The following is a 56171-nucleotide window of genomic DNA, read 5'->3' on the forward strand; positions in this document are numbered from 1 at the left end:
CTATATTTATAAACAAGTTAACATTAGGGGTGACAATTGTGGCTGTTAATAGTAACACGAGTGAAAAATCGTCTTATACATATGAAGAATTATCGAAGAAGAATAAAGATTACGTATGGCACCCATTTACACAAATGAAAGATTATTTAGAAGAAGATCCTGTCATTATTGAACGTGGAGAGGGAAGAAAGCTATACGATGTAAATGGAAATGAATATTGGGACGGTGTTTCGTCTATTTGGTTAAATGTTCATGGGCATCAAGTACCGGAACTAGATGAGGCAATTCGTGAGCAATTAAATAAAATTGCTCATTCTACTATGTTAGGACTTGCTAACGTTCCATCTATTTTATTAGCAGAAAAAATAATTGATGTTGTACCAGAAGGCTTGAAGAAAGTATTTTATTCAGACTCTGGTTCTACCGCTGTTGAAATTGCAATTAAGATGGCTTTTCAATATTGGCAGCACAAAGGGAAACCGAGAAAACAAAGATTTGTTACATTAAAAGAAGCGTATCACGGTGATACAATTGGAGCAGTTTCAGTAGGAGCGATAGACTTGTTTCACCAAGTGTATAGTTCACTATTATTTGAGGCAATTAAAATGCCGTATCCGTATACATATCGTTCTCCTTATGGAAATAACAAGGAAGAAATTGTGAATAAGCATTTAGAAGAAATGGAAGAATTGCTGAAAGAAAAACATGAAGAAATTGCAGCAATTATTGTAGAACCTTTAATGCAAGGTGCTGGAGGCATGATTACAATGCCAAAAGGATATTTAAAAGGGCTACGTAATTTATGTACAAAATATAATGTTTTATTTATTACAGATGAGGTAGCGACTGGGTTTGGGCGTACGGGGAAAATGTTTGCGTGTGAACATGAAAATGTGACGCCGGACATTTTAACAGCTGGGAAAGGTTTAACAGGTGGATATTTACCAATTGCTGTTACGGTAACGACAGACGAAATATATAATGCCTTCTTAGGAGAGTATGAGGAACAAAAAACATTTTTCCATGGGCATAGTTACACAGGTAATCCGTTAGGGTGTGCGGTAGCAATTGCGAATCTAGAACTATATGAAAAAACTAATTTAATAGAATCTGTTGCGCATAAAACAGAATATGTAGCGGGGCAATTAGAAGCGCTTAATGAATATAAGCACGTAGGTGATATTCGTCAGTGCGGATTAATGATTGGTATTGAACTTGTGAAAAATAAAGAAATGAAAGAATCGTATGAATGGACAGAAAGAGTCGGTGTTCAAGTATGTAAACGCTCAAGAGAGTTAGGCATGATTTTACGTCCGCTTGGTAACACCATTGTATTTATGCCTCCTCTTGCATCTACAATTGCTGAAATTGATGAGATGTTACGCATTTTATATAAAGCAATCTCGGATGTTACGGAGGAAGAATAATGAGTGGTTTTTTCATAACGGCAACTGATACTGAAGTTGGAAAAACTGTGGTTGCAGGTGCGTTAGCAGGTGTATTTAGAGAATTGGGATATAACGTAGGGGTATATAAACCGTTGCAAAGTGGACATGCTGCATCAAACGCAGAGGGAGATGCAGCAAGGTTAAAAGCCTTATCGGGTGTATCGACAAGAGAAGAAGAAATTTGTCCGTATTCTATTGAAGAACCACTTGCTCCGAGACTTGCTATGAAAAGAGCTGGAAGGAGAGTAACGTTAAAAGAAATTACTGATCACTATAATGAACTACTAAAAGAGTTTAATAGCCTATTTGTAGAAGGGGCTGGTGGGCTTGCAGTCCCATATACAGAAGATGCTTTAGTAATCGATTTTGCAAAAGAATTACAGCTTCCTCTTATTGTAGTAGCGCGTCCTACACTAGGAACAGTGAATCATACTGTCTTAACGATTTCTTATGCAAGGGCACATGGCTTAACAGTAGCAGGTGTCATTTTGTCTGGTTGTAAAGAATGTGAAAAAGAAAGAGTACAAGAAAACAAAGAAATGATTGAAGAGTTGAGCGGGGTACCGGTTTTAGGTTTATTACCATTCCTTGAAGGTGATTTTACTAGGGAAGAATTATTGGAATTGGCAAAAGAACATATTATGATTTCAAAATTAGAGGAGTCCATCCAAAATGAATCAAAAGTGGCGCGCGCATCTTCAATCTAAAATAGAACAATTAAGAGAGCAAGGACAGTATCGTAATTTGCATGTGACAGAGAAAGCGGAAGAGACATGGCTTATTCGGAATGAGAAAAGGATGCTAAATTTAGCGTCAAATAATTATTTAGGGTTAGCTGGAGATGAAAGGTTGAAAGAAGCTGCTATTGCTTGCACAAGAAAATATGGAACTGGAGCGACAGCATCTCGTCTCATTGTAGGAAATTATCCACTGTATGAAGAGGTTGAGAGAAGTATATGCAACTGGAAAGGTACTGAAAGAGCGTTAATCGTAAATAGTGGGTATACAGCAAATGTAGGTGTACTATCTTCTTTAGCTGGTCGTCACGATATTGTTTTTAGTGATAAATTAAATCACGCAAGTATTGTTGATGGAATTATATTAAGCGGTGCAGAACATAAAAGGTATCGTCATAATGATTTGGATCATTTAGAGAAGATGTTGAAAGTAGCGTCACCTGAAAAGAGGAAATTAATCGTAACTGATACTGTTTTTAGTATGGATGGTGATACTGCATATTTGAGAGATTTAGTGAAGCTGAAAGAGAAATACGGGGCAATCATTATAGTTGATGAAGCACATGCGAGTGGAATATATGGAATCGGTGGAGCTGGATTATCTCATATAGAAAAAGATCTTGCTCAAAAAATCGATATACATATGGGGACGTTTAGCAAGGCTTTAGGGTGTTATGGTGCGTATTTAACAGGGGATGCAATTTATATAGAGTACTTACAAAATATGATGAGAAGCTTTGTTTTTACTACAGCTTTACCACCAGGAGCATTAGGAGCAGTGCAAAAAGCAATTGAGATTGTAAAAGAAGATAACGAAAGAAGAGAGAACCTTATAGCGAATGGTGCATATTTCAGGACGCATTTACAAGAAGCTGGTTTTGACATTGGGAATAGCTCAACTCATATTGTACCAATTGTAGTCGGTTCAAATGAAAATGCTTTACGGTTTAGTGAAAGATTACAAGAGATAGGTATCGCAGCCATTGCAATTCGTCCGCCAACTGTTCCGATTGGTAGTTCCCGAATTCGCTTTGCTGTTACGTCACAACATACAATGGCGGATTTAAAATGGGCCATTCAGCATATTATACGCATCGGTAAAGAAGAGGGGTTTTTAGTATGAAAGAGCTAAAGGTTATTTTTATTCCTGGGTGGGGAATGGAAGAAGATGTTTGGACTTTTGTACTTCCGTATTTTAAAGACTATCCTGTTCAATGTTTAGATTGGCGTAATGTGAAAGAACAAAGTGAATTTGCGGGACGAATAATAGAGGTAGCACGTGATGAAAATGTAATTTTAGTTGGATGGTCATTAGGAGCATTAGCGGCAATTCAAGCTTATAAAAAGATTAAGGCGAAAGGTATTGTACTAATTGGTGGTACTGCTAAATTTACAAATACGAGCGACTATACAAGCGGATGGAATTCTTTGCATGTAGAACGTATGAAAAAGAATTTAACGAGAAAGAAAGAAGATACTTTGAATCGTTTCTATGAAAATATATTTACAAAAAATGAGCTGAAGGAGAATACGAGTTTTAAAGAGATTGCGCTGAATTTTAAAGGGGACTCGATTCAGTCTTTACAATTAGGCTTAGATTATTTAATAGAAACAGATATGAGAAACGAATTAACAGATATCAAAGTCCCGTTGTTACTTCTTCATGGAGAACAGGATGTGATATGTCCATTATCCGCAGCTCATAATATGACGGAGAATACGAATGCTACGCTAAAAGTAGTAAGCGGGGCTGGTCATGCATTATGTGTAACGAATTTCGAATATTGCGCGAATGAGATAATCCAATTTGTAGAGGGGATACGACATGATCAACAAAACGTTACTACAAAAACGGTTTAATGGGGCAGCCGTATCTTACGATCAATATGCAAATGTACAAAAAAAGATGGCACATTCGTTACTTTCTATATTGAAGCGGCGATATAGTGAAACATCATCAATACGTATTTTAGAACTTGGATGCGGGACAGGTTATGTCACAGAGCAATTATCAAAGTTATTTCCAAAAGCACAAATTACAGCCGTTGATTTTGCTGAAAGTATGATTACGATTGCAAAAACTAGACAAAATACCGAAAATGTGACGTTTCATTGTGAGGATATTGAACGATTACGATTAGAAGAATCATATGATGTTATTATTTCGAATGCCACATTTCAATGGCTTAACAATGTAAAACAAGTGATAAGAAATTTATTTCATCATTTGTCTACAGATGGGATAGTACTTTTTTCCACCTTTGGACAAGAAACTTTTCAAGAGCTCCATGCTTCGTTTCAGCGAGCGAAAGAGGAAAAAAACATCCAAAATGAAACTTTGATTGGTCAACGTTTTTATTCGAAAGATCAGTTGCTTCATATATGCAAGATAGAAACAGGGGATGTGCATGTTTCTGAAACATGTTACATAGAAAGATTTGCAGAAGTTAGGGAATTCCTACATTCTATTCGAAAAGTAGGAGCGACCAATAGTAATGAAGAGTCTTATTGTCAAAGCCCTTCACTCTTTCGTACGATGCTTCGTATATACGAAAGAGACTTCACGGAAAAAGAAGGGATAGTAGCAACATATCATGCTTTATTTACGTATATAACAAAAGAGGGGAAGAGATGAAATGAAACAAGTACAAACAAAAAGGGATTGGAAAAAACTTGCATACGACGTAGTAGAAGAGAAAATGATTACGAAAGAAGATGCAATTGCAATATTAGAAGCTGATGATATAGAGGTTTTAGAAATTATGAATGCAGCTTACATCATTCGCCATCATCATTTTGGTAAGAAAGTAAAGTTGAACATGATTATAAATACGAAATCTGGATTATGTCCTGAAGATTGCGGGTACTGTTCACAGTCTATTATTTCAGAAGCACCGATTGATAAGTATGCATGGTTAACACAAGAGAAAATTGTTGAAGGAGCGCACGAAGCAATTCGTCGTAAAGCAGGTACATATTGTATTGTTGCATCTGGTCGTCGTCCGACGGATAAAGAAGTAAATCACGTTATTGGAGCAGTTAAGGAAATTCGTGAAACGACAGATTTAAAAATTTGCTGTTGTTTAGGATTTTTAAATGAAGATCAAGCAGGTCAGTTAGCAGAAGCTGGTGTGCATCGTTATAACCACAATTTAAATACGCATGCTAACAATTATGATAGCATTTGTTCAACGCATACGTATGACGATCGTGTTGATACAGTCCAAAAAGCGAAGCAAGCCGGTATTTCTCCATGCTCTGGAGCAATTTTCGGAATGGGAGAAACGATTGAACAGCGCGCTGAAATTGCATTTGAATTACAACGTTTAGATGCGGATTCTATTCCGTGTAATTTTCTTGTTGCTGTAAAGGGTACTCCGCTTGAAGGACAAAAAGAATTAACACCTGTAGAATGTTTAAAAGTGCTGGCGATGATGCGTTTTGTAAATCCAACAAAAGAAATTCGTATTTCAGGCGGTCGAGAACTTAATTTACGTTCTGTACAGCCACTTGGTTTATTTGCAGCAAACTCTATCTTTGTCGGGGACTATTTAACAACAGCTGGACAAGAGCCGACTGCGGACTGGGGTATGATTGAAGATTTAGGATTTGAGATTGAAGAATGTGCGCTATAAGATAGATGAAAAGCAAACTCTTTAAAGGGTTTACTTTTTTGTAAAAAAATGTAATAAAAGTCCATTAACGCTTGATAGTATTCACTTTTGGACGAGAAAAATAATTTTGTGGACGAATTTTCCAAGCTCTAATTGTACATAGTAAAAATGTAATTTATATCGGGTTGGAGGATTTTACATGTACAAATACATATTAGCCATTATGACTTGTCTGATTTTAATAAAAGCGATAAGTGCTGATCCAGTTAAGGCGGCTGAAAATCCTGAACAAAAAGAAATGCAACAAAGAATTGAACAGCATTTTCGAACGAAAGCTGAACATTTTGGACTTGAAACAGAAGGAAAGGATTTAAAAGAAGTGAGGAAGGAAATTTCTATTATAGAAGAAGCGAAAAAGAGAGAAAATGTGTGGAGAACAGCACAAACTCTTCGTATAAAAACAGAAGGAAAAACGATGGATGAATTAATAGAAGATGTACGAAAAAAGGTGAGAAAATAAAAAAAAGAGGCCGCAGCCTCTTTTTTTAAGCCCATTGTTTTGATAAATGAGCCATTTCGATCGCAGCAACTGCTGATTCATAGCCTTTATTGCCAGCTTTTGTACCTGCACGTTCAATCGCTTGTTCAATTGTTTCTGTCGTTAATACACCGAAAATAACTGGAATGTCCGTTTGTAGTGATAAAGATGCAACACCTTTTGCTACTTCATTACAAACGTAATCGTAATGCGTTGTAGCACCGCGAATTACTGTACCTAATGTAATAACAGCATCATATTTTCCGCTATTTGCCATCTTTTTAGCGATTAAAGGAATTTCAAATGCACCAGGAACCCATGCAACATCAATAGCATTCTCTTCTACACCGTGACGCTTTAATCCATCTAAAGCTCCGCCAAGTAACTTACTTGTAATAAACTCATTAAAACGTCCAACAACAACCCCAACTTTTAATCCTGTACCAACTAAATGACCTTCGAATACCATAATGTATCTCTCCCTTAATTATAAGTTTAGTAAATGTCCTAATTTGCTTACTTTCGTTTGTAAATACGTTTTATTTTCTTCTTTTGTTGGCATTTGCAACGGTACACGCTCGGTTACTTTTAAATCGTAACCTTGTAAGCCAGCAATTTTTCGTGGATTATTCGTTAATAATCGTAAACTTTGTAAGCCTAAATCTTTTAAAATTTGAGCGCCAATACCGTAATCACGAAGATCAGCTGGGAACCCAAGTTTTTCATTTGCTTCTACAGTATCTAACCCTTCTTCTTGTAACTTATAAGCGCGAAGCTTATTCAGAAGGCCAATGCCTCGTCCTTCTTGTCTCATATAGAGAAGAACGCCTTTTCCTTCACGCTCAATTTGAGCAAGTGCAGCATGTAGCTGTGGTCCACAATCACAGCGGAATGAACCAAATACATCTCCTGTTAAGCATTCTGAATGAACGCGTACAAGTACAGGTTCGCCTGTTGAAATATCACCTTTTACGAGCGCGATATGTTCTTTCATATCTAATGAGTTAGAATAGCCAATTGCATGAAAAGTACCGAAATCTATAGGTAATGTAATTTCCACTTCTCTCGTCACAAGTGTTTCGTGATGGCGGCGATAAGCAATTAAATCTTCAATTGTAATCATTTTTATATCAAATTGTTTTGCACACTGTATTAAATCAGGTACACGTGCCATCGTCCCATCTTCATTTATAATCTCGCAAATGACGCCAGCTGGCTCAGTTCCGCAAAGTTTTGCTAAATCAACAGCAGCTTCTGTATGACCTGCGCGGCGAAGGACGCCACCTTCTTTCGCAATTAATGGAAAGATATGTCCAGGGCGGTTAAAATCAGTTCCTTTAGATGCGGGATTTAATAATTCCTGTATTGTTGTAGCACGCTCATGAGCACTAATGCCTGTTGTTGTAGAAACGTGATCGATGCTTACTGTAAAAGCAGTATGATGTGAATCCGTATTATGAGAAACCATTGGTTCTAACTGTAGACGCTCTGCGTATTGCTCCGTAATCGGTACGCAAACGAGACCACGACCGTGTGTAATCATAAAATTAATCGTTTCTGGTGTAATGTACTCTGCTAAAGCAATAAAATCGCCTTCATTTTCTCGGTTTTCATCATCACATACGATAACGACTTTTCCTTGTTTTAAATCTTCTAGAGCTTCTTCAATACGATGAAACATTGTACTTCCCCCTTATAGAAATCCGTTTTCTTGTAAAAAGCTTTCGGTCATTGAATCAGTTCCTTTTGCGGGCTTTGAAATAAAGCGTTCAATATATTTTCCAATCATGTCACACTCAATGTTTACGATGTCCCCGGCTTTTTTTTCTCCGATTATAGACTCGCTTACTGTGTGGGGGATGAGTGAAATTGTAATTGAAGATTCGTCTATATCAAATATTGTTAAACTAGTGCCATCAATAGCAACGGATCCTTTATGCAAACAATAGCGTAGTAATTCATCAGAAATTGCTATTTTGTAATAGATGGCATTGTAATGTTGTTTTTTAGTTAAAATCGTACCGATGCCATCGATATGTCCGGTGACGAAATGTCCACCGAATCGTCCGTTCGCAGCCATTGCCCGTTCTAAATTCACTTTGGCACTTGGCTTTAGCATACGAAGTGATGTTGCATTCATTGTTTCAGGCATTGCATCAACAGTGAATGAAGTAGTCGTAAAAGTAGTTACTGTTAAGCAGATGCCGTTAACCGCGATACTATCACCTAGCTTAACATCCGATAAAATTTGATTTGCGCTAATAGTTAGCTTCATTGCTTCACCACTTTGAGTCATGCTTGATATCGTTCCTAACTCTTCTACAATTCCTGTAAACATTCCGTCACCTCGCTTTTTAAGGTTGCAACAATTTTTATATCATTACCAATTTGTTTCATCTCTTGAATTGTTAAGGAAAGTGCATCTTGTAACTTCGAAAAACCAGCTCCGCCAAATAAAGTGGGTGCATCTTTTCCGCCAATTAACTTTGGGCTTATATAGGTCACAATTTCATTAAAACTATTTGTTTTTAAGAAGTTTGCATGTACTGTTTGACCACCTTCAACGAACAGAGAAAGAATTTGTTTCTCCCCGAGTAGGGATAGGACATCTTGTATTTCAATTTGCTTCGTTTTCATTTGGAATACAGCTATATTGTTACATTCATAAGACGCTATTTTCTCTTTATTTACATCCTTACCGACAATAATCCATGTCGGAGCTAAGCTATCTGTTATGACATGAGAAGATGGCGGCGTTCGTAAGTGGGTATCTAAAATAACGCGTATAGGATGTTTACCTCCGTTTGGAATTCGTGTTGTTAAGTGTGGATTATCAGTTATAACTGTATTCACACCGACAAGGATAGCGTCATGCATATGACGATATTGGTGAACATCAGCTCGCGCTTCTTCACCTGTAATCCACTTACTTTCCCCCGTTACAGTCGCTGTTTTTCCATCTAAGCTCATTGCTGTTTTTATTGTTACAAATGGCTGTTTCGTTTTCATATAGTGAAAAAAGTATCGATTTAATAAAGTTGCTTCCGCTTCAAGAACACCAGTAGTCACCTTGATTCCAGCTTCTTCTAATCTCCTTTTTCCATTACCAGAAACGAGTGGATTGCAATCAAGGGTGGCGATTACAACACGCTGGACGCCCTTTTCAATGAGTAATTCACAGCAAGGCGGTGTTTTTCCAAAATGGCTACACGGTTCAAGTGTTACATAAACGGTAGCGCCTTTTGCTCTTTCTCCAGCCATGTGAAGAGCATGAACTTCAGCATGTTCTTCACCGGCACGCATGTGGGCACCCATTCCGACAATGTTGCCATCTTTTACAACAACAGCACCAACCATAGGATTTGGGCTTGTTTGTCCCGATGTTCCTTGTGCTAACTGCAAGGCAATCCTCATATATTCTTGATCTGTCATTCTCGTCACCTCTCCTGAAAAAATCAAAAAACCCCAAGGATATAGAATCCTTGGGGTTTGGGAGACGTGATTTCTAGAAATATAGTTCGAATACGAAAGTATAGGAAAGAAACCTAACGATGACTGATATTTTGGTATAAGAAAAAAACCTAGCAAAATATCGAGTTTTTCAAACGCTAGTCGTATCTTTTTATTTCAGTATAGAAACATAAGTATACAAAATAAAACATATATAAAGAGTCAAAATGAACCTTTAAAAATATGCATACTGAAATAAAAGTGTATTCGCTATATATAATTACTAGAAAACATATCCTTCTCCCATCCAGACTATACTGTCGGCCCTAGAGTTTCACTAGATCCACCGTTTTCGCGTTGAAAACGGGTCACGGACTTAGAAGCTTTCGCTTCATCACCGCCGGTTGGGAATTTCACCCGACCCCGAAGGATGTTGTTTGCTCACATTATAGCACAAAAAAGAAAAAAGCATAGTAAAAAATGTTCGAATGTGAAGAATTGTGTGAAAATATATGCCGATTTGAATGGGGACGAAAGTAATAGAAATGTTGAAAGGGGAAGGGCTGTATAGGCTTTGATCAAAAGAAAAAACATGCACAAATAAATGTGCATGCTCTTTAAATATTTATTCTGCCTCTGGTGCTCTAACAACAGACTCGAATTTTCCTTTATGCGAAGCATCGCAATAAGGCATGTTTTTTGATAAACCACAACGACATAAAGAAAATGCCGGTTTTGCTGGGAATACATTCCCTTGTGAGTCAACTAATTCCACGTCCCCTGTAACGCGAAAAGAGCCATTATCATTTACTTTAATTTGTACTTTTGCCAACGTTATCCCTCCTTTCCAAACGCTTACTCTCATCATATAATTAGGGAGAGTACTTGACAATATAAAAAGAGCACTTTGTTTGAGAGAGAAGAGAGTGTTATAATAGTTTTTATAACTGACTAGAGTAAGGTGACGAAAGATGGATAAAAAATTACAAACACTACAAAATATTGCAAATGAGCGCACATGGGCATCATTTTTGAATGATAATCATCCATATAGTTTACTTCATTGGTCAATCGCAGGTGTAGGACAAGAACCGAAAGACGTTTGGTTACTTCAAGATGAGGTGACTTTTCAAACGACGGAATTCCCAACGCTAGACGAGGCAGTAAAGTGGATTTCTGAAAATATGGAACAAGTTACAGACGTTTTAGCGCAGTAAAAAAACAGGCTTATGCAAGCCTGTTTTTTGTTTCTTTTACATATGTGTTTAAAAATTGATCGATGGCATCTTCGTACTCTTCTTTATTTTCATTATAAGAGCAAGCGTGTGCACCATGTTCTGCAATATAAAGCTGTTTATTATTTTCTTTCGCTTCATAAAGTGATTTCGTCATATCAGATAAAATATAGTCATCGTCTTTACTATGAATAAAGAGAACAGGATTGTTAATGTTTTTTATACAATCAATTGGTGAAACTTCACGAATTGTATAGCCATCACGAACTTTTAAAAAGGCATTTGCTAAAGGCAATAAAGGCCATTTTGGCAAGTGAAACTCAACTTTCAAACGATGCTGTAACTGTCCATAAAAATCAGAGAAAGGACAATCAGCAATATAAAAATCAGCACCATCTTCAACAAGTCCTGCATATTGAAGAAGAGTTGCAGCACCCATAGATTCACCATGAATTCCGAGTGTAATATTCGTTCCGAAACGATCTTTTAGCCAGTCAACTACTGACTTTAAATCATGTTTTTCATAATAGCCATAACTTGTTGTTTTACCACCGGTTTTACCATGACGGCGATGATCATAAATAAATACGTTATATCCTCTATTTAAAAATAAGTTTGCATATTTAACGGAATTGATTTTATTTACGGTCACACCGTGGCAAAAAATCATAAATTTATTGGAATGACCAGCTGGCATGTAATATCCGTGAAGTTCGTATCCGAATTGAGAAGGGATGTGAACCTCTTCTTTTTGAATAGCCTTAAAATCGTCCAAATGAAAATGCTTTTTCGTTTCGCGTTCTAAAACTTCTTCCTCTGTTTTTTTCTTCAAGTACATAACTTTATTTGTAAAGAAAATCCCAATCGCAGTTAGTGCACCTAGTATAGTAAACAATGCTGTAAAAAAACGTTTCATACTTTACCTCATCCTCCAAATACCTCTACATATGATACACTAACATTGTATCACAATGATGTGAAAAGGGGAGAAATCGTATATGGTTCATATACAAAAAATTACACCAGAAATGAAAGAAGCAATTCAGGATTTTATGTGTGAAAACTGGGGAAGCTCAATGATGGTCTCGCGAGGCAGAGTACATCAATTAGAAGAATTACCCGGTTTTGTTGCACTTAGAAATAACAGAATAGTGGGAATTATAACGTGTAAAGTGATAGAAAACATGTGTGAAATTGTATCGTTAAATAGTTTTGAGGAAGGAAAGGGGATTGGTACAAAACTGGTGGATTGTGTGCTGCAAGTGGCAAAAGAGAACGAATGTGAAAAAGTGTGGCTCATTACGACGAATGATAATATGAACGCACTTCGTTTTTATCAAAAACGTAACTTCATGATGACGAACTTGTATATTGATGCGGTAAAAGAAGCACGAAAAATAAAGAAAGAAATTCCGTTTATTGGTTATGATAATATCGCGATTTCACATGAAATTCAGCTGGAGTATATTTTATCCCGCATTTGAGGGCAGTAAAACTCCCACTGATTAAAGTTTCACTTTATGAGTAGAGTGGAAGTTGTGTAACAATTTTCAGAAATATAAAACAATAACCTTGACGAATGTTATATTTTGGTTTAGTTTAAAATTGTAATCTATTACCATATTAAGGGGTGACGATGTGGCAACTATACGTGATGTTGCAAAATTGGCCGGTGTTTCAGTCGCAACCGTTTCAAGAGTCATTAACGAAAAAGGATATGTCCATGAAGATACGGTGAAACAAGTAAAAAAAGCAATTGAAGAATTACATTATAGACCGAATGCTACAGCAAAGCCTTTATTTAAACAGCCTTCAACGATGATTGCATTACTTGTAGATAATTTGCATAATCCATCATACATCACTTTGCTCCGTTTCGTTGAGGAAATAGCATATAAAGAAGGGTATCAAGTAATAGTTTGTAATATAGAAAATAAGAATAGATACATAGATATGTTGGAGCAAAATAACATTGCAGGCGTTATAATGACGAAATCTGTTTTTCGAAGTATAGGAGAGATCTCACTTCCTTTCGCTGTGCTTGAAGGACGGCAATCTCTTATGAGCTATTATGAAAGTGGACAGAAAGCTGTTTCTTTATTAAAAGAGAAAGGCTGCCAGTTTCTTGCTTATATCGGTGAGGGAGTAGAGAGTGAAGAAATGGAAGAGCATGTGGCAGGATTTCTAGATACTGCTTGGAAAGAAGGACTTTCTTATCGAGAGGAAATTGTCCAAGGGTATACGAATCAACAGTTTCTTGAATTGTTACAAAAGCATCCATACATAGATGGGGTTGTAGCTTCAAGTGATAAGGTCGCTATTGAGCTAATCAGGGCGGCGAAAACTCTTAATATTCATATACCAGGTAATTTGCAAATCATTGGATTTAACGGGAGTTTAGAGGGTGAATGGATAAGTCCATCATTAACGACGATTGGAAGTTATATCGAAGAAAATGGGGAAATAGCTTTTCAGCAGTTAATAGGAAAAATAAAGAAGAAACAAGTGGAACAAGAAGAAGTGGAAACAGAATTTAGATGTATTGAGAGAGAAACAACAAAGTAAAAGGTGCGTTTTTAAAACGCACCTTTTATAGTGTAATTGCGGCAATAAAGCCGAATATAAGTAACGGTATATTATAGTGTAGAAATGTTGGAACACATGTATCCCATATATGATGGTGCTGACCATCAGCATTTAAACCGGACGTTGGTCCAAGTGTACTATCAGATGCTGGAGAACCTGCATCACCAAGTGCACCAGCTGTACCGATAATTGCGATTGTAGCCATGGGACTAAATCCGAGCTGGACGCATAACGGTACGAAAATTGTTGTTAAGATTGGGATGGTTGAAAAGGAAGAACCAATTCCCATCGTAACGAGAAGTCCAATAACGAGCATAAGAAATGCAGCAAGCGGTTTATTATTTCCGATTATATGTGCACTCGCTTGCACAAGAGATTCAACATGTCCAGTTTTTCGAAGAACAGCGCCAAATCCAGCGGCAGAAATCATAACAAATCCGATAAAGGACATCATACGCATTCCGCTCGTTAAAATAGCATCGGCTTCTTTAAGAGGGAGACTACCGCTAACTGATAAGACGATAATACCTGCTAAAGCACCAAAAATCATTGATTCTGTTGCTAATTGCACAGTTAATGTAGCGAGTATTGATAATAAACCAAAAGTAATGCTTCTTTTCGTATAGGGAACGATTTCATTCTGTGCAGCATGAATTTGTTCTGTTTCATATGTACGTGGTTTTCGGTATGTAATGAAAACTGCTACACATAATCCGATAATCATACCGATTGCTGGAATAGTCATCGCTTTTGGAATAAGTGCGACATCAAATGTAAGACCGCTTTGCGCAGCATTTGTTTGTAATACGTCATGATAAATTTTTCCGAATCCTGCTGGGACCCACATGTAAGGGGTAATTAATCCAAATGTAATAAGACATGTTACAAGCCTACGATCCACCCTCAGCTCATTTAATACTTTCAAAAGTGCTGGAATTAAGATTGGGATGAAGGCGATATGAACAGGGATAATATTTTGTGAGAAACAAGCCATTGTTAAAATGATAAATAATATAAGTATTTTAGAATAGACTTGTTTTTTCGTGTCTTGTTCGTTGCCGATCCATTTTAAAGCTGATTGGATCATTGCATCAGGAAGTCCTGTTTTTGAAAGGGAAATAGCAAATCCACCGAGCATTGCGTAGCTTAATGCGATAGGAGCACTGTTCCCAAGACCGGCTGTAAAAGTACTAATTGTTTCTGAAATACCGAGTCCGCCGATAAGTCCGCCTGTTAAAGCTCCAACGATAATGGCGACAATGACTTGGACACGTAACAAACTAAGCAGTAGCATGACTGCTACTGCGATGAGTACAGCGTTCATAATAAATGTAATCTCCCTAATTTTTATTCTGTTAAGGCAAGCAAGTGTTTGTAGTGACATATACTTGCGACATATCATTATAAAATGTTTTCTATGAAATGTAAAAGAGCCTTTCGTTATGTATGTTGAAAAGATAGTTCTTGTTTAATTGATTGTAAAGATTTGGCGAATAGTTCAGGCTCTTCTAAATCTGGAGAATGTGCCGAGTTTGGAAACCAAACCATCTTTTTAATAGGAGCTTGAATGATATCGCAATATTGTTGAACGAGTGCATAAGGAGTTTGATAATCATAGCGACCAGAACAAAAATAAACAGGAACAGATAAACTTGAAATAGACGAAAAGAAATCGATTGTTAGCATCTCTTCCCATAAAACTCCGGATTTTAAATTTCCTGCGAGAAATTTGAACCAGTCTAATAGCGTATATTCAGGAGAAAAGAAACCTTTTCGTATGAAAGAAAAGGAAGATCCGTTTTGTATTGCTCCGCCAAATGTACCAAGCCACTTTCTTTGAATAATGAGACGTCTCGTATCTAAAAAGGGTGGTTTCCCTAACTTTAAAAGAGAAGCTAATGCCTTTTTATGGTCATGTTTTTTTGCAGAGCTAATTAAATGTCGGTATAGTAATTCTTCGTTTTGCTTCATATGTACGATTTGACCGATGCCGATGTATGCTTCTATATATTTGGGATATTGACTAGCGATTTGCAGTCCGATAATACTCCCCCAAGAATGCCCAGCGAGAAACAATTTCTGTTTTTTAAAGCGTCTAAGAAGATAGTGAATGACTTCTTTTGCATCTGAAATAAATTGATCAATCGTAAAATTTGTTTGGATATCTCGCCATAAAAAGGATTTACCTGCCCCGCGTTGATCCCAATTAATAACGATAAAGTGCTTTTCTAACTCTTTTTGAAAATGACGAATAAAGCCGATTTGTGCCATACCAGGTCCACCGTGACAGCATAATAAAATAGGCTGTTCCACGTTTTGTCCGCGTATAAGGAGAGATTGTTTCCGGTCATTAATCATAACGCTTTCTATCGTAGCGATACTGTTAGGGATTAATTGCTTCTTTTCGTTATAAAACTGTGGTGTATAGCTACGAAAAAGCATATGTAAACCTCCTTTTCTTAAATGGTATGAATCGCACAGGCTCTTTCTTTTGCATATACTACTAGAAAATCATTGTATCATAACATACTGGTTTGATTTCAAGTTTAGGCGATTAAGAGAGGAGGGAGAATGTGACGATTGGAGAAATTATTGATTCTTTAAATAGACGCGAATCAATCGCTATTATAGCGAAACGGCTTGAAATGAGCCCATATACATTATCAAAGAAGTTAAGGGTGATTGGATATGAATATGATGGAGAGCAGAAAAAACGTATCTTTATAGGTGATGGTGAAGAGCCACGTCATTTGCAAATCCAAGAAGCTACTGCCCTTCAATATGCAAAAACAGACTATCAATTACTAATTTATGAACAATTACAAAGCATTTATGAATTGCTAAGAAAAAGAGAAGAAATAAGTGTTCAAATTATAAGTAAGAGCACAGAGAAAAAGAAACGAACCTTTTCAATTAATATAGAAGTATTAGCAAGACTAGATGTTATATCGGAATCGAAAGGGATTCAAAAGTCTAAAATTGTAGAAGAAGCACTACATGAATTTTTGCAACGGTATGATGTTAATCATGAAACGTATCCAGAGAAATAAAAGAAAGGATACTATGTTCCATATAAGAGCGTGTATCCTTTTTGTCTTATTTCATTTCATTTTTTGTTTCGAAAAGTAATATAGGAACCAAACGGCATGATTTTGTTCATCAGCTGCTGCGCGCCGAAATGTTTCTTTCACTTGTTGATTTGTCGTTTCGTCTGCAATTTCTAAGTAAAAATCAACTGTTCGTTGCTCATCTTGTATAGCGAATTCTAATCCGTTCAAATAAAGAGTTGGACATTCTTCAGTGATTTGGGGCTGAGGGTTTTTACCGGTTAAAAGGGTGTAGATTTGTACAAATTGGTGAAAATGTTTTATTTCATCTTGCCGAATTTCAAGGATTTGATTTCGTTCATTTATGTCTGGAGCTAAATTAGCTAATTTAGCATAACAATGAATGGCGCTATATTCTCCATTAATTGCTTTCTCAATACTACGAATGAGTTTGTCATTTTGTCGATATAATGTATCGTCATTGTTTGGATAGAAATACATACAAACCCTCCTATTATAGTTTTCTATATACTACGAGGAAACAAGGGGCTATGTGCTTATCCTTTACTGCACTAGAAGAATGACAATACGTATGACTCTAAAAGAAGAAGCTCCTTGCATATAAAAAGGAGCTTCTTCTTTCGAGTGTCACGCACTAGTTTGAATAGTATTTAGTTGATTTTTTGAATACGTCCATCAATAATTGGCTGAATTGGTTCTTTCACTTGTTTTACATAATCGACTAATGCTTCAAAATCGTTTGGACCAGTTTCAGTATTTTTTCCATTTTTAAAGGATACAAATCCATCGCCGCCAGAAGCTAGGAAGGCATTTGCAACTACGCTATACGTTTTCGTGGAAACTAATTCTTCACCATTGGTTAAACGGATATTCGTAACCTTTTCACCATTTGGTTTAATTGCATCCCAAGTGTATTGGATACCTGAAATTTGGAGCATTCTCGTTGTTCCTTTTTGCCATTGTTGATTTAAAATTTCACGAATATCTTGACCTGTTAAATCCATTTTAATTAATTGATTTCCGAAAGGCTGAATACCATATAACTCGCCCCATGTAATATCTCCAGCGTCTAGATCATTGCGAATTCCACCAGGATTCATAAGAGCGATTTGTGTTTGCATTGTTTGGCGCTGTGCATCGGCAATTAAATTTCCAAGGGTAGATTCACCAGCATCGTTTTGTTTACGGTCGATAGGTGCTGTAGATTTTCCGACAACTTCATTTACAAGCGGTGCAATTTTTTCTTTATATTGATCTAACTTTTGTTTTACTTGTTTATCAGGTTCTACACCTTCATGATATGTTGTGATAACTTCAGCTTTTTTCTTCACAATATCTTTTGTTTTTCTATCAATTGTTACATCTACGTCCGAGAAAGCCATTCCGTAAGAGTTCGCCTGTACGATGAGTTTATTATTTACAGTACCATTTACGTATGTATGACTATGTCCGCCGAAAATAACATCAACTTCGGGATCTGTTTCATTTGCAATGCGAGTAAGGTCACCGTTTGTTACACCAGTGTCATCAGTTGTACCTCCAACGTGTGCAAGGACTACGATAGATTTAACACCGAGACGCTTTAATTGCTGAGTAGATTTATTAATAGCTTCTACTTCATCAGTAATTTGTACATTCTTTAGCATAGTTGGCATAACGACATTCGGTGTATCCGTTGTAACAACTCCGATGAATCCTACAGGAACTCCATCTACCATTTTTACAGTAAATGGTGGTAAAAATAAGCGGCCAGTTGATTTATTATAGAAGTTTGCAGCGACATAAGGGAAGTTTGCTCCTTTGAAATTCCCTGTTTTTTCATGATATCCACCATAAATAAGGCGTCGCATTTCATCAATGCCTTCATCAAATTCATGATTTCCAATTGTACCAACATCAAATTTTAAGTCATTTAAAAATTCAATAGTTGGTTCGTCCTGTAATAAAGCAGAAACTGGTGGGCTAGCTCCGGCAATATCTCCAGCATGTACAAGAAGTGTATTAGGGTTTTGTTTTTTGCGTTCTTTTAAATAAGTAGCTAAGTAATCAGCACCACCAGCTTCTTTATTGTTAATTTTTTTTACAGTATCTAGTTGTCCATGGAAATCATTAATACCAAGCATTTGTACGTCTATGTATCGGTTTTGTTCGGCAGGAGCCTGAGATGGAGGAGCGGCGAATACGCTTGAAAAAGTAAGGGTGCTTAAAACAGCAACAGCAGGAATAATTTTTTTCCACATAATTAATTTCTCCTTTTTTTATAATCTGACATCATACGACATAATTTTAATAGATTACTAGGATTATATCTACAATAAAATTTAGTTTTTTCGAAAAATTAACATATTTACAAAAAAAGAATAATAGAGAATCGGGGGCATGTATCTTTTTTATTGTCGATTTCACCGTGTATCCTCTATAATGGAGAAAAAAGTAAAAGGTGAATAGTATGAAGAAAAAGAAGCAAAGACAAACACAAAGACACTCTCAAATGAATCAACCAGAGAAAGAATCACTTACACTAGGTGATCAATTGAACGATTCGTTAATGCAACAATTAAAGAATAAGAAAAAAGAGTTGCAAGTGAGAGAAGAGAAAAAAGAGGCAGCAGAACAAGAAAGAAAGCGTAAGGAACAAAAAGAACGTGAAAAGAATAAATCATTTGAAGAACTGTTAAGTGAAAGTAGCCTTACTTGGAAAGACTTTAAATAATAAAAAGATGATCAGTGAAATGCCGCTGATCATTTTTTTGACGAGTTTGTAAGAAAAGGGGAGTTAGAATGAGGGAAATTGTAGTCGTTTCGTACGAAAATCATTGGAGTGAGAAATTTCAAATGGAGGCCGAAAGATTAAAATCGGCGATGCCAGAAACGGTAAAAATCCATCATATTGGAAGTACGTCAGTGCCAGGACTAGCAGCTAAACCTATTATTGATATGATCATGGAAGTAGAAAGTATCGACAGAGTAGATCATTGGAATGAACGATTTAAAGAGCTTGGTTACATCGTGAAAGGGGAAAATGGTATTTCAGGTCGTCGTTTTTTTATTCATGGAACGGAGGAGAAACGCTCGTATCACTTGCACGTATTTGAAAAAGGGAATCCTGAGATTACAAGGCATTTATCGTTTCGTGATTACATGATGGCTCATTGTGAAGAAGCAGAGGCATATGCAACTTTAAAGAAAGAACTAGCGGAAAAATATACATATGATGGCACGATGTATACGGAAGGGAAAAATGAGTTTGTACGTAATGTTGATGAAAAAGCGAAAGAATGGAAAGGAAATAACGTGAATGACTGAGTTCACGTTATTTTTTTAAACGTGTATAAAAGTATTATGTAAACTGTACGTATGTTTTGACTTTTTGGATGAATCTTGTTGAAATAAAGTGGTGGTATACAAAAAATGTAACATTGAAAGGGAGAACGAGTGTGCATATTCCAACAACTACACTTCATAATGGTGTGAAAATGCCGATGATTGGTCTAGGCGTTTATAAAGCGAAAGAAGGCAACGAAGTTAAACAAGCAGTAAAAACAGCATTAGAATTTGGATACCGTTCGATTGATACAGCAACTGTATATGAAAATGAAAGCGGTGTCGGAGAGGCGATTCGTGAATCAGGAATCCCGCGAGAAGACTTGTTTATTACAACAAAAGTTTGGAACGACGATCAAGGGTACGAGGAGACGCTCGAGGCGTTTGAAAAAAGTTTAAAGAAATTACAAATGGACTATGTAGATTTATATTTAATCCATTGGCCGATAAGAGGGAAGTATGTTGATACGTACCGTGCTCTAGAAAAGCTATATGAAGAAGGTAAAGTGCGTGCCATTGGTGTTTCTAATTTTCATAAACATCACTTAGAACTGTTATTACCAAATTGCAAAGTGAAGCCGATGGTAAACCAAGTTGAACTTCATCCAATGTTAGCGCAATTTGAATTGCGTGATTTTTGTCAAGGTGAGCAAATTCAAATGGAAGCGTGGAGTCCTTTAATGAGAGGCGGCGAAGTATTCCAGCATCCAATTATTCAGGCTATTTCTAAAAAATATGAAAAGTCACCTGCACAAGTTATATTAAGGTGGGATATTCAAAGTGGGATTGTGACTATTCCTAAATCTGTTACGCCATCTCGTATTAAAGAGAACTTTACTATTTTTGATTTCTCATTAACTGAAGAAGAGATGGATCAAATTAATACGTTAAATCGTAATTTACATGTAGGAACGAATCCTGATAAATATGATACGTTATAAAAACGCTATCTGTACGGTTATAGAAAGTGGTGGGAAAGTTGCCCGAACTCTACAAATCAATTGATTTTAGTTCAAAATAAGAAAAATAATAGTCGTTTATTCTCGATAGATAAACATAACGTTAAATTAGTTCATGAAACAACTTCTCACCCATATAAAGATCAATACAAAGAAGGTGTCTCTAAAAGGTCATTTTTAATGAGCTTTTGGGACACCTTCTTTTTTAACTTGATAGCTATGACCTATACGGTAACGTTTTTTTAACGATGTAATGTATATGTATCAAATTTAACAATTTGCTGAAGTTGTGTATATTCTTCTTTTGTTAACGACGTTTGTTCCCCAGCATGTACATTTGCTTGCAACTGTTGAATAGAGCTTGCACCAGGTATAACAGATGCAACATTTTCATTATGTAAGCAGTATTGAATGGCTGATCCAGTTAAAGATCTTTCTCCTATAATTTCTTTTACACTCGCGAGTGTTGTATTTAATTCATCATAAGAATAGGAGAGGTAATCTTTTTCCTTTACTCTTTCTATCTTGCTTGCATTGTTGTTAGTTAAAATGCCTTTCGCAAGTGGTCCGCGTGCGATGACACTAATTTGATGTTCATTAAGCAGTGGGAACCATTCTTCAGGACGACGATTTAAAAGGCTGTACTCCATTAATACACTAATGATATTTGAACGTTTTGCATACTCACGAATGACATTTGGACGTATAGAAGAGATACCATAATGACGAATAATACCTTCTTTTTTCAATTCTTCAAAGGCTTCAATTGTTTCATCTATAGGATCTTCAGTCGTCCCGCCATGCAGTTGATATAAATCAATATAATCTGTTTGAAGTCTACGTAAACTCTCTTTTGCTTCGGCTTTTATATAAGCTTTAGAAGGATCCCAAGACCAGCCGTTTTTTTCTTCTGTCCATCGATTTCCAACCTTTGTTGTAAGAACAATTTGGTCGCGTTTTCCTTTCAGAGCTTTTCCAACAAATTCTTCATTTAATCCATAATCGTATAAGTCCGCTGTATCAAAAAAGTTAATTCCTAAATTGATTGCCTCATCGATAATACGCATAGCTTCAGCCTCAGATGTACCGAGAGACATACAGCCAAATCCAATTTCCGTAACATATAAATCTGAGTTTCCTAATTGACGTTTTTTCATAGGTCAACCTCCTTATCTTTATTGTACGAAAGGGAAAGGAGGTTGACAAACTTTTACTTTTTATTTGCTGTAATCCACTCTTGTACAGTTGTATACTCTTTGCCATATTGTTTTAGCTTATGACGAATTTGCCATGCTTTGCCGACTAAAGTGACGCGATTTGGTAAAATGTAAACTTTCATTTCTATCACGCTCCTTTCAATGTGGTAAAATGTATGAAGAACGATTAGGAAATAGAACAGGGAGATGAAGTAGTATGAGTAATCTTGCAGAAAGAACAGTAAAAACTGAACCGATTTTTGATGGTAGAGTTATAAAAGTTCGTGTTGATGATGTAGTATTACCAAATGGAGAAATGAGTAAACGTGAAATCGTAAATCACCCTGGGGCAGTTGCTATTATTGCTATTACTGATGAGGGGAAAATTGTACTCGTTGAGCAGTATCGTAAAGCTCTCGAAAAGGCAATTGTGGAAATTCCTGCTGGGAAGTTAGAACCTGGGGAAAAGCCAGAGGTAACAGCAGTTCGTGAATTAGAAGAAGAAACAGGATATGTATGTGAAAATATGGAGCTTATTACATCTTTCTATACATCACCTGGTTTTGCAGATGAGATTTTATATGTATATAAAGCGACAGGGTTAAAACAAAAAGAAAATAAAGCAGCTTTAGATGAAGATGAATTTGTGGAATTAATGGAAGTGTCATTAGAAGAAGCGATTGATCTTATGAAAGACCTTCGCATACATGATGCTAAGACGATGTTTGCAGTACAATATTTACAATTACAAAAATAAACACTCGCCTAAGGCGAGTGTTTTTAGTTGATTTTTGCATATACACGTGCATCGCGTAAGCTGCCATCGGGTGCTAGGAAATCATTTTCCATTGTACCTTCTAAAATAAATTCTAGACGTTCTGCTAAGTTACATGCGTTTATATTTGTTGCATCAGTACGAATTTCAATTCTTCTAGCACCTAGTTTATCAAATGCAAATTGAATCGCACCTTTAATGGCTTCTGTCATATAGCCATGCTTTGTATAAGCGCTATGTAGCCAGAAGTGAAGTGAAAACTTTGGAATATCCCAGTTTTCAGGCTTGAGAGTAATAGCTCCGATGAATGTACCAGATACTTTATCGTATAAGTGGAAATCAAGTGTTTCACGAAGTAAAAACTGTCCGTGAGCTTCGCGAACAATTTCTTCAGCACGTTCTTCTGTTTCAGCTGTAATTGGCATCCATGGTAATAAGTCTTCTAGAGAAGCTTGGATTGCTTCATATACTTCTGTGCCATCACCTGGAAACGGCTTACGTACTTGCAAGCGCTCAGTTTGAAATAATGTTGGAAAATCTAATAATAATGGTTTCAAGAGAAATCCCTCCTATTCTCTACTTTTTAGTTTAGCAAAGTAGAGCGGAATTTCAATGCTAATTCGTCATACTTTTTTTCTTTCTTTCATACATTTTTAGTAAGAGTGTGAACGGAGGGAAGGAAAATGTGGCGAAAAACGTGGCAAGACCGTGTAATGTCTCACATACAGGAAAATTCTTCACTATATATATTTAATGCGGTTTTATTACTGATGGGAGTAATATTTGGAGCGATTCTTGTGAATAGTTTACAAATAAACCAAAAGCAAGATTTATCATTTTATTTACAGCGTTTTTTTGGACAAGTTTCTAAAGGAGAATTTGCTGTCGCGGGCGAAATGTTTCGAGAAAGTTACTTTTCGCAATTAAAATATATCGGCTTTATTTGGATTTTGGGGATTTCAATTATTGGGTTGCCGCTCATTTTTATCTTACTATTTTTAAAAGGGGTAGTTGTTGGATTTACAGTAGGTTTTTTAGTAAGTCAGCACGGATGGAATGGACTATTATTAGCATTTGTATCTGTATTGCCACAAAATTTAATTATAATTCCTGTATTTCTCGTAATGACAACAATTGCTGCAAGCTTTTCCTTGCGAATGATTAGGCATCAATTTATCCGGAAAATAACTGAGCCACTATTACCGTTATTAATTCGCTATACATGCTTTTTTCTCGTGATTGGAGCGGTATTAGCTATTGCTTCCAGTGTCGAAGCGTATGCATCACCAGTTTTAATGAAAGAAGTTGTGGAGGCTATTAACAAACAATAAATACTTTTTGAGAATAATTATCAATTTGTTTTTATTGTTTTTCTTTTGACAGGAGCCCTTCTTCTGATATAATGGTGTAAGAGTGGCGAGGAGGGAGTAGTACCGAATGGAAGAAAGAATTGAACGAATTAAGAAGCAATTACATGCAGCGAGCTATAAATTGACACCACAACGTGAAGCAACAGTTCGTGTGCTGCTAGAAAATGAAGAAGATCATTTAAGCGCAGAAGATGTATACCTCCTTGTAAAAGAAAAGTCGCCAGAGATCGGATTAGCAACCGTTTATCGAACTTTAGAGTTATTGTCTGAGTTGAAAGTTGTCGATAAGATTAACTTTGGAGACGGTGTTTCGCGTTATGACTTACGCCAAGAAGGTGCACAGCGTTTCCATCATCATTTAATCTGTACACAATGCGGTGCTGTACAAGAAATACAAGAAGATTTACTTGGTGAAGTGGAGAATAAAGTGGAACGAGACTGGAGCTTTAAGGTGAAAGATCATCGTTTAACATTCCATGGGATTTGTAAAAATTGTCAAGAAAATGAAACGGATGAAAAATAACCTTTTCCTATTTAACTAGGAAGAGGTTTTTTATTTGAATAAGGTATAAATTGGTGAAAGCTTGGCATATGTTGTAATAACTTATATTTTGGAGGAATTTACAATGCGCCGAGCTTTAAAATTAACTTTTGATGGGATGAAAGTATTTTTATTATTTACAAGTTGTACGATTTTGTTTTATTTCGCTATACTATGGATAAATGAAGAATATGAAAGTTACCATCGTTATGAAAAGCCAAAAGAAGAGACTGTAGAAAAAGTATCAGGGAATGAGGAGCCGGAAAAGGATGCTTTCGTAAATAGAATGATGTTTTTCTATGAAAATGGGGAGTAGTGTAGATTGGAAGATCAATTAAAAGATTTTATTCATTATATGATTGTTGAAAAAGGTTTAGCGAAAAATACAGTTGTATCTTATGAACGCGATTTGAAAAGCTATGTGAAGTATTTGCAAAATGTAGAACAAACGAAGACGTTTCATGAAGTGACACGCTTGCATATTGTTAACTTTTTGCAGCATTTAAAAGAAAACGGAAAATCTTCAAAAACATTGGCGCGTCATATTGCATCGATTCGTTCGTTTCATCAATTTTTACTTCGTGAACGAGCAGTGGAGCATGACCCATCGGTACATATTGAAACGCCACAAGGGGAACGGAAATTACCAAAAGTATTATCGATCGACGAAGTGGAAGCATTGCTTCAAACACCGAAAACGGCAAGTGCTTTTGGGATTCGTGATAAGGCAATGTTAGAGTTGTTGTATGCAACAGGACTTCGTGTTTCAGAATTAATTTCATTAAATTTAGAAGATGTACACTTAACGATGGGGTTTGTTCGCTGCATAGGGAAAGGGAATAAAGAAAGAATTATTCCATTAGGAAGCTTAGCGACAGAAGCGATTCAAAAGTATATTGAAAAAGGAAGAAGAGAATTGATGGGTAAAAAAGCAGTAGATGCACTCTTTTTAAACCATCATGGTAATCGATTATCGAGACAAGGATTTTGGAAAATTTTAAAACGATTAGCGAAAGAAGCAAATATTGAAAAAGAGCTTACACCGCATACGTTACGCCATTCTTTTGCTACACATTTATTAGAAAACGGGGCAGACTTGCGTGCTGTACAAGAAATGCTTGGACATGCAGATATTTCAACGACGCAAATTTATACGCACGTTTCAAAAACTAGATTAAAAGATGTATATAAACAGTTTCACCCGAGAGCATAGTCACTATGCTCTTTTTTCATAGATTAAGAAGAACAAACCATTTCACAGAAACTTCACAAACATTTCGTACATTGTTTTCAGCGGAAGACTAGAATATTACAATGTATTTCCTCTATACTAAATAAAGTATGAAGGAGGAAATGATGATGAAAAAACTTATTATGACGTTATTTATCGTGATGCTAGCATTGGCTGGCTGTAATACAAACAAAGAAGAACCGAAAAAAGAACAGAAACTTGAAGCTGTAAAAGTAGCAGTTCAAACGAATCCGAAAGAAATTAAACCAGGTGAAAAAACAGAAGTACAAGCACTTGTTACACAAGGAAAAGAAAAAGTAACAGATGCTGATGATGTAAAGTTTGAAATTTGGAAAGCAGGCGACGAAAAGCACGAGATGTTAAATGCTAAGCATAAAGGAAAAGGTGTTTATGCTGTAGAAAAAACATTCGAAACGGATGGAGTATATCATGTTATTGCTCATACAAATGCACGTGAAATGCATGTTATGCCAGAAGTAAAAGTGGCTGTGGGAAATGCAAAAGTTGAAGATGCGAAAAAAGAAGAAGGTCATGGGGATCATAAAAGTGATACGATGATACATCTTATGGCTGGAGATATTAAAGCAAATGCTGAGTCAACAATGAAAGTTCATTTAAAACAAAAAGAAGAAGCGTTATCTGGTGCTGAAGTACAACTTGAGATTTGGAAAGACGGCGTTGAAAAACACGAATTTATTCCGGCGAAAGAGGGGAATAAAGGGGAGTATGAAAGTAAACATACTTTCAAAGAGAATGGTGCTTATAAAGTGAAAGTTCATGTAAGAAAAGGTGAACTACATGAACATAAAGAAGAAACAGTAGAAGTAAAATAAAAAGTAGCTCTTTAGAGCTGCTTTTTATTTTAGGAAAAAAGTCATGAAATGATTAGCACTTCTTTGCAGAATGGATTACAATAGAAGGGTAAAGAAAATGAAGAATTCTACGAAAATGTATTAAAAAGAAAGCGTAAACATGTTATGATATCAATATCAGATGTCTGACATCTGACTTGGAAAAACCTAGAAATGTTTTTGATTCGTTTGAAAGTAAAACGAAAAAGTTAGAGAATGATTTAAAGCAGTACTGTTTAATAATGAGGACGAAAGATAATTCCCATTGATAACAGTTTCACTTTATAGCGTTTTGAACATACTACAAGAAGTAGAACTGAACATATAGGAGGTTGCAGTTATGAATAAATATAAACGTATTTTCCTAGTCGTAATGGACTCTGTGGGAATCGGTGAAGCACCGGATGCTGAGCAGTTTGGTGATTTAGGTTCTGATACAATTGGTCATATCGCTGAACATATGAATGGATTACACATGCCAAATATGGTGAAATTAGGCCTTGGTAATATTCGTGAAATGAAAGGAATCTCTAAAGTAGAGAAACCGCTTGGATATTATACAAAAATGCAAGAAAAATCTACAGGAAAAGATACAATGACAGGTCATTGGGAAATCATGGGCCTTTACATTGATACACCATTCCAAGTGTTTCCTGAAGGATTCCCGAAAGAATTACTTGATGAATTAGAAGAAAAGACAGGTCGTAAAATTATCGGTAATAAACCAGCCTCTGGAACTGAGGTACTTGTTGAGCTTGGTCAAGAACAAATGGAAACAGGTTCTTTAATTGTTTACACTTCTGCTGATAGTGTATTACAAATCGCAGCTCATGAAGAAGTAGTACCACTTGAAGAGCTATATAAAATTTGTAAAATCGCACGTGAATTAACATTAGATGAGAAGTACATGGTAGGACGCGTTATCGCTCGTCCGTTCGTTGGAGAGCCAGGAAACTTCACACGTACACCAAATCGTCATGACTATGCACTAAAACCATTTGGTCGCACAGTAATGAATGAACTAAAAGATAGCGATTATGATGTAATTGCTATTGGTAAAATTGCTGATATTTATGATGGCGAAGGGGTAACTGAATCACTTCGTACGAAATCAAATATGGATGGAATGGACAAGCTTGTAGATACATTAAATATGGACTTTACAGGTATTAGCTTCTTAAACTTAGTTGACTTTGATGCATTATTTGGCCATCGCCGTGACCCACAAGGGTACGGAGAAGCTCTACAAGAATATGACGCACGTCTTCCAGAAGTATTCGAAAAACTAAAAGAAGATGATCTATTATTAATTACAGCAGACCACGGTAATGATCCAGTTCACTACGGTACTGATCATACACGTGAATATGTACCGTTATTAGCATATAGTCCAAGCATGACAGAAGGCGGACAAGAGTTATCACTTCGTCAAACATTTGCTGATATTGGTGCAACTGTAGCAGAAAACTTTAATGTTAAAATGCCAGAACATGGAACAAGCTTCTTAAACGAGCTAAAGAAATAGGGGGATAAACAGATGAATCGTGAACTAATTACAAAATCAGCTTCATACTTAAAAGAGAAATTTCAAGAGACACCACAAGTAGGACTAATCCTTGGATCTGGACTAGGTGTATTAGCAGATGAAATTGAAAATGCAGTAACAGTACCATACAGTGAAATCCCTGAATTCCCAGTTTCAACTGTAGAAGGACATGCAGGTCAACTTGTATTCGGTACACTTCAAGGTGTAACAGTAGTAGCAATGCAAGGACGTTTCCATTTCTACGAAGGATACGATATGCAAAAAGTAACATTCCCAGTTCGTGTTATGAAAGAACTAGGTGTAGAAACAGTTGTTGTAACGAACGCAGCTGGTGGTGTAAATACATCATTTGAACCAGGCGATCTTATGTTAATTTCAGACCACATTAACTTCATGGGTACGAACCCATTAATCGGACCAAATGATTCTGAAATGGGTGTACGTTTCCCTGATATGTCTACATCATATACGCCAGAACTTCGCGAAATGGCGAAACAAGTTGCAGCAGATTTAAATATTAAAGTACAAGAAGGTGTATATGTTGGAATGACAGGTCCTGTATATGAAACACCTGCTGAAATTCGTATGCTTCGTACACTTGGCGGAGATGCAGTTGGTATGTCAACTGTACCTGAAGTAATTGTAGCGCGTCATGCGGGTATGAAAGTACTTGGTATTTCTTGTATTTCAAATATGGCAGCTGGTATTTTAGATCAACCACTTCACCACGATGAAGTAATTGAAACGACAGAACGTGTTAAAGCTAACTTCTTAGCATTAGTAAAAGCAATCGTAAAACAAATGAAGGGGTGACCTCACAATGAGAATGGTGGACCTAATTGCAAAAAAACGTGATGGACATGCATTAACGACAGAAGAAATTAACTTTATCGTTGAAGGATACACAAATGGTAATATTCCAGATTATCAAATGAGTTCACTTGCAATGGCAATTTTCTTCCAAGATATGAATGAGCAAGAACGTGCTGATTTAACGATGGCAATGGTAAACAGCGGCGATACAATTGATTTATCAGCAATTGAAGGGGTAAAAGTAGATAAGCATTCAACAGGTGGTGTTGGTGATACAACGACACTTGTATTAGGTCCATTAGTAGCTGCTTTAGATGTACCAGTTGCAAAAATGTCTGGGCGTGGTCTAGGACATACGGGTGGTACAATCGATAAATTAGAAGCAGTACCAGGATTCCATGTTGAAATTGAAAATGATGAATTCATGCGTCTTGTAAATGAAAATAAAATTGCTGTTATCGGGCAAAGTGGAAACTTAACACCTGCTGATAAAAAGTTATATGCGCTTCGTGATGTAACGGCAACAGTAAATTCTATTCCGCTAATTGCAAGTTCGATTATGAGTAAGAAAATTGCTGCTGGTGCAGATGCAATCGTTCTTGATGTGAAAACTGGAGCAGGAGCATTTATGAAAACGGATGAAGATGCAAAGCGTTTAGCAGAAGCAATGGTGCGCATCGGTAATAACGTTGGTCGTAATACGATGGCGGTTATTTCTGATATGAGTCAGCCGCTTGGTGAAGCAATCGGTAACGCATTAGAAGTACAAGAAGCAATTGATACATTACAAGGTAAGGGACCAAAAGATTTAGAAGAGCTATGTTTAACGCTTGGAAGTCAAATGGTATACCTTGCTGGACAAGCTTCATCTTTAGAAGATGCACGTGAAAAATTAATTGAAGTAATGAACAATGGAAAAGCGTTAGAAGCATTTAAAACGTTCTTATCGGCGCAGGGCGGCGATGCTTCTGTTGTTGATGATCCTTCTAAATTGCCACAAGCACAATATAAAATTGAAGTGGAAGCGAAAGAAGACGGTTACGTATCGGAAATCGTTGCAGATGAAATCGGAACAGCAGCAATGCTTTTAGGAGCAGGGCGTGCAACGAAAGAGTCTGAAATTGATTTAGCAGTTGGTCTAATGCTTCGCAAAAAAGTAGGCGATAGCGTGAAAAAAGGTGACTCTCTTGTTACAATTTACGCAAACCGCGAAAACGTTGAAGATGTAAAAGTGAAAATTTATGAGAACATGAAAATCGCTAAAGACCACGTAGATGCACCAACTTTAGTACACGGTATTGTAACGAAGTAATAAAGTGAAACTTTAATCAGTGGGGGGCTTCATCCCCACTGATTATGAGCCTTCACCAATCGGGCTTTTACGGGCAGTTGATCCCCCACCGAACTTCTTTGCTTTCGCTGAATTTTGAGGTAGGGGTCTTACTGCCCGCAAATAGCGGGATAAAAAAAGCTGAGGAGATTTCTCCTTGGCTTTTTTTACTATTTTTTGTTTATAATAGTAATGGGTGAAATTATGATTAGAATTTGTGCAATAACGAAAAAAAATGAAGTTTTATATGATGTTTCGCTAGAAGAAACGAAAAAAGAAAACATTGTATGGTATTGGCTTGATTTATATAAGCCGACGAAAGAGGAGTATACATATATTTTACAAGATCACTTCAAGTTCCATCCCCTTGCAATTGAAGATTGTGTAGAATATGTACAGAGGCCAAAAGTAGATTTTTATGATGGATATAACTTTTTAGTTCTTCATGCATTCGGAGAAGATGGATTAGAACCGCATGAAATCGATTTATTTGTTAGTGATCGATATATAGTCTCTTTCCATTTCTCTCATAATAATGCGATTGAAAGAGTATGGAAAACGCTCGGTGAAAAGAAACGTATTAAGAAGAGTCCTTTACATGTAGCACATACAATTGTTGACCAAATTGTAGATGATTATTTCGCACCTGTTTATTACATTGAAGACCATTTAAATGCAATTGATGATAATTTAACGGGTGAGACAGCAGGAAGCGTGCTAGAAGAAGTATTTGATATTCGTGCGGATTTATCTAAGCTAAGGCGTACGATTATTCCGATGCGTGATTTATTGTATCGTATATTAAATTCAACACGTTTTTACGGTATAAGCGATCATGAAATTTATTTTAAAGATATACATGATCATTTGCTTAAACTGACAGAGATGATTGAAGCAAGCCGTGAATTAACAGCAGATATTCGAGATAGTTACTTTTCGTTGAATTCCCACCATATGAACAACATTATGAAAACATTAACTGTTTTCTCAACTATTTTCATGCCGTTAACATTTATTGCAGGGGTATACGGCATGAACTTCGCACATATGCCAGAGCTTGGCGGGAAGTATAGTTATTTTATTTGCTTAATTTTAATGGCGTTAATTGGCGGCGGAATGATGGCTTGGTTTTATAAAAAAGGTTGGTTTAAGTAAAAAAACACCGAGGGAAATCCTCGGTGTTTTTTTCTTAGCCAATAGCGTGTAATACGAACATGGCTAAGAATAAGCATGTAATGATATACATGGACGGTGCGACTTCTTTACGCTTTCCAAGAGCAACTTTCAAGATAGGATAAGCAATAAATCCGAACGCAATGCCATCAGCGATACTATATGTGAGCGGGATCATAACGATAATTAAAAACGCTGGAAATCCTTCTGAAAAGTCGTTCAGAGGAATTTGTTGAATGCTTGTAATCATCAGCCCGCCAATAATAATTAAGATTGGTGCAATGGCACTATCAGGAATTATTTTGACAAACGGAAGCGCAAACAGTGATGCGAAGAATAACAACCCTGTAACGATAGACGTCAGACCTGTTTTTCCGCCTGCAGTAATACCTGCGGCACTCTCTACTGTTGAAACGGTAGGGCTTGTGCCAAATAGACCACATGTCATTGCTGAAATTGCATTTGCTTGGTAAGCACGTGGGAATTTACGGTCATCTTCTAATAAACCGTGCAGTAGTCCCATGTTCTCAAAAATAAGCACCATGCTTAAGGAGAATGTTGCAATCCAAAATGGCAAGGAAGAAAGTTTCCCAAATGACATAGCTCCAAACACATCGCCATAATTAGCGAATGAAAACGAACTATTTCCCAGTTGACTCGTATCAACAAGACCAAACAGCCATGCAATACCAGTGCCAATTGCAATCGTCCATAAAAAGCTTCCACGTACGTTACGCACAAATAGCACAAGTGCGACAATAAGAGTAAGTAGTGTGGCAAGAACGACAGGACTACTTAATTTCCCCATTGCAACAGCAGTATTAGGATGCGAAACGACTAAACCACCTTTTTGCAAGCCGATGAAAGCTAAAAACAACCCGATACCGACAGTGATCGCTTCCTTTAATGACTTTGGAATCGATACCGAAAGCACGCGAGCAATCGGTGTAAAAGCAGCAATTGAAAAAATAATACCGGCGATAAAAACAGCTGCCAATGCTTCTTGCCAAGTTAAACCAAGCGTATGCACAGCAGTGTACGTAAAGAATGCATTTACACCCATACCAGGGACAAGAATAGCAGGTGCATTTGCCCAAAATGCCATAAGTAGACATCCGACAAATGAACTAAAAACAGTTGCCAAAATTCCTGCCTCAAGAGGAATGCCGGCATCTGATAAGATTGACGCATTTACAATCATAATATAAACAATTGTGAAAAATGACGTGACTCCAGCTAAAACTTCTTGTTTTGGTGATGTTTGGTGTAAGTCTAATTTAAATGTTCTTTCAAGTATTCCTTTCATGTTAAACCTTCTTTTTCATATCCCTCTCCCACCCGTGATATCTCTTATGTAAGAGCTCACCGTCCTTTATTATATCAGAACATCATGTTTTTACAACAACGAAAATGATAACGGTTACTTATAAATGAGTTTATTTATAAATACGTAAAAATTGCCCGGATAGATGAAATGATTTCTAGTTCTCCTGATTGAATGGGCGGAGCTGCTTGCGCATGCAAAGTAGCATATGATGCGATCTCCCGCGGTAATTGGACAGATTCTTCAACGAGTGAGAGGGGAACAGGATTAATATTTAAATTGTAGGTACTCGCAATTGTACGAGCTTTGTCTACTGCTTGTTGCAGAGCTTGAATGAGAGCTTGCTCATAATATTTATTTGGATGAGATATTCGAAAACGTAATCCTTTTGCTACGTTTGCACCATTCGTAACGGCTATATCATATACTTCCCCTGCTTTTTGCACATTTAAAACGGTAATTTCATACAAATGCTCCACACGGTAGCCTTGTAGTAATGCTTTATCATTTACATATTCGTATTGAGGAGTAATTGTATAAGAAATGGTTTCTATATCTTTATCGGCAATACCTAGCTGTTTGAGTGCATCAAGCAATTGTTTCGATTGCACTGCATTTTCTTCTTGCGCTTGTTTTACATTTTTACTATCTGTTCGAATGCCCAGTGTTAATATGACAACATTTGGTTTTGCCTTTATAATGCCTTCTCCTTGTACAGTAATAGTAGCTTCTTTACCAGTATTTGTCGTACGGATATTATGTAAATACGGATTCATTCCACCTTGCATTTATGCTCACCATCCTTTTTTACATGTATATGTGTGAACAAAAAAGAAAATCGTATGAAAAAAGTTACATAAATGAGAATGTTGTGAGAAGAAAGCATATACAATATAGGTATTTATAGATTATAATATGTGTAAATATGATAAAAAAGGGACGAGGCTAGTGAACGAAAATAGAGAAACACTGATTTTAGATTTATCTGCATCATTTCGAAAGATGATACGTTTATTACAAAATGATATTAATACACGTTTTTCAGAGCATATGCCATATAATGAATTCTCTGTATTACGTGCGTTATTTTTAAAAAGTCCACAGATGGCTTCGCAAATTGCGAGTGAAGTAAACGTAACCTCCAGTCATATTACAGCTGTAACAGATCGTCTCGTGCGAAAAGGGTTTGTTGAAAGAAAACGTTCAAATTCGGACCGTCGTATCGTATACTTAGAAATTACTGAAAACGGACGAGAAGTAACTGAAAAGCTTGAAGCTGTGCGTAAAGAATATTATAAAGAGAAATTTAAAGGTTGGAGCGACCAAGAGATAGAAATGGTTTTAGAACTATTTGGCCGCGTATTATAATAAATGAGGATAGGAAGCGAGAGCTTTCCTATCCTTTTTCTTTTGAATAAAAACACTTTGAAACTCCAATACTCTAATTAAAAAGAATCGGAGTGAAAAATTATGAAACGTATTTTTACGCTTCTCATTATGATTGGAAGTGTTGTCTGCTTTAATAAATTCGTGGATGCTGCAACGCCAATTCAAGTAGTTCAAAAAGAATTACAACATATTTCAAATAAGCAACCTGTTTTATATTCGAAACTATGGATTCGCTCTATGCAGAATACGATTTTATTTCATCATAGTGATAACGTCCGGCATGAAGATACGATAAGCAATGTGACAAAATCTTCCCTTGTAAAAGTAAAACAACTTCCACTTCAGAAAGCTTCACAGTATATTCCGAGATTATCTCAATACATTTCTAAGTTTGAGGCTGAGAATGTTCAAGTGTATTATGTAGCAGCTCGTTATGAAGTGAAAAAAGAGAATTCGTATCAGTTAAATGGAATGAATTATTTCATGCAAGTATTTATTCAACAAGGAGGAGAATGGAGAATTGCTGAAAGTATAGTTGCGCCAACAGATCAAATCGTGGCAAATGGTGACGGCTTTGGAACAAAGCAAGAAAAGGAGTATGGGAAAAGAAGAGAGAATGTGAAATAACCTCCTCTAGGCGAGGAGGTTATTTTATTTGAAATTCCAAGAGACTTTCCATTTTAATATTTTAGCTAGGAAGAAATACGTAATTAAACTAGTTATCAAAAATCCGATGTAAAAGCTGGACAATGACTGCGCGCGACTTAGCATTAAACCTCCAGCGATCCCACCAAAGAAAATCGCACAAGCCATAACTAACTTTTGTAATCTTGGATATAATAGGTAGTTACCATTTCGTTCATTCACTGAACGAACATATAAATATATACCAAGCGGTAATAAAATGATGATATGTGCAATAGGTCCAATCAATGTTTTTGCTGGAGGGATTTTTGTAAAGTTCGGTTCGTTATGCCTCACTCCATTTCGATCGGTATAAGCGCTTTGTGGATCATAATTAAAGTGAATATAAAACTCTTCTGCTGGACCAGAAATACGTATGTTTTCCATAAGACGTTGTATATTGCCATTGTCTTTATGAAATTCAGTATTCGAGTGAACAGCAATGACTCCTGCAATAAGTGATGGGAGTAACACTGGGAATATTAATATAGCTGCAGTGAGAAATCCTTGCGATATAACATTCCCAGCGATTGTTCCTATGCATAAGGCAAGTGTATAAATAGCGATTAATACAATTAACATGTATATAAAGTAACTATGAAATGGGGAAAATACTTGATATTTATTATGAAAAGTCAACTTTTTCATAATAGCAAATAGTCCCCAGTTTAAAAGGACAATCGCAACGATATTACAAATTCCAAACAACCATTTTGTTATATAAAGGTGTGAACGTTTAAAGGGCATAGACCATAACAAGTCACTAGAGTTATTTTGTCTTTCCAAGCCGATTAATGTGCAGGCCAGAACGATAAGTACACCACCTTGAAATATGACAGAGTCCATAAGTGATAAATCAAAGTTGTAATGATATATAGATTTCCATTTTTTATTCATATTTAGAAAGTGTTGTTGTTCAATAGAAGTCATATAGTATTTATACGACAAAGTATAGAAGCTGATGAGCCAAAATAGCCATACAACATATTTACTTTGTTGATACGTTCTTAGCCATAGTGCTTTTTGAAACATAGGATCTCTCCTTTAAAAAACTTTATAATTTGTTAGGCGTGATAATACAACATAAGTAATGATTCCAGCGAGAAACAAACCGATATAGTAGTTTAATAGGAAACTAAATTGAGTTATTTTATAGCCACCTAGTAATGCAAAGTAAATGGTTGCCCCCCATATCCACATTCGTAAATGATTTTGGAAAATAAATATCTTTTGAGTGTTTTCATTAGGTGATCGTGTATATAAGTATGTGCCAAGGAGTAAGTAAAGTATTGTATACAAAATAGGGACTAACATTGATTTAGCTGAATAATACGTATAAGATGCTGGGTCTCTTAAAGTAGTTGGGGCATTTTCTTTTTTACGTAATTCAGGATCATACTCGTAATAAAGCGTGAAATTATATATTGGTGCGACCACATTTGTTTTTTGATTGATTTCATAAAGTTGTTCATATAGCTTATAATCTTTAGTATCGGTAGCCTCTAAATGGTTTATCGTAAAAGTGTACACTAGTGGAATAAATGTAAGTCCCATTAGTAGCCACGGAATACAAAAAACAATCTGCGAAACAACGCTTCCGGTAAAAGTACCGATGCATAGTGCGGCTGTATATACTGCAACATAAGAAACAATCGCATAAAGAAAGTATCGGTGAAATGGACTAAATGATTGATAATCAAAATGAATGGTTGTTCTATAAATAGCGTACATAAGAATCCAGTTTATAAGTAATGAACCTACAATACAAAATGAACCGAAAGCCCATTTAGTTAAGAAAATATCTTTTCTATTAAAAGGCATTGCCATAAGTGTGCTATTAGACTGGTTACTACGCTCCCATCCTATCAATAAGCAGGCTAAAGCGATGATAAGAACAGTTAACCAAACACTATTGCCTTCCCCTGGAGAAAAGGAATAAAAATAATAATAGTGTTTTCCTTTTTCTTGTAATTCGTAATACTCAGCAAGTTGTCTCTGAGCACTTCTATAGTAGCCAAAAGATAGCAAGTAAAGCGAACTAAAGAAAAACAGTAACACAGCATATTTCCCGCGCTTCCAATTCCACATCCATAACGCCTTATGAAACATACCCATCCCCCTCAAGTGTCGTAACGAAGACATCTTCAAGTGACATTGATAATTCTTCAATGAGTATTGGTTGCTCTTTATAGAACTTCTCCAGTGTTGTAGCCACATTTCCCTCAATTAAGATTGTATATACTTTTCCTGTTTGATTTAATATTTTAATATTGCTTAAGTTTTCTAGTTTTTGAGGTAGTGATCGTTCGTAAGCAACTTGGACTTTAGCAAATTGTGATTTTGCATCATCTAGTGATGTAATAGAATCTACGGTATGTTCTTTTAAAATAATGATTGTATCGGCAATTTTTTCAACTTCATCTAAATGGTGAGTGGAGATGAAAATTGTAATTTCTTTTTCTGCTACTTCTTCAACGAGAAATTGTAGAATCTGTCTTTTAACGATAGGATCAAGTCCGTTTGTCGGTTCATCTAAAATGATATATTCTGCTTTTGCAGCGAAAGCTAAAATGATCGCAAGCAGTGCTTTCATCCCTTTTGAGTAACTACGAATACGTTTGTTTGGTAAATTAAAACGTTCTAATATCTCATAAAAATATTGTTCATCAAATGCTGTATAAACTGCTTTATAAAACTTAACGATTTCTTTCACTGTATAACCGTTTAGTATGTTAGTAGAGTCTGGAACGTATACAACCTTTTGTTTAATTTCAGGATGCTTATGAACATCCGTATCCTCATATGTAACAGTTCCTGCATCTGGGTCTAAAATGCCGACCATCGTTCGTAATAAAGTTGTTTTCCCCGCACCGTTTCTTCCGAGCAATCCGACGATACTACCTTTTTGTAATGTGAAAGAAACATCGTCTAAAATCGTTTGGTTATCAATTGTTTTCTTCAAGTTTGTCACTTTCAGCATCCGTATTTCCTCCAATCTCTTTATAGTATGAATCTATCCAATCGTGAATTTTATCTTTCGTAATCCCAAGATAAGAGGCTTCTAGTAATAATTGATGAAATTGCTTTTCAACCATAGCGATTTTCCTTTCGTCTAATGTTGGGGTAATCGATTGGGCTACAAATGTTCCTTTTCCTCGTAATGTTTCAATAATCCCTTGTCGCTCTAATTCTTGATAAGCTTTACTTACTGTATTTGGATTTATAACGAGCAAAGAAGCAAGCTCGCGTACAGAAGGAAGCTTATCACTTGGAGCTAACATGTTTTTTAGTACGAGCTCTTTTATATTTTGAACAATTTGTTCCCATATCGGAGTGTTGCTTCTTGGATCAAGTTGAATATGCAAGAGCAATGTCTCCTTCCTGGCGAGTATTAAGTGTACTACTACGTGTAATACACTTAATACAATATCGGCAATTACTTTATTTGTCAAATGAAAATAATAGAAAAATATGGTATTAAAAATGAGTAAATTGGAAAAAATAGGTTTGATATAGAATGGAGGGTTAGTCATGAAGCGAGTTTTTGGAATACTTGTTTGTTTCATGTTATTGCTTTCTGGTACTTCAGTTAGTTTTGCACAATCTGAGAAAACGAAGCAGGAGAAAACAGAAGAGACCGCGCCGAAGTTAGCGGAACAAGCGTCGTCAGCGATCGTAATTGAGCAAGATACAGGTAAAGTTTTGTTTGATAAAAATCCGAATGAAAAGTTACCACCTGCTAGTATGACAAAGATTATGACAATGCTTTTAATTATGGAACAAGTTGAAAAAGGAAAATTAAAACTGACAGATAAAGTGAGAGCGAGTGAACACGCAGCTTCAATGGGCGGATCACAAATCTTTCTAGAACCTGGGGAAGAAATGACTGTAAATGAAATGTTAAAGGGCATTGCAATTGCATCTGGAAATGATGCATCTGTTGCAGTGGCCGAGCATATCGCTGGTTCAGAAGAAGGATTCGTAAATATGATGAACAAAAAAGCGAAAGATTTAGGACTGAAAAATACACATTTTCAAAATCCGACAGGTCTCCCGGCGAAAGATCATTATTCCACAGCGAATGATATGGCTATTATGGCGAAAGAGTTGATGAAGTATCCACTTATTCGAAAATACACAGGTAAATATGAAGACTATTTACGTGAAAATACGGATAAGAAGTTTTGGCTTGTTAATACGAATAAGCTAGTACGTTTTTATCCTGGAGTAGATGGAGTGAAAACAGGCTTTACGACAGAAGCGAAATATTGTTTAACAGCATCAGCTGAAAAAAATGGTATGCGTGTTATTTCAGTTGTAATGGGAGCACCTACATCAAAAGAACGGAACAATCAAGTAACGAAGCTACTTGACTATGCATTTGGTCAATATATGACAAAAAAATTGTATACACGTGGCGAAAAAATTAAGACTGTACAAGTAGGAAAAGGTAAGGAAGAAAAAGTAGATTTAGTTGCGTCAGACAATGTGTCTCTTCTTATGAAGAAGGGCGAAAATATGGACAAAGTTAAACAAGAAGTGATTGCTGAAAAGAAAGTGAAGGCACCGATTAAAAAAGGTGATGCACTTGGCACACTTGTTATTAAAAGAGATAAAGATGTTTTATTAAAACAAACAATTGTAGCGAAAGAAGATGTTGATGCAGCTAGCTGGTGGGAGTTATTTAAACGAAGCTTTGGGATGTTTTCAACATCAAAATAGCGGTGAAAATTTTGCCGCTTTTCTGTTCGTATTTACGGGGATAATTGCTGAAAGGTTTCACTTTATGGCGAAATAGTTCTTCTTTTGTCAGTAGGAAGGATTCTGGTTTTATATCACGAAAATCTTATGTTAAAGAATAAAGTTTGAGCATAAGGAGGAAATCGTGTGAGTCTTTCCATGCATTTAGAAGTAAAACGTGACGTCTTATGTGTGAGGCTAGAGGGTGAATTAGATCATCATACTGCTGAAGAGTTGCGAACGAAAGTAACAGATATGATTGAGACACATGGTGTTCATCATATTGTTTTGAGCCTAGAGAACTTAACATTTATGGATAGTTCAGGTTTAGGCGTTATATTAGGCCGATATAAACATGTAAAGGGATTAGGTGGAGAGATGGTTGTCTGTGCAATTTCACCGCCTGTTAAACGTTTATTTGAAATGTCAGGTCTATTCAAAATTGTTCGTTTAGAAGAAAGTGAAGCGCATGCGCTCGCGACGTTGGGGGTGGCATAGATGAGAAATGAAATGAACCTTCAATTTTCAGCGTTAAGTCAGAATGAATCATTCGCTCGTGTTACGGTAGCTGCTTTTATTGCGCAATTAGACCCGACGATGGAAGAACTAACAGAGATTAAAACAGTTGTGTCAGAAGCGGTTACAAATGCAATTATTCATGGGTATGAAGGAAATGCAGAAGGTGTTGTTTATATTTCAGTGATTTTGGAAGAAGCGATGGTGAAACTCACGATTCGAGATGAAGGGATTGGTATCTTTAACTTAGATGAAGCAAGACAACCCCTTTTTACAACTAAACCTGAATTAGAGCGTTCCGGAATGGGATTTACTATCATGGAAAATTTTATGGATGAAGTAGAAGTTATTTCAAACGAATCTTTCGGGACAACAATCCATTTGACAAAATACTTATCAAATAGTAACGCTCTATGCAATTAAGGAGAATAGCCAATGGACATAGAGGTCAGAAATGAGAAGAAGAAACCTCAGTTAAAGGACCACGAGCTAAAAGCGTTAATTCAAAAGAGTCAAGATGGAGATCAACAAGCGAGAGATACAATCGTTCAAAGTAATATGCGTCTCGTATGGTCGGTTGTGCAGCGATTTCTTAATCGAGGATACGAACCAGACGATTTATTTCAAATTGGATGTATTGGACTCTTAAAATCGGTAGATAAATTTGATTTATCTTTCGACGTGAAATTTTCAACATATGCAGTTCCAATGATTATCGGTGAAATACAACGATTTTTACGTGACGATGGATCAGTGAAAGTAAGTAGATCTTTAAAAGAAACAGGAAACAAAGTCCGAAAGATGAGAGACGAGCTTTCGAAGGAATTTGGAAGGGCTCCAACGATTAATGAGGTAGCAGAGGCTCTTGAACTAACGCCGGAAGAAGTTGTTCTGGCGCAAGAAGCGAGTCGTGCTCCTTCGTCGATACATGAAACTGTGTATGAAAACGATGGAGATCCAATTACTATTTTAGATCAAATTGCAGATCAATCGGAAACGAAATGGTTTGATAAAATTGCTTTAAAAGAAGCAATTAGAGAATTGGATGAACGAGAAAGGCTAATTGTGTATTTGCGCTATTATAAAGACCAAACCCAATCAGAAGTAGCGGAGCGCATAGGCATTTCACAAGTACAAGTTTCAAGACTTGAAAAGAAAATATTAAAACAGATGAAAGATCGAATAGATGAATAGCTATCTATTCGATTTTTTTTTGTTGTAACGTATGGTTGGTCGATAGCGGCAGCGTTTCTTATAGTTGCACTAGTCATTAGTCTGAAGAAATGGAATGCACAAATACATTCAGACTCTGCCTAGCTGGAAAAAGAATGGAAGTACCGAGGTGTTTCATGATGAGCGGATCAGCGATTATGATGATGGTTATAGGTATGGTAGTCATTTGGGGAGGACTTGCATTAAGTATTGCAAATTTATTTAAGAAAAAGGCGTAGCTGAAAAACATCTGTACCGAAACGGTACAGATGTTTTTTTATGAAAAAATTGTATTAGAAAAAATTCCAATAACCATACTACAACTACGAGGAAGAGTGAAGGGGTGAATGAAAATTGGAACAAACGATTTATATTAAAATGCGCAATCGCTTAAAAGTGTCTTCTACGTATGAAGTAAAGCTGAGCGATGTTGCTCAACTTGCCGGAGATTCTTTGGTAGTTGAGTCGTTACAAAATGAGATAGTCTACAAAATAACAGCGCATGATAAAACACATGTTGTAATTGATGTTATGAAAGTGATTGAGATTATTCAACAAAAAGCGGCTCACATACAAATTAATTTACTTGGTTCTGGAGAAACTCTTGTTGAAATTATATACGAAAAAAAGAAAGTACATCCGGTTTTCTTCGGACTTGTATGGTTGTTACTTTTCATTGGAGCGGCCCTTGCGATCATTTATTTCCATGAAGATGTAAGTATGCAACAAGTACACCAACGGTTATATTACATGATTACTGGAGAATTTAAGGCGCAACCACTTTTATTTCAAATTCCTTATTCATTAGGTCTTGGATTAGGTATGGTCTTATTTTTTAATCATGTATTTCAAAAGAGAATTAATGAAGAGCCGAGCCCGTTAGAAGTTGAGATGTTTCAATATCAGCAGTCGCTTGATCAATATGTAATTGTTCATGAAAACAAGGATAATATGAAACAGATTGCTGATGATTGAGTGTGCATTTGTTGTATTAATTGGTTTAGCTGGAGGGATTGCAGTAGGTAGCGGATATGTCGCGTTTTTAGCTGTACTTGGTATAATCCCTCGTTTAGCTCAATTAACGAGAAGTGGAAAGCATATTCAATATTTTGAGTGGGCGGTCATTGCAGGTACTTTAACAGGGGCTTGGTGTAGTCTGAAAAATATTACATTTCACACGTCACAATATTGGCTTGTTATATTAGGGATATTTTGTGGCACATTCATTGGAATGCTGGCTGCGGCGTTAACGGAAGTGTTAAACGTTTTACCTATTTTAGCGAAACGAGTAAGGGTAGAGGGGAAAATTATTGTTTTACTGGTTGCTCTTGTACTTGGGAAAGTAATAGGCTCGTTGTTTCACTGGATTTATTTCGTAAAGTAGGAGGCAATATATATGGCAGGACGAAAATTGAAGGACGATTACATAAATAAAGTGAAGGAGTACCATCCAAAACCGAACTATTTCATAAATTGTGTGAAGGCATTTCTTGTTGGTGGACTCATTTGTACGGCGGGAGAAGTGTTGATGAAATTTTATATACATTACTTTCACTTTAGTGAGAAAGAGGCAGGAAACCCTACAGTTGCAACTCTTGTTTTACTATCAGCGATTTTAACAGGGTGTGGTGTATATGATAAAATCGGGCAGTTTTCTGGAGCGGGATCAGCAGTACCAGTTACTGGATTTGCGAATTCTATGGCGAGTGCCGCGCTAGAACATAGGAGTGAAGGGGTTGTTCTAGGAATCGCTACTAACATGTTTAAGCTTGCAGGAAGTGTCATTGTATTTGGAGTCGTCGGTGCATACATTATCGGGCTAATAAGATATACATTTCAAATTTTAATGTCTTAAAGGAGGGGTGGGTATGAGATTGACAGGAAAACAAACGTGGGTATTTCAAAATGATATCTTCGTGAATGCAACTGGTACTGCTGTCGGTCCGAAAGAAGCTGAAGGCCCTCTTGGAAAGGATTTTGATATTTCATATTCTGACTTACATTGCGGAGAGGAAAACTGGGAACTTGCTGAACGAAGGTTAATGTCAGACTCGATTCAACAAGCGATGCAAAAAGGGAATATAAAAAAATCACAAATTGATTTCTTTTTAGCGGGAGATTTATTAAACCAAACAGTGACAGCAAATTACGTTGCTCGTGAGTATGGTATTCCTTTTTTAGGGATGTTCAGCGCTTGTGCGACGTCAATGGAAACTTTGGCTGTTGGATCCGCTTTTATAGATGGTGGATTTGCGAATCGTATTTTAGCTACAGTAAGTAGTCATAATGCGACGGCTGAAAGACAATTTCGTTACCCAACAGAATACGGAGGACAAAAGCCAGGGACAGCAAACTCAACTGTTACTGGAGCAGGGTCAATATTAATTAGCAATGAGGAGAGTGCAATTAAAATAACAGCAGCAACAATCGGCAAAGTACAAGATTTAGGAATTGCTAATCCTTTAGACATGGGATCAGCGATGGCACCAGCTGCTGCTCATACAATTCAACAGCATTTTGAAGATTTGAGAAGAAGTGCAGCTGATTATGATCTTATTGTTACTGGTGATTTATCAGCTGTTGGGACACCAATTGCGAGACAACTTTTACTTGAGGAAGGATATGATTTGGGGAATGTATACAACGATTGTGGATTAATGATTTACAATTCAAATCAAGAAGAAGTGTTTGCAGGGGGCAGTGGTTGTGCGTGTTCAGCTGTTGTAACATACGGCCATTTATTGCGTGAAATGCAAAAAGGAAATTTACAACGAATTTTTGTCGTTGCAACTGGAGCTCTATTAAGCCCCATGATGATGCAACAGAAGGAAACGATTCCAACGATTGCGCATGGTGTTGTGTTTGAAAGCGTTAAAGGAGAGTGAATTGTGGATTTTATATACGCATTTCTTGTAGGAGGAGCTATTTGTGTAATTGGACAAGTGTTGCTGGATTTCGCAAAGTTAACACCGGCACATTTAATGGCAACTTTTGTAGTCGCCGGAGCTATTTTAGACGGATTCGGATTGTACGATAAGCTTATAAAATTTGCAGGTGCTGGGGCAACGGTCCCTATTACAAGTTTTGGACACTCACTATTGCACGGGGCAATGCATGCGGCAGAAAAACATGGATATTTAGGAATTGGAATCGGTATGTTTAGTTTAACGTCTGCGGGGATTTCAGCAGCGATATTATTTTCATTTTTTGTTGCACTTATATGTAAACCGAAAGGATAAATCAAATGAGACGAAGGGTTGTTTTGGTCACAGATGGAGATGAATATGCAAAGCGGACAATTGAGCTGTTAACAAAGGAATTTGGGGGAAGGTGTATTTCGGCATCGCAAAGTAATCCGACCAAATTGACAGGGAAGAAAGTTGTTGAGCTTATTATGCAAACGCCATATGACCCTGTATTTGTCATGTTTGATGACAGCGGATTTATAGGAGAAGGATCTGGTGAAAAGGCGTTAAAGTATGTCGCAACACATAAACAAGTTGATGTACTGGGTATTTTAGCAGTAGCATCTAATACACATCATTGGGAATGGGCGCGTGTAGATGTAAGTGTAGATCGGAATGGGAATTTGACAGAATACGGCGTTGATAAATTTGGACTCCCAGATGGTGAAGTTGGCAGGATTAGTGGGGATACGATTTATTGTTTAGATGGTCTGAATGTTCCTGTCATTGTGGGGGTCGGTGATATTGGTAAGATGTGCGGAAATGATGAATGGGAGAGAGGATCACCTATTACTAGAAAAGCGATTCAATTAATTTTGGAAAGGAGTGGGTTTTATGACGAAGCCTAAAAAAGTGAATATCCCGATTTCATCTTTTTTAAGTGATAATGAAAATTACTTAAAGCAAACAGTTGGACTGGGTGTTACATACGATGTTGGTATTCGTAAATTTCAAATTTTAAATAAAGAAATTGGTGTGTTATTTGTAAATGGACTTTGTGATACGAATTATATTATCCCTATTTTAGAAGAAGCGGTGGATACAAATGAAATAAGGGATGTAGAAGAAGATACAGTAAAGCTTTTAGAGAATCGTTTAATTCATCAACAAGTAAGTAAAGTAAAAACGATGGATGAGGTAATGCTCCAAGTATTATCGGGACTCATTGTTATATTTGTGGAAGGTGAAACGGAAGCGTTCGCAATAGATGTTCGTAGTTATCCGGGCCGGACACCGACAGAACCAGATACAGAAAAGGTAGTGCGCGGTGCAAGGGATGGCTTTGTTGAAAATATCGTTGTAAATACAGCGTTAATTCGTAGAAGAATACGCGATCCACGTCTTCGAAATGAAATGATTCGAGTCGGAGATAGATCGCAAACGGATATTTGTATTACATACGTTCAAGATGTTGCAAATCCAGATTTAGTAAAGATTATAAAACAAGAATTAAATAACATTGATGTAGACGGGATTACGATGGCGGATAAAACAGTAGAAGAATTTGTAGTTAAACAAGGTTATAATCCATTCCCGCTTATTCGATACACAGAAAGACCAGATGTAGCAGCAAATCATCTATTAGAAGGACATGTGTTAGTACTCGTTGACACATCACCAAGTGTTATGATCACTCCAACAACATATTTCCACCATTTACAGCATGCAGAAGAGTTTAGACAAAATCCAGCTGTAGGTACATTTTTACGTTGGGTACGTTTTTTAGGTGTTATATTTTCGCTGTTCTTACTGCCATTTTGGTTAGTTTTTGTTTTTAATCCAACTCTTTTACCGGAAAGTCTTGCTTTCATTGGACCAAACAAGATGACGCACTTACCAATTTTATTACAAATTTTGATGGCGGAAATCGGGCTCGAGTTTTTAAGGATGGCTGCCATTCATACACCGACATCATTGTCGTCTGCAGCAGGATTAATTTCTGCCATATTAATTGGTCAAATTGCAATTGATGTAGGTTTATTTGTACCAGAAGTTATTTTATACGTAGCAGTTTCTATGATTGGAGCATACGCTACGCCAAGTTATGAACTAGGGCTTGGGAATAAGATAGGGAAATTGTTTGTAATTATTTTAACAGGCATATTTCATGAAATGGGATTTGTCATTGGAATGACGATATTGATTCTATTTTTAACATCTATAAAAAGCTTGCAAACACCGTATTTATGGCCGTTTTTACCGTTTGATTGGGGCGCGTTAACGAAAATTTTACTTCGTCCAACTATGTCTAGTTTAAAGGTTCGTCCAAGTATTGTAAGACCTCAAAATGTGCGAAGACAAAAATAAGCGGGATTATGCTCCTGCTTATTTTTTATTGAAAATTTATTGTTTTTTTAACAAAAATCAAACATTTTTTTTGTACAATTAGAGTAGATATTGTGTATGAGAGGGGAAGAGGACATGATTAAACTATTTGTAAGTGATTTAGATGATACGCTCGTTTACAATGTGAATCATATGCAAAAAGAAGATGAACGAGCGCTTTGTTGGCTAGCTGAAAAAGGGACAAATATTTGTTTTGCCTCTGGCCGTTTTACTCACCGAATTGATGAGGCGGTAAAAAGGTTTTCGTTCCCGTATTACACAACTAGTTTAAATGGAGCGACAATGATACTACCGGATGGAAAGGTATTTCATGAATCGAGTTTTGAAGATGGGGTTGCCCAGGAAATATATCGATATATACATAAAAAGGGACTAGCAGATATTGTTTGTGCAAATGAGCAGCGATATACAAAAAGGAAGAATGAACATCACCATACTTTTGAAGAGTATATGGGAGTGCATATTGCTGAAATCGAAGAATTAGAAGAGGAATTTGGGAAGACTGTACATCCTGCGAAATTATTTGTTTTTGGCGAAGAAGAAAAAATTGTAGCATTAGATCAAGAGTTGAGAGATACATTTCATAGTGAAGCAGAAGTTTTTATATCGGGTAAGCGATATGTTGACATTATGCCAAGAGGTGTAAGTAAAGGAAGCGCTCTGAAGCGATTAATGGAACATTTACAAATTGAAGCAAATGAAGTTGCGTGTATTGGAGATTCTTTCAATGATATTTCTATGTTTGAAGTAACCCCGCACTCCTTCAGCCTCCATCATGCTCATCCGTATGTGAAGGAGAAAGCAAATCATGTTGTTCGTTCGGTTGAAGAAGCTATTATGAAATTACCGTTACTTGTATAAAAAAGAAGCTCGTCACTGGCGAGCTTCTTTTTTACTTGAATAAAGATTTAACGAAATCAATGATACTAGAGAAGAAATCTTTTACTTTATCTAGGAAACTTTGCCCTTCTTCAGATCCTAAGAAGGCAGACACATGGTCTTTTGCTTTATCTAATTGGCTACCAACTTGGTTCCAATCGATATTAAGATTTTTCATTTTATCAAATAACGATACTAAGTTATCCAACTGTTCATCTGTTAATGTAATGCCAAGTTGATCAGCAATTTTTTTAATTAATGAACGTAAATCTTCAGTTGTTTTTGGCTGTTCTTTTGCAATTTCTTCTTTAATTTTTGCAACAAGTTGAACTGCTTTTTCTTCACCGATTTTATCACCAAGTTTTGCTGTTTGTACCATTTCTTCATTGGCTACTTTTTTAACATCTTCTGGAATTTCTTTGTTCGATGTTGTTTCATAGGCCTTCATTAAACCTGTTAAAGCAGCAGTTCCGGAAACTTTAAATGGTGCAGTAATTTGAATCTCTGCATCTTTCACACCTGCTGTAATAAGTGCATTTGTATACATTGCATCTGTTATCGAATTAATGTTTTTTGAGCGTACAATGAGACCAGACCCTGGTTTTGTGTATGTAATCATAGAAGAGGAAATTGCTCTTGTACCAATTTGTGCTTTTGGAACAATTCCTTCTAGAAATTTATGTTCTTCCGCATTAGACACAGTGATGATTGTAGCATCTTTTGGTGCTTTCATTTCTTTTAACAGCTCTTGTTTTTGTTGTTCAGATAAGTTTTCTCCTAGTGTAACAATTGATTCTCCCTCAATGATGTCTGCAAATGAAGCTGTTGGCATAATAAATACGGCTACAGCTAATAGCAGAGCTAGTAATTTCGCTTTCACGAAAAATCGCTCCCTTTCTCTTTCTGAAATTTTCGGGCAACACAGTTATTATAGTATATTTTTAAAATTTGTCACCTAGCTTTTTCCACATTTCGAAAAAGAAGTATGCAGATTGTCGGATTCTTTTTGTTTCTCGTCATGAATATGGTAATATAGTGCTGAGATAGTTGAAAGGAGACATATACATATGAAAACTTTAGGATACATATTAATGGAAAATGGCGAAAAAATCGATTTAGAATTTTTCCCAGAAGAGGCACCAAAAACAGTAGAAAACTTTAAAAAATTAGCAGAGCAAGGATTTTATGATGGCGTGACATTCCACCGCGTTATTCCTGGCTTCGTAAGCCAAGGTGGAGACCCAACAGGCACAGGTGCAGGTGGCCCAGGTTACTCTATTCCATGTGAGACTGATGGAAATCCTCATAGACACCTTGTTGGATCACTTTCTATGGCACATGCTGGCCGTAATACAGGTGGTAGCCAATTTTTTGTTGTTCATGAGCCACAACCGCATTTAGATGGCGTACATACTGTATTCGGTAAAGCAACAAGCGGTATTGAAACAGTATTAAACATGCGTCAAGGTGATGTAATGAAAGAAGTTAAAGTTTGGGAAGAATAAGTTATGAGAAAAAGAGAGCGATTTTGCTCTCTTTTTTTATTTTCTATAAACAGGAATCGGTATATATTTTAAAGTATATGACACAAATAGGACGACTACTAGCGTTAAAATATATTGTTCATCAGAACACACTTTTAACAAAATACATAGAATGGAGTACGAATTATATGCTTCAATAAATGGATTTCTCTTAACATATTGCTTTTGGTAGAACTAATTTGTTCAAAAGTGGTTAATAATTGAAATGTGATGAGAAAGGGATTCTCCTTTTAGTTCCTATACAGTATTGTCTCTTTTTTTGAGCGGTGTAATAGAGAGAAATAGCGTGGAAACATATATTTGACTTTCTTCTTAACGCTTTGTATGATTATCAAGTTGTTTCAGCCTCTTCTCACTCTGGTAAAAATATTGTAGAATGAATGTGATATGAAAAGAGTGATTGATGGGATAAATAGTTTGTAACTTTTGTAAGAAGGGATAAGGGTTATGTTAATTCGTTTTAAAAAAAGTTATGAAAAAATTGCAATGGGGCTTCTTTCATTTATGCCAACTGAAAAAGATGTAAAAACATTACAATTGACAATGAAAGAGTATGAAGCGAAAGAGGATTGGCAATTGTATTTGTGGAAACAAAATGAAGATTTTGTTGGGATAATGGGGATTATAAAAAAAGAAGATCAGGTATTGGAAATTCAGCATTTGAGCGTGAATCCGTCTCACCGTCATATGGGGATTGGGACGAAGATGGTTCAAGAGCTTAAGAGTAAATTTCTTGAGTTTACAATTTGCGGAAATGAGCAAACAGCAAGTTTTTGCAAAAAGTGTAAAGAGCTTGAACAAAATATACATTCATGAAAGCAGGGATAAGTGGTTTATTATCTCTGCTTTCTTTTTTGTAGTTGTTCGTGTCGTTCAGAAATGACTTCTGTTCGATCACGCAATGTGTGCTTATTTATGATGTATTCACCAGGAATGAAATTCACATCTTTCCAAGAGAGGTTTTGTTTTTTACATAACTGTATGCATTGTTTTTCTAACGATGCGTCTAATAATGGTAAAAATAACGGCGCGAAAAATTCCTTTTTGTGGATAGATTGTAACCTTTCATTTAATAAGAATATAAGATGTTTATGATCTATTCCTAATTGATGTAACGGCACACTGTTCTTTTCTAAAAGTGCTATTGCGCTTTTTATCATCTTCTCTGCGCCATTCCAGTTGGATCGTCTGTGATGGTATAAGGAAACAGCAATTTGAATGAGACCGACTAAGTAAGTGTCGCGTTCTCCTCTAGGTTTTAATTTCCAATACTCTTCTAATATTTCATGACATTCAAAATAATCACAGTCTCCGTGAAAATGAATTAAAAATTGTATGTACTCGGTAGGATACATTTTTTTTCGCTCCTGTCTAACGGTTATATGTACAGTTTATCATAGAAATATTAACAATAAGCGACTAGGGAAGTATCCCTAGTCGCTTTCTTGCTTCCTATTAGCAGAAGCAAGCTGCTCCTACAATGATTAGTAAAATGAACAGTACAACAAGTAATGCGAACCCACCGCTAAAACCACAATCAACGTGACCCATAGTTTTTTGACCTCCTACATTGTTCTTACTACATTGTTATCATATGAAGCGGTGGGCATTATGACATGGGCATAGGTCTATTTTTAATTAAATTTCTTAAAAAGGTTGGATAGAACATGAGTATGCTCTATACTTATGGTGTTATAGAAAAAATGTGGTGGGATGCTTTGTGCAGTATAATTTTAAAGTAGAGGCTTTTGAAGGGCCTTTAGATCTATTGTTACACTTAATACATCGTTACGAAATCGATATATATAATATTCCTGTAGCGGAAATTACAGAGCAATATCTATCTTATGTCCATACGATGAAAGAATTACAATTAGATGTTGCCAGTGAGTATTTAGTAATGGCTGCAACGTTATTACAAATTAAAAGTAAAATGTTGTTACCGAAACAAGAAGAAGATGTACCTGATAACGGTGAAGACTTTATAGATGACCCTCGTCAAGAATTGATGGAGAGGTTAATTGAATATAAGAAATATAAGCAAGTTGCTACTGAGTTAAAAGAAAGAGAACAAGAAAGAGCACAGCTATATACACGTCCGCCAATTGATTTTACATCATTTCAACAAGAAGAGGAGACAAGCTTACCTCTTGATGTTACGTTATATGATATGTTAGCGGCATTTCAAAAGCTAATGCGTCGTAAAAAAGCAAAGACCCCCGTAACAACGCGAATTACTCGCCAAGAAATACCAATTGCACAGCGAATGACGGATATTCTACAGCAGTTAGAAGTAAGAGGCGGTCGTCAAAGTTTTTATGATTTGTTTGCTGATGAAGAACGTGAAATAATGGTTGTAACATTTTTAGCGGTTCTTGAGCTAATGAAAAATCAACAAATCATAATTGAGCAAGAACATAATTTTGATGAAATTTTCGTATCAAGCTCTAATAAATCCTTATAGAGCCAGCAAGTGAAGATGGGATAGAAATATTTTATCTCATGTTAGGTTTTAATGTATCGTTTGGAACGAGAGAAGAAATATTGAACCGAACGCATTTACTGTGATTCGGTTTTTTTATGTGTATTTTTTATGGAAAATAGGAGGAAGGAGTTCGTAAAATGGATAGAAAAGAACAAAAGGCGATTATTGAAGGGCTTTTATTTGTTGCAGGTGACGAAGGGATTTATCCGGAACAGATAGCTAAAGTTCTGGAAGTTGAAGTGGAAGAAGTAATAAACAGTATAGAGGAAATGCAAAAAGAATGTGAAGGATCGAATCGCGGTCTGCAAATTGTGCAATATGCAAAAGTGTATCGTTTTGCAACAAAGAAAGAACATGCTGCATACTATCAAAAATTAATAGATACCCCAACAACGGCGTCACTGTCTCAAGCAGCTCTTGAAACGTTGGCAATCGTTGCGTACCGTCAACCGATTACAAGGACAGAAATGGAAGAGATTCGAGGTGTGAAAACAGACAAGGCATTACAAACGTTAGTTTCACACTTACTTATAAAAGAAACGGGAAGAGCGGAAGGACCGGGGCGCCCTATTTTATACGGAACGACGAAAGAGTTTTTAGATACGTTTGGATTGAAAACATTAGATGATTTACCACCTCTTTCGGAAGAAAATGAACAAATGAATGAAGCAGATTTATTCTTTGGTTCTTTACAGGAATTATCAAAATAAAAGCTTAGCATTTTGCTAAGCTTTTTTTGTATATCAATTACAGAGCGTGCCATACTAAATGAAAAAAGGAGACGAGCTATGAAGGGTGTACGGAGTATTCTATTGTTGGTTTCTGTTTTATTATGTTTTTCGTTAAACAGCGCATCGGCTAAAAGATATATGATGTCTATTCATACTACGTCTTCTATACATATGCAGCGGCAACATTTCGGTAAAATGAAAGTGAGTTTTTTAAAAGTTGGACAAGGTGATGCGACACTTATTACATTGCCAAATGGTCAAACGATGTTAATAGATGGGGGCCCTTATGAAGCGGGAGAGGTTATTATTCAAAAACTAATTGAAAAAAGAATTAATCATTTAGATGTGATTGTAAGTACTCATCCTGATATGGACCATATAGGGGGGCTTATTCCAATTGTAGAACAAATGCCAGTTTCACTCGTATTAGATAGTGGGAAAACATATAGTTCATTTACTTATCATACGTATCGGAATAACATTAAAAAAAGGGGCATTCCTTTCATTTCAGTGAAGGAAGGACAATACATACCGCTAGATCCACATGTTTCTATACAAGTATTGAACAATGGTAAATCAAAAGACGAGAATAACGAGTCCTCAATTGTGTTAAAGATTCGATATGGTAAAGCGGACTTTTTATTAATGGGTGATGCTGATATACGGACGGAAAATGAAATATTAAAGCAATTTGATATACATGCAGATGTATTAAAAGTTGGGCATCATGGCTCGTATACTTCAACGAGTGAAACATTCTTAAAAAAAGTAGATCCACAATTCGCTATTCTTTCGTACGGGAGTAGAAATCCGTATGGGCATCCTCATCAAAGTGTAGTAAGACGATTAAAACAGCGTGGTATAATGATATACGGAACAAACAAACGTACTGTAGAAATAGAAACAGATGGTGAACATATTACTATGGGGGCTAGCGGTTTTATGCCATTACTTAAGTAACTAATTATATAAGAGGGTATTTTCCATTTTGGAAAAAATGAATAATATATATTATAATGAAAAAGAAATCAATTTCCTTTTTTCGCTGAACGAAGAGGAAATTTCATTAGAATGTATAGACAACTACTTGTGTGTATATTAAGATGGAATTAGGCGAATAAGGTAATAATAATAAGTAGGTATTTCATGGGAAAGGATCGATGAAAATGAAAACGCAAGTTGTCATCAATGCCAAAATTTATACAGGTAAAGAAGTAGTGGAAAATGGATTTATTCGTTACGCAGAAACAGTTAAAGAAATTGGTTTGATGGCTCAATATGTATCACAAGAAAATGAAACTGTGTTAGATGCGGCAGGAAAGATTGTGATTCCAGGTATGATCGATGTTCATATTCATGGTGGATACGATATTGATGCGATGGATGCAAATAGCGATGGATTAGTAACTCTTGGTAAAGAAATGTTAAAAGAAGGAGTTACAACTTACTTCCCAACAACAATGACACAAGCTCCAGAAGCGATTGAAGCGGCGCTACTTGCTGCGAAGGAAGCGAAAGATAAAGGAGCACATTTCGAATATATTCACTTAGAAGGACCATATGTTTCAAAAAAACGTGCGGGTGCACAACCACTTGAACATATTGTTCCTGCGAGTATCGAGCAATTTAAACAATGGCAGGAAGCAAGCGGTAATCTAATTAAATTAGTAACATATGCACCGGAAGAAGAAGGTGCGTTAGAGTTTGAACAGTATCTTGCTGAAACAGGTGTTGTTGGCACAATGGGGCATACAGATGCGATTGATGCACAACTGAAAAATAGAAAAATTACACATGCAACACATTTATATAACCAAATGCGTGGATTACATCATCGTGAACCAGGAGTTGTTGGTCATGTGTTATTAAATCCAGATGTAATGGTTGAAGTAATTACAGATGGTATTCACATTCACCCTGATATGGTGAAATTAGCGTATAAATTAAAAGGGCCGAAAAAAGTAAGTGTCATTACAGATGCAATGCGTGCAAAAGGTCTTGAAGAAGGATTATATGAACTTGGCGGACAGCCAGTACATGTAAAAGATGGCAGTGCTCGATTAGAAGATGGAACGTTAGCTGGTAGTATTTTAAAAATGGATCAAGCTTTCCGAAATGTAATTGAATTTACAGGATGTTCAATCGAGGATGCAGTGTTGATGACATCAGTTAACCAAGCAGAAGAGTTTGGATTAAATAATAAAGGCGCGTTAGCGGCAGGCAAAGATGCAGACTTTGTTGTTATGACTGAAGAATTACATGTATATGATACGGTTCGTTTAGGAATTCATATGAAGGAAGGGAAGTAATAAGATGAATATTCTTGTTGTAAAAACTCCAGAAGAATTAGCAGAAGCAGGTTATAAGTTAATTAAAGAGGTTGTAAAATCAAAAGAAAATCCAACTTTAGGAATGGCTACAGGAAGCTCTCCATTAGGTATTTATGCAGAAATGCGAAAAAATAAACTTGATACAAGTCATACAACCACTGTAAACTTAGATGAGTACGTAAATTTACCACACGAAGATAAAAACAGCTATCACTATTTCATGCAAGAACAGTTGTTTGATCATCTTCCATTTAAACAAACTTATGTACCGAATGGGATGGCAAGTGATTTAGAGGAAGAGTGCAAGCGTTATGAAGGCATTCTAGTAGCTAACCCAGTTGACTTACAGATTCTTGGAATCGGTGAAAACGGTCACATCGGATTTAATGAGCCAGGAACACCATTTAATTCTCCAACTAACATTGTAGAATTAACAGAATCTACGCGCCAAGCAAACCTTCGCTTCTTTGAAAATGAAGAAGATGTGCCGACTCATGCGATTACAATGGGAATTGGAAGTATTATGAAAGCAAAACAAATTCTACTTGTTGCTATGGGATCTAAAAAGGCAGAAGCTATTAAAGAGCTATTGCAAGGTGAATATAGTGAGGCGTGTCCTGCTACAGTTTTACAACGTCATCCGAATGTAACCGTAATCGCAGATCCAGAAGCTCTATCTTTATGCAGTGAGGCGATTGCTGATGAACATCGACAAGTATTCACCATTTCCGATCTATTATCAGATTCAAGAGTGGGTGAAACAGCTAATTGAGGAAGGCGAATGGAAGCCGGGAGATAAAATTCCATCTGAGAATGAACTTTGTGATAAGTTCGAAGTGAGTCGTATGACAATCAGACAGGCGATTAATAACTTAGTGGAACAAGGTTATTTATACCGGAAACGTGGGATTGGAACGTTCGTCCAACTTCCGAAAGTGGAGCAAAAGTTGCAAGGAATGACGGGATTCACAGAAGATATGATTTCTCGTGGTATGAAACCGAGCAGCCAGTTATTAAGTTTCCGCCTAGTTCCAGCTACTGCTAAAATAGCAGACCGGCTGAGAATACAAGAGGGAGAATCGGTTTATGAAGTGAGGCGTACGCGCTTAGCTGATGACGAACCGATTGCATTTGAGACGACATATTTGTCGCCAACTCTTGTGAAAGATATTAACGAAGAAATATTGCAACAATCTTTATATGAACATTTAGAGAAAAA

69 protein-coding genes and 1 riboswitch (1 of these 70 running past the window's edge) are annotated in these 56171 nt (G+C 36.4%); of the genes, 47 read left to right on the forward strand and 22 right to left on the reverse strand.

What is annotated here, in order from left to right; all coding sequences use genetic code 11:
- Positions 1–2 precede the first annotated feature (2 nt).
- The 7 genes from bioA to AB3X48_RS01690 all read left to right on the forward strand — a co-directional run bounded on the left by bioA (position 3) and on the right by AB3X48_RS01690 (position 6319).
- Positions 3–1427: an adenosylmethionine--8-amino-7-oxononanoate transaminase gene (bioA, locus tag AB3X48_RS01660; protein ID WP_367958635.1), complete on the forward strand. Its 1425-nt coding sequence runs from the start codon at positions 3–5 to the stop codon at positions 1425–1427.
- Positions 1427–2155: a dethiobiotin synthase gene (gene bioD, locus AB3X48_RS01665; RefSeq protein ID WP_088099496.1), complete on the forward strand. Its 729-nt coding sequence runs from the start codon at positions 1427–1429 to the stop codon at positions 2153–2155. Before bioA ends, bioD begins: the two co-directional genes overlap by 1 nt.
- A complete protein-coding gene (gene bioF, locus AB3X48_RS01670; protein WP_016106104.1) occupies positions 2121–3308 on the forward strand; it encodes an 8-amino-7-oxononanoate synthase in 1188 nt (395 codons plus the stop codon). Before bioD ends, bioF begins: the two co-directional genes overlap by 35 nt.
- Positions 3305–4045 carry an alpha/beta fold hydrolase gene (locus AB3X48_RS01675; RefSeq protein ID WP_016106103.1) on the forward strand — a complete coding sequence of 247 codons (741 nt, stop codon included), beginning with the start codon at positions 3305–3307 and terminating at the stop codon, positions 4043–4045. Before bioF ends, AB3X48_RS01675 begins: the two co-directional genes overlap by 4 nt.
- On the forward strand, positions 4011–4820 hold the full coding sequence (gene bioC, locus AB3X48_RS01680; RefSeq protein WP_078172857.1) for a malonyl-ACP O-methyltransferase BioC: 810 nt from the start codon (positions 4011–4013) through the stop codon (positions 4818–4820). Before AB3X48_RS01675 ends, bioC begins: the two co-directional genes overlap by 35 nt.
- A gap of 1 nt (position 4821) precedes the next feature.
- Positions 4822–5820: a biotin synthase gene (bioB, locus tag AB3X48_RS01685; protein ID WP_002160589.1), complete on the forward strand. Its 999-nt coding sequence runs from the start codon at positions 4822–4824 to the stop codon at positions 5818–5820.
- Positions 5821–5998: 178 nt separating this feature from the next.
- Positions 5999–6319, forward strand: a complete 321-nt coding sequence (locus tag AB3X48_RS01690; protein ID WP_002111666.1) for a hypothetical protein — start codon at positions 5999–6001, stop codon at positions 6317–6319.
- 25 nt (positions 6320–6344) lie between these two features.
- Here the strand turns inward: AB3X48_RS01690 and ribH are convergent, their stop codons facing one another.
- The 5 genes from ribH to AB3X48_RS01715 form a co-directional block, all read right to left on the reverse strand.
- Positions 6345–6806, reverse strand: a complete 462-nt coding sequence (gene ribH / locus AB3X48_RS01695) for a 6,7-dimethyl-8-ribityllumazine synthase (protein WP_002160590.1) — start codon at positions 6804–6806, stop codon at positions 6345–6347.
- An 18-nt stretch (positions 6807–6824) separates the two neighbouring features.
- A complete protein-coding gene (gene ribBA / locus AB3X48_RS01700; RefSeq protein WP_088099495.1) occupies positions 6825–8018 on the reverse strand; it encodes a bifunctional 3,4-dihydroxy-2-butanone 4-phosphate synthase/GTP cyclohydrolase II in 1194 nt (397 codons plus the stop codon).
- 12 nt (positions 8019–8030) lie between these two features.
- Positions 8031–8675: a riboflavin synthase gene (gene ribE / locus AB3X48_RS01705; protein ID WP_016096153.1), complete on the reverse strand. Its 645-nt coding sequence runs from the start codon at positions 8673–8675 to the stop codon at positions 8031–8033.
- Positions 8657–9769 (reverse strand): bifunctional diaminohydroxyphosphoribosylaminopyrimidine deaminase/5-amino-6-(5-phosphoribosylamino)uracil reductase RibD, encoded by a 1113-nt coding sequence (ribD, locus tag AB3X48_RS01710; RefSeq protein ID WP_088099494.1) that lies wholly within the window; start codon positions 9767–9769, stop codon positions 8657–8659. Before ribD ends, ribE begins: the two co-directional genes overlap by 19 nt.
- A gap of 309 nt (positions 9770–10078) precedes the next feature.
- A riboswitch (FMN riboswitch) is annotated at positions 10079–10222 on the reverse strand.
- A gap of 190 nt (positions 10223–10412) precedes the next feature.
- Positions 10413–10619: a CDGSH iron-sulfur domain-containing protein gene (locus AB3X48_RS01715; RefSeq protein WP_001151582.1), complete on the reverse strand. Its 207-nt coding sequence runs from the start codon at positions 10617–10619 to the stop codon at positions 10413–10415.
- A gap of 139 nt (positions 10620–10758) precedes the next feature.
- Here AB3X48_RS01715 and AB3X48_RS01720 point away from each other — a divergent pair, with 139 nt between their 5' ends.
- Positions 10759–11004, forward strand: a complete 246-nt coding sequence (locus AB3X48_RS01720) for a DUF2552 family protein (protein ID WP_002111659.1) — start codon at positions 10759–10761, stop codon at positions 11002–11004.
- A 10-nt stretch (positions 11005–11014) separates the two neighbouring features.
- On the opposite strand, the gene AB3X48_RS01725 is transcribed toward AB3X48_RS01720, so the two are convergent.
- On the reverse strand, positions 11015–11938 hold the full coding sequence (locus AB3X48_RS01725; protein ID WP_002111658.1) for an alpha/beta hydrolase: 924 nt from the start codon (positions 11936–11938) through the stop codon (positions 11015–11017).
- 82 nt (positions 11939–12020) lie between these two features.
- Between AB3X48_RS01725 and AB3X48_RS01730 the strand changes: the two genes are divergently transcribed.
- Together AB3X48_RS01730 and AB3X48_RS01735 are read left to right on the forward strand one after the other, a co-directional pair.
- Positions 12021–12506 carry a GNAT family N-acetyltransferase gene (locus AB3X48_RS01730; RefSeq protein WP_016106098.1) on the forward strand — a complete coding sequence of 162 codons (486 nt, stop codon included), beginning with the start codon at positions 12021–12023 and terminating at the stop codon, positions 12504–12506.
- 154 nt (positions 12507–12660) lie between these two features.
- Complete coding sequence (locus AB3X48_RS01735) at positions 12661–13587, forward strand: LacI family DNA-binding transcriptional regulator (RefSeq protein ID WP_016106097.1); 927 nt, start codon at positions 12661–12663, stop codon at positions 13585–13587.
- A gap of 25 nt (positions 13588–13612) precedes the next feature.
- Here the strand turns inward: AB3X48_RS01735 and AB3X48_RS01740 are convergent, their stop codons facing one another.
- Both AB3X48_RS01740 and AB3X48_RS01745 read right to left on the reverse strand, forming a co-directional pair.
- Positions 13613–14932, reverse strand: a complete 1320-nt coding sequence (locus tag AB3X48_RS01740; RefSeq protein WP_088099493.1) for a Na+/H+ antiporter family protein — start codon at positions 14930–14932, stop codon at positions 13613–13615.
- Positions 14933–15048: 116 nt separating this feature from the next.
- Positions 15049–16050 carry an alpha/beta fold hydrolase gene (locus AB3X48_RS01745; RefSeq protein WP_002111650.1) on the reverse strand — a complete coding sequence of 334 codons (1002 nt, stop codon included), beginning with the start codon at positions 16048–16050 and terminating at the stop codon, positions 15049–15051.
- A 131-nt stretch (positions 16051–16181) separates the two neighbouring features.
- Here AB3X48_RS01745 and AB3X48_RS01750 point away from each other — a divergent pair, with 131 nt between their 5' ends.
- Complete coding sequence (locus AB3X48_RS01750; protein WP_002067020.1) at positions 16182–16658, forward strand: ribbon-helix-helix domain-containing protein; 477 nt, start codon at positions 16182–16184, stop codon at positions 16656–16658.
- A 51-nt stretch (positions 16659–16709) separates the two neighbouring features.
- On the opposite strand, the gene AB3X48_RS01755 is transcribed toward AB3X48_RS01750, so the two are convergent.
- Positions 16710–17156: a ferritin-like domain-containing protein gene (locus AB3X48_RS01755; RefSeq protein ID WP_002199426.1), complete on the reverse strand. Its 447-nt coding sequence runs from the start codon at positions 17154–17156 to the stop codon at positions 16710–16712.
- A gap of 170 nt (positions 17157–17326) precedes the next feature.
- Positions 17327–18916, reverse strand: coding sequence for a bifunctional metallophosphatase/5'-nucleotidase (locus AB3X48_RS01760; protein WP_078172861.1), 1590 nt, complete (start codon positions 18914–18916; stop codon positions 17327–17329).
- A 209-nt stretch (positions 18917–19125) separates the two neighbouring features.
- Here AB3X48_RS01760 and AB3X48_RS01765 point away from each other — a divergent pair, with 209 nt between their 5' ends.
- The 3 genes from AB3X48_RS01765 (at position 19126) to AB3X48_RS01775 (ending at position 20941) form a co-directional block, all read left to right on the forward strand.
- A complete protein-coding gene (locus tag AB3X48_RS01765) occupies positions 19126–19389 on the forward strand; it encodes a YqkE family protein (RefSeq protein ID WP_002014945.1) in 264 nt (87 codons plus the stop codon).
- A gap of 68 nt (positions 19390–19457) precedes the next feature.
- Complete coding sequence (locus AB3X48_RS01770) at positions 19458–19982, forward strand: GrpB family protein (protein ID WP_088099492.1); 525 nt, start codon at positions 19458–19460, stop codon at positions 19980–19982.
- A 131-nt stretch (positions 19983–20113) separates the two neighbouring features.
- A complete protein-coding gene (locus AB3X48_RS01775; RefSeq protein ID WP_016106094.1) occupies positions 20114–20941 on the forward strand; it encodes an aldo/keto reductase in 828 nt (275 codons plus the stop codon).
- Between the two features lie 260 nt (positions 20942–21201).
- Here AB3X48_RS01775 and AB3X48_RS01780 read toward each other — a convergent pair whose 3' ends face one another.
- Positions 21202–22116 (reverse strand): aldo/keto reductase, encoded by a 915-nt coding sequence (locus AB3X48_RS01780; RefSeq protein WP_088099491.1) that lies wholly within the window; start codon positions 22114–22116, stop codon positions 21202–21204.
- Between the two features lie 53 nt (positions 22117–22169).
- Positions 22170–22298: a Z-ring formation inhibitor MciZ gene (gene mciZ, locus AB3X48_RS01785; protein WP_000870295.1), complete on the reverse strand. Its 129-nt coding sequence runs from the start codon at positions 22296–22298 to the stop codon at positions 22170–22172.
- A gap of 74 nt (positions 22299–22372) precedes the next feature.
- On the opposite strand from mciZ, the gene AB3X48_RS01790 reads away from it, so the two are divergent.
- Positions 22373–22912 carry an NUDIX domain-containing protein gene (locus AB3X48_RS01790; RefSeq protein ID WP_002014941.1) on the forward strand — a complete coding sequence of 180 codons (540 nt, stop codon included), beginning with the start codon at positions 22373–22375 and terminating at the stop codon, positions 22910–22912.
- Positions 22913–22935: 23 nt separating this feature from the next.
- Here AB3X48_RS01790 and AB3X48_RS01795 read toward each other — a convergent pair whose 3' ends face one another.
- The gene (locus AB3X48_RS01795; RefSeq protein WP_002033881.1) at positions 22936–23487 is read right to left on the reverse strand and encodes a GNAT family N-acetyltransferase; all 552 of its coding nucleotides are present in this window, start codon (positions 23485–23487) and stop codon (positions 22936–22938) included.
- 126 nt (positions 23488–23613) lie between these two features.
- On the opposite strand from AB3X48_RS01795, the gene spoIIM reads away from it, so the two are divergent.
- The 9 genes from spoIIM to corA all read left to right on the forward strand — a co-directional run bounded on the left by spoIIM (position 23614) and on the right by corA (position 31788).
- A complete protein-coding gene (gene spoIIM / locus AB3X48_RS01800; protein ID WP_002111637.1) occupies positions 23614–24261 on the forward strand; it encodes a stage II sporulation protein M in 648 nt (215 codons plus the stop codon).
- Between the two features lie 106 nt (positions 24262–24367).
- A complete protein-coding gene (gene fur / locus AB3X48_RS01805; protein ID WP_000392654.1) occupies positions 24368–24823 on the forward strand; it encodes a ferric iron uptake transcriptional regulator in 456 nt (151 codons plus the stop codon).
- A 103-nt stretch (positions 24824–24926) separates the two neighbouring features.
- Complete coding sequence (locus AB3X48_RS01810) at positions 24927–25157, forward strand: YqzK family protein (RefSeq protein ID WP_002088473.1); 231 nt, start codon at positions 24927–24929, stop codon at positions 25155–25157.
- 6 nt (positions 25158–25163) lie between these two features.
- Positions 25164–26054: a site-specific tyrosine recombinase XerD gene (gene xerD / locus AB3X48_RS01815; protein WP_002111635.1), complete on the forward strand. Its 891-nt coding sequence runs from the start codon at positions 25164–25166 to the stop codon at positions 26052–26054.
- Between the two features lie 143 nt (positions 26055–26197).
- Positions 26198–26926, forward strand: coding sequence for a FixH family protein (locus AB3X48_RS01820; RefSeq protein ID WP_002111634.1), 729 nt, complete (start codon positions 26198–26200; stop codon positions 26924–26926).
- A 358-nt stretch (positions 26927–27284) separates the two neighbouring features.
- Complete coding sequence (gene deoB / locus AB3X48_RS01825; RefSeq protein ID WP_016106092.1) at positions 27285–28469, forward strand: phosphopentomutase; 1185 nt, start codon at positions 27285–27287, stop codon at positions 28467–28469.
- A 12-nt stretch (positions 28470–28481) separates the two neighbouring features.
- Positions 28482–29303 carry a purine-nucleoside phosphorylase gene (locus AB3X48_RS01830; RefSeq protein ID WP_001078443.1) on the forward strand — a complete coding sequence of 274 codons (822 nt, stop codon included), beginning with the start codon at positions 28482–28484 and terminating at the stop codon, positions 29301–29303.
- 7 nt (positions 29304–29310) lie between these two features.
- Positions 29311–30615, forward strand: coding sequence for a pyrimidine-nucleoside phosphorylase (locus AB3X48_RS01835; RefSeq protein WP_016106091.1), 1305 nt, complete (start codon positions 29311–29313; stop codon positions 30613–30615).
- A gap of 210 nt (positions 30616–30825) precedes the next feature.
- Positions 30826–31788: a magnesium/cobalt transporter CorA gene (corA, locus tag AB3X48_RS01840; RefSeq protein WP_002160605.1), complete on the forward strand. Its 963-nt coding sequence runs from the start codon at positions 30826–30828 to the stop codon at positions 31786–31788.
- 34 nt (positions 31789–31822) lie between these two features.
- Here the strand turns inward: corA and AB3X48_RS01845 are convergent, their stop codons facing one another.
- Together AB3X48_RS01845 and AB3X48_RS01850 are read right to left on the reverse strand one after the other, a co-directional pair.
- Positions 31823–33112, reverse strand: a complete 1290-nt coding sequence (locus tag AB3X48_RS01845) for an NCS2 family permease (RefSeq protein WP_002160606.1) — start codon at positions 33110–33112, stop codon at positions 31823–31825.
- 134 nt (positions 33113–33246) lie between these two features.
- Complete coding sequence (locus tag AB3X48_RS01850) at positions 33247–33918, reverse strand: SIMPL domain-containing protein (protein WP_002111627.1); 672 nt, start codon at positions 33916–33918, stop codon at positions 33247–33249.
- A gap of 160 nt (positions 33919–34078) precedes the next feature.
- Between AB3X48_RS01850 and AB3X48_RS01855 the strand changes: the two genes are divergently transcribed.
- On the forward strand, positions 34079–34498 hold the full coding sequence (locus tag AB3X48_RS01855; protein ID WP_002088468.1) for a MarR family winged helix-turn-helix transcriptional regulator: 420 nt from the start codon (positions 34079–34081) through the stop codon (positions 34496–34498).
- A 102-nt stretch (positions 34499–34600) separates the two neighbouring features.
- Entirely contained in the window at positions 34601–35146 is a 546-nt protein-coding gene (locus tag AB3X48_RS01860; RefSeq protein WP_002160607.1) for a hypothetical protein, read from the forward strand.
- Positions 35147–35170: 24 nt separating this feature from the next.
- Here the strand turns inward: AB3X48_RS01860 and AB3X48_RS01865 are convergent, their stop codons facing one another.
- From AB3X48_RS01865 to AB3X48_RS01880, 4 genes are read right to left on the reverse strand one after another with little or no spacing between them, the layout of a single operon-like run.
- Positions 35171–36235: an ABC-2 transporter permease gene (locus AB3X48_RS01865; RefSeq protein WP_002160608.1), complete on the reverse strand. Its 1065-nt coding sequence runs from the start codon at positions 36233–36235 to the stop codon at positions 35171–35173.
- Positions 36236–36247: 12 nt separating this feature from the next.
- On the reverse strand, positions 36248–37312 hold the full coding sequence (locus AB3X48_RS01870) for an ABC transporter permease subunit (protein WP_016106090.1): 1065 nt from the start codon (positions 37310–37312) through the stop codon (positions 36248–36250).
- Positions 37302–38183, reverse strand: a complete 882-nt coding sequence (locus tag AB3X48_RS01875) for an ABC transporter ATP-binding protein (RefSeq protein ID WP_016106089.1) — start codon at positions 38181–38183, stop codon at positions 37302–37304. The genes AB3X48_RS01870 and AB3X48_RS01875 overlap by 11 nt, the downstream gene beginning before the upstream one ends.
- Positions 38149–38568: a GntR family transcriptional regulator gene (locus tag AB3X48_RS01880; RefSeq protein ID WP_002145907.1), complete on the reverse strand. Its 420-nt coding sequence runs from the start codon at positions 38566–38568 to the stop codon at positions 38149–38151. Before AB3X48_RS01880 ends, AB3X48_RS01875 begins: the two co-directional genes overlap by 35 nt.
- 166 nt (positions 38569–38734) lie before the next feature.
- Between AB3X48_RS01880 and dacF the strand changes: the two genes are divergently transcribed.
- The 13 genes from dacF (at position 38735) to AB3X48_RS01945 (ending at position 47844) form a co-directional block, all read left to right on the forward strand.
- Positions 38735–39925: a serine-type D-Ala-D-Ala carboxypeptidase DacF gene (dacF, locus tag AB3X48_RS01885; protein WP_002145909.1), complete on the forward strand. Its 1191-nt coding sequence runs from the start codon at positions 38735–38737 to the stop codon at positions 39923–39925.
- A gap of 165 nt (positions 39926–40090) precedes the next feature.
- Positions 40091–40441 (forward strand): anti-sigma F factor antagonist, encoded by a 351-nt coding sequence (gene spoIIAA, locus AB3X48_RS01890; RefSeq protein WP_002088460.1) that lies wholly within the window; start codon positions 40091–40093, stop codon positions 40439–40441.
- Positions 40442–40882 carry an anti-sigma F factor gene (spoIIAB, locus tag AB3X48_RS01895; protein ID WP_001243400.1) on the forward strand — a complete coding sequence of 147 codons (441 nt, stop codon included), beginning with the start codon at positions 40442–40444 and terminating at the stop codon, positions 40880–40882.
- 12 nt (positions 40883–40894) lie between these two features.
- A complete protein-coding gene (gene sigF / locus AB3X48_RS01900; protein ID WP_002111619.1) occupies positions 40895–41653 on the forward strand; it encodes an RNA polymerase sporulation sigma factor SigF in 759 nt (252 codons plus the stop codon).
- A 134-nt stretch (positions 41654–41787) separates the two neighbouring features.
- Positions 41788–41910: a methionine/alanine import family NSS transporter small subunit gene (locus AB3X48_RS01905; protein ID WP_367958655.1), complete on the forward strand. Its 123-nt coding sequence runs from the start codon at positions 41788–41790 to the stop codon at positions 41908–41910.
- A 115-nt stretch (positions 41911–42025) separates the two neighbouring features.
- Positions 42026–42646, forward strand: a complete 621-nt coding sequence (locus tag AB3X48_RS01910) for a stage V sporulation protein AA (protein ID WP_016106088.1) — start codon at positions 42026–42028, stop codon at positions 42644–42646.
- Entirely contained in the window at positions 42639–43055 is a 417-nt protein-coding gene (gene spoVAB / locus AB3X48_RS01915) for a stage V sporulation protein SpoVAB (protein ID WP_016106087.1), read from the forward strand. The genes AB3X48_RS01910 and spoVAB overlap by 8 nt, the downstream gene beginning before the upstream one ends.
- A 12-nt stretch (positions 43056–43067) precedes the next feature.
- Positions 43068–43526: a stage V sporulation protein AC gene (gene spoVAC, locus AB3X48_RS01920; protein WP_002160614.1), complete on the forward strand. Its 459-nt coding sequence runs from the start codon at positions 43068–43070 to the stop codon at positions 43524–43526.
- 13 nt (positions 43527–43539) lie between these two features.
- Positions 43540–44556, forward strand: coding sequence for a stage V sporulation protein AD (spoVAD, locus tag AB3X48_RS01925; RefSeq protein ID WP_016106086.1), 1017 nt, complete (start codon positions 43540–43542; stop codon positions 44554–44556).
- Positions 44557–44559: 3 nt separating this feature from the next.
- Positions 44560–44910, forward strand: coding sequence for a stage V sporulation protein AE (gene spoVAE / locus AB3X48_RS01930; protein ID WP_002014916.1), 351 nt, complete (start codon positions 44560–44562; stop codon positions 44908–44910).
- Between the two features lie 5 nt (positions 44911–44915).
- On the forward strand, positions 44916–45485 hold the full coding sequence (gene spoVAEA / locus AB3X48_RS01935; protein WP_002111611.1) for a stage V sporulation protein SpoVABEA: 570 nt from the start codon (positions 44916–44918) through the stop codon (positions 45483–45485).
- Entirely contained in the window at positions 45472–46944 is a 1473-nt protein-coding gene (gene spoVAF / locus AB3X48_RS01940; RefSeq protein WP_016106085.1) for a spore germination protein SpoVAF, read from the forward strand. The genes spoVAEA and spoVAF overlap by 14 nt, the downstream gene beginning before the upstream one ends.
- Positions 46945–47040: 96 nt before the next feature.
- Entirely contained in the window at positions 47041–47844 is an 804-nt protein-coding gene (locus AB3X48_RS01945; RefSeq protein WP_033714022.1) for a Cof-type HAD-IIB family hydrolase, read from the forward strand.
- Between the two features lie 31 nt (positions 47845–47875).
- Here the strand turns inward: AB3X48_RS01945 and AB3X48_RS01950 are convergent, their stop codons facing one another.
- Positions 47876–48742, reverse strand: a complete 867-nt coding sequence (locus AB3X48_RS01950) for a DUF1002 domain-containing protein (protein WP_002111608.1) — start codon at positions 48740–48742, stop codon at positions 47876–47878.
- A 187-nt stretch (positions 48743–48929) separates the two neighbouring features.
- On the opposite strand from AB3X48_RS01950, the gene AB3X48_RS01955 reads away from it, so the two are divergent.
- A complete protein-coding gene (locus AB3X48_RS01955) occupies positions 48930–49367 on the forward strand; it encodes a peptidylprolyl isomerase (protein WP_000853785.1) in 438 nt (145 codons plus the stop codon).
- A gap of 486 nt (positions 49368–49853) precedes the next feature.
- Complete coding sequence (gene ribT / locus AB3X48_RS01960; RefSeq protein WP_000908403.1) at positions 49854–50222, forward strand: GNAT family N-acetyltransferase RibT; 369 nt, start codon at positions 49854–49856, stop codon at positions 50220–50222.
- A 20-nt stretch (positions 50223–50242) separates the two neighbouring features.
- Here the strand turns inward: ribT and AB3X48_RS01965 are convergent, their stop codons facing one another.
- Positions 50243–50761, reverse strand: coding sequence for a DUF309 domain-containing protein (locus tag AB3X48_RS01965; RefSeq protein ID WP_002199444.1), 519 nt, complete (start codon positions 50759–50761; stop codon positions 50243–50245).
- A gap of 100 nt (positions 50762–50861) precedes the next feature.
- Positions 50862–50957 (reverse strand): YjcZ family sporulation protein, encoded by a 96-nt coding sequence (locus tag AB3X48_RS01970; RefSeq protein WP_000510194.1) that lies wholly within the window; start codon positions 50955–50957, stop codon positions 50862–50864.
- A 169-nt stretch (positions 50958–51126) separates the two neighbouring features.
- Here AB3X48_RS01970 and AB3X48_RS01975 point away from each other — a divergent pair, with 169 nt between their 5' ends.
- From AB3X48_RS01975 to phnF, 6 genes are all read left to right on the forward strand, one after another.
- Entirely contained in the window at positions 51127–51870 is a 744-nt protein-coding gene (locus AB3X48_RS01975) for a segregation/condensation protein A (RefSeq protein ID WP_002111606.1), read from the forward strand.
- A gap of 158 nt (positions 51871–52028) precedes the next feature.
- Positions 52029–52601, forward strand: coding sequence for an SMC-Scp complex subunit ScpB (gene scpB / locus AB3X48_RS01980; RefSeq protein ID WP_002111604.1), 573 nt, complete (start codon positions 52029–52031; stop codon positions 52599–52601).
- Positions 52602–52679: 78 nt separating this feature from the next.
- Complete coding sequence (locus tag AB3X48_RS01985) at positions 52680–53582, forward strand: ComEC/Rec2 family competence protein (protein WP_016106084.1); 903 nt, start codon at positions 52680–52682, stop codon at positions 53580–53582.
- 206 nt (positions 53583–53788) lie between these two features.
- Positions 53789–54931, forward strand: a complete 1143-nt coding sequence (gene nagA, locus AB3X48_RS01990) for an N-acetylglucosamine-6-phosphate deacetylase (protein WP_002160622.1) — start codon at positions 53789–53791, stop codon at positions 54929–54931.
- 4 nt (positions 54932–54935) lie between these two features.
- Positions 54936–55724 carry a glucosamine-6-phosphate deaminase gene (gene nagB / locus AB3X48_RS01995; RefSeq protein ID WP_016106083.1) on the forward strand — a complete coding sequence of 263 codons (789 nt, stop codon included), beginning with the start codon at positions 54936–54938 and terminating at the stop codon, positions 55722–55724.
- Positions 55654–56171, forward strand: partial view of a phosphonate metabolism transcriptional regulator PhnF gene (gene phnF, locus AB3X48_RS02000; protein ID WP_078172874.1) — the 5' portion only. Its footprint extends 214 nt past the window's final position; 518 of the gene's 732 nt are visible here — the first part of the coding sequence; its start codon is at positions 55654–55656; its stop codon lies beyond the right edge, outside the window. Before nagB ends, phnF begins: the two co-directional genes overlap by 71 nt.

This window comes from Bacillus sp. S4 (genome assembly GCF_040838205.1).
GTDB classification, from domain to species: Bacteria; Bacillota; Bacilli; order Bacillales; family Bacillaceae_G; genus Bacillus_A; species Bacillus_A cereus_U.

Bases quoted from the DNA above. Each gene is read 5' to 3' on its own strand.
- AB3X48_RS01745 (WP_002111650.1), bottom strand. From the start codon at position 16,050: ATGCTTTTTCGTAGCTATACACCACAGTTTTATAACGAAAAGAAGCAA.
- AB3X48_RS01690 (WP_002111666.1), top strand. From the start codon at position 5,999: ATGTACAAATACATATTAGCCATTATGACTTGTCTGATTTTAATAAAA.
- AB3X48_RS01740 (WP_088099493.1), bottom strand. From the start codon at position 14,932: ATGAACGCTGTACTCATCGCAGTAGCAGTCATGCTACTGCTTAGTTTG.
- nagB (WP_016106083.1), top strand. From the start codon at position 54,936: ATGAATATTCTTGTTGTAAAAACTCCAGAAGAATTAGCAGAAGCAGGT.
- AB3X48_RS01830 (WP_001078443.1), top strand. From the start codon at position 28,482: ATGAATCGTGAACTAATTACAAAATCAGCTTCATACTTAAAAGAGAAA.
- AB3X48_RS01755 (WP_002199426.1), bottom strand. From the start codon at position 17,156: ATGTATTTCTATCCAAACAATGACGATACATTATATCGACAAAATGAC.
- spoVAF (WP_016106085.1), top strand. From the start codon at position 45,472: ATGACGAAGCCTAAAAAAGTGAATATCCCGATTTCATCTTTTTTAAGT.
- AB3X48_RS01675 (WP_016106103.1), top strand. From the start codon at position 3,305: ATGAAAGAGCTAAAGGTTATTTTTATTCCTGGGTGGGGAATGGAAGAA.
- AB3X48_RS01870 (WP_016106090.1), bottom strand. From the start codon at position 37,312: ATGTTTCATAAGGCGTTATGGATGTGGAATTGGAAGCGCGGGAAATAT.
- ribE (WP_016096153.1), bottom strand. From the start codon at position 8,675: ATGTTTACAGGAATTGTAGAAGAGTTAGGAACGATATCAAGCATGACT.
- AB3X48_RS01875 (WP_016106089.1), bottom strand. From the start codon at position 38,183: ATGCTGAAAGTGACAAACTTGAAGAAAACAATTGATAACCAAACGATT.
- AB3X48_RS01955 (WP_000853785.1), top strand. From the start codon at position 48,930: ATGAAAACTTTAGGATACATATTAATGGAAAATGGCGAAAAAATCGAT.
- AB3X48_RS01985 (WP_016106084.1), top strand. From the start codon at position 52,680: ATGAAGGGTGTACGGAGTATTCTATTGTTGGTTTCTGTTTTATTATGT.
- AB3X48_RS01945 (WP_033714022.1), top strand. From the start codon at position 47,041: ATGAGAGGGGAAGAGGACATGATTAAACTATTTGTAAGTGATTTAGAT.
- mciZ (WP_000870295.1), bottom strand. From the start codon at position 22,298: ATGAAAGTTTACATTTTACCAAATCGCGTCACTTTAGTCGGCAAAGCA.
- ribBA (WP_088099495.1), bottom strand. From the start codon at position 8,018: ATGTTTCATCGTATTGAAGAAGCTCTAGAAGATTTAAAACAAGGAAAA.
- bioB (WP_002160589.1), top strand. From the start codon at position 4,822: ATGAAACAAGTACAAACAAAAAGGGATTGGAAAAAACTTGCATACGAC.
- AB3X48_RS01865 (WP_002160608.1), bottom strand. From the start codon at position 36,235: ATGTTTCAAAAAGCACTATGGCTAAGAACGTATCAACAAAGTAAATAT.
- AB3X48_RS01790 (WP_002014941.1), top strand. From the start codon at position 22,373: ATGAGTAATCTTGCAGAAAGAACAGTAAAAACTGAACCGATTTTTGAT.
- AB3X48_RS01845 (WP_002160606.1), bottom strand. From the start codon at position 33,112: ATGAAAGGAATACTTGAAAGAACATTTAAATTAGACTTACACCAAACA.
- ribD (WP_088099494.1), bottom strand. From the start codon at position 9,769: ATGACAGATCAAGAATATATGAGGATTGCCTTGCAGTTAGCACAAGGA.
- AB3X48_RS01850 (WP_002111627.1), bottom strand. From the start codon at position 33,918: ATGCAAGGTGGAATGAATCCGTATTTACATAATATCCGTACGACAAAT.
- AB3X48_RS01780 (WP_088099491.1), bottom strand. From the start codon at position 22,116: ATGAAAAAACGTCAATTAGGAAACTCAGATTTATATGTTACGGAAATT.
- fur (WP_000392654.1), top strand. From the start codon at position 24,368: ATGGAAGAAAGAATTGAACGAATTAAGAAGCAATTACATGCAGCGAGC.
- AB3X48_RS01860 (WP_002160607.1), top strand. From the start codon at position 34,601: ATGAAACGTATTTTTACGCTTCTCATTATGATTGGAAGTGTTGTCTGC.
- AB3X48_RS01730 (WP_016106098.1), top strand. From the start codon at position 12,021: ATGGTTCATATACAAAAAATTACACCAGAAATGAAAGAAGCAATTCAG.
- nagA (WP_002160622.1), top strand. From the start codon at position 53,789: ATGAAAACGCAAGTTGTCATCAATGCCAAAATTTATACAGGTAAAGAA.
- spoVAEA (WP_002111611.1), top strand. From the start codon at position 44,916: ATGAGACGAAGGGTTGTTTTGGTCACAGATGGAGATGAATATGCAAAG.
- ribT (WP_000908403.1), top strand. From the start codon at position 49,854: ATGTTAATTCGTTTTAAAAAAAGTTATGAAAAAATTGCAATGGGGCTT.
- AB3X48_RS01905 (WP_367958655.1), top strand. From the start codon at position 41,788: ATGGAAGTACCGAGGTGTTTCATGATGAGCGGATCAGCGATTATGATG.
- AB3X48_RS01765 (WP_002014945.1), top strand. From the start codon at position 19,126: ATGAAGAAAAAGAAGCAAAGACAAACACAAAGACACTCTCAAATGAAT.
- AB3X48_RS01820 (WP_002111634.1), top strand. From the start codon at position 26,198: ATGATGAAAAAACTTATTATGACGTTATTTATCGTGATGCTAGCATTG.
- AB3X48_RS01760 (WP_078172861.1), bottom strand. From the start codon at position 18,916: ATGTGGAAAAAAATTATTCCTGCTGTTGCTGTTTTAAGCACCCTTACT.
- scpB (WP_002111604.1), top strand. From the start codon at position 52,029: ATGGATAGAAAAGAACAAAAGGCGATTATTGAAGGGCTTTTATTTGTT.
- bioF (WP_016106104.1), top strand. From the start codon at position 2,121: ATGAATCAAAAGTGGCGCGCGCATCTTCAATCTAAAATAGAACAATTA.
- corA (WP_002160605.1), top strand. From the start codon at position 30,826: ATGGGTGAAATTATGATTAGAATTTGTGCAATAACGAAAAAAAATGAA.
- spoVAB (WP_016106087.1), top strand. From the start codon at position 42,639: ATGATTGAGTGTGCATTTGTTGTATTAATTGGTTTAGCTGGAGGGATT.
- spoVAD (WP_016106086.1), top strand. From the start codon at position 43,540: ATGAGATTGACAGGAAAACAAACGTGGGTATTTCAAAATGATATCTTC.
- AB3X48_RS01725 (WP_002111658.1), bottom strand. From the start codon at position 11,938: ATGAAACGTTTTTTTACAGCATTGTTTACTATACTAGGTGCACTAACT.
- sigF (WP_002111619.1), top strand. From the start codon at position 40,895: ATGGACATAGAGGTCAGAAATGAGAAGAAGAAACCTCAGTTAAAGGAC.
- AB3X48_RS01970 (WP_000510194.1), bottom strand. From the start codon at position 50,957: ATGGGTCACGTTGATTGTGGTTTTAGCGGTGGGTTCGCATTACTTGTT.
- AB3X48_RS01835 (WP_016106091.1), top strand. From the start codon at position 29,311: ATGAGAATGGTGGACCTAATTGCAAAAAAACGTGATGGACATGCATTA.
- dacF (WP_002145909.1), top strand. From the start codon at position 38,735: ATGAAGCGAGTTTTTGGAATACTTGTTTGTTTCATGTTATTGCTTTCT.
- AB3X48_RS01810 (WP_002088473.1), top strand. From the start codon at position 24,927: ATGCGCCGAGCTTTAAAATTAACTTTTGATGGGATGAAAGTATTTTTA.
- spoIIAB (WP_001243400.1), top strand. From the start codon at position 40,442: ATGAGAAATGAAATGAACCTTCAATTTTCAGCGTTAAGTCAGAATGAA.
- spoIIM (WP_002111637.1), top strand. From the start codon at position 23,614: ATGTGGCGAAAAACGTGGCAAGACCGTGTAATGTCTCACATACAGGAA.
- bioD (WP_088099496.1), top strand. From the start codon at position 1,427: ATGAGTGGTTTTTTCATAACGGCAACTGATACTGAAGTTGGAAAAACT.
- AB3X48_RS01965 (WP_002199444.1), bottom strand. From the start codon at position 50,761: ATGTATCCTACCGAGTACATACAATTTTTAATTCATTTTCACGGAGAC.
- AB3X48_RS01770 (WP_088099492.1), top strand. From the start codon at position 19,458: ATGAGGGAAATTGTAGTCGTTTCGTACGAAAATCATTGGAGTGAGAAA.
- bioC (WP_078172857.1), top strand. From the start codon at position 4,011: ATGATCAACAAAACGTTACTACAAAAACGGTTTAATGGGGCAGCCGTA.
- spoVAC (WP_002160614.1), top strand. From the start codon at position 43,068: ATGGCAGGACGAAAATTGAAGGACGATTACATAAATAAAGTGAAGGAG.
- AB3X48_RS01720 (WP_002111659.1), top strand. From the start codon at position 10,759: ATGGATAAAAAATTACAAACACTACAAAATATTGCAAATGAGCGCACA.
- ribH (WP_002160590.1), bottom strand. From the start codon at position 6,806: ATGGTATTCGAAGGTCATTTAGTTGGTACAGGATTAAAAGTTGGGGTT.
- deoB (WP_016106092.1), top strand. From the start codon at position 27,285: ATGAATAAATATAAACGTATTTTCCTAGTCGTAATGGACTCTGTGGGA.